A 57,671-nucleotide genomic window follows, 5' to 3' on the forward strand; every position below is an offset into this window, starting at 1 on the left:
TCGAAGCTCGCAACCGCATCGGCTGCCGTGCAGGGCGATCCGTCATGGAACTTGACGCCTTCGCGCAAGGTGAAGGTCCATTCCGTCAGATCGTCGTTGGACTCCCAGCTTGTCGCCAGATCCGGCTCGGGCTGCATGTTGACGCCGAGACGCGTCAAACCGGAATAAAGCAGTTCAACGGCGAGATATTCCGGGTTCACGCGCGTCAGAAGCGGATGAATGACGCTGATCGCCTGATCAACGGCAACGCGCAGCGTGCCGCCGGCTTCCGCCTTGGTCTGGGCGAAGGCGAATTCGGGCAAGGCCAGGCTGAGTGCGGCCACGGCGGCACTGCTTCGAAGGAAGGCACGACGGCTGATCGACATGTTGCGGCTCCTGAGGGTCAGAGATCGGGGTTGAGGTCTGGGGTGAAATCGCTGGCGAGGTAGCAAAGGATGGTGCGCGAAAGGGCTGCCAGATCCGCGCGCGTCGTATGTTCCTCGGCGCCATGCGCATTCGATGTCGGACGGATCAATCCGCCGAGAATGGCTTCCTGAACCGCGCCGGCCTGCTGCGCATAACCGGTGTCGGACGCGCTGGCTGCGGCGTATTTTGCGAACTCTTCCGGCCGGTAGCCGAACCCTTCCTGCACCGCCTTCAGCCAGCGTGGCAGATGCGGACCTTCGGGATCGGCGGTCGGAATGAGGTGGCCGATCAGGTCGAAATGGAGCGTCGCACCATGCGGGCAGGCGGCGCGGATGACATCCTCGATCTGCTTGCGCGCCGTGTCGAAATCCTCTTCCGGCGCGTAGCGGCGCGAAACCAGAAAGGTGAAGCGGTCGGGAACCTGGCCACCGCATGTGCCGCCATTGGCAACGGTGATGGCGATCTGCGCAGCCAGCGGTGGCGATCCGGGCGGCGGAGGCAGTTGCGAGACGGTCTGGCTGACGTCGGCACGCAGGTCTTGCACCGCCTGCATCATCGGCAAGGCCGCTTCGATCGCGTTGACGGCCTGCTTGGAATGATCGGCGGCGTGTGCTGCAAAACCTTCAACCGTAACCTGCAGGTTGAAAGAGCCGAAACAACCGCCCCAGATACGCGGTCCCGCCGAGCCGTTGAAGTTGAGGAGATGGCCTTTGATCAGCCCCTGTTCTGCCAGATAGCGAATGCCGGGATAAAGCCCGCCTTCTTCATCGGTGCAAAGAAGCAGCTGCGGGCGATAAGCCAAAGGAAGGCCGGCCTTCTTGGCGCAGCGCAGGGCATGAACGGCAGCGGCAACCGCGCCCTTCATGTCGGCCGCGCCGAGCCCGTAGAGAACGCCATTTTCTTCCGTCAAACGAAGCGGATCGCGCTGCCAGCCGGTCGCGGCGCAGACCGTATCGACGTGGAAGTAAAGGCTGCAAGCCGGTCGCTCATCCTGCGTTTCGGCAAGAAGGTTGATGCGTGGACCGGATGCCGGACCACGCGGCACGAACCACAGGTCTTCGGGAACGGTGACCCGTTGGGTGTCCATTGCAAGGGGAGCGAGGATCTCTTCCATCAAACCGGCAAAAGCGTCGTAGCCGTTGCCGGGAGGAAAGCGGGTGTCGGTCGCAATCATTCGCTGGAGATCGGCAACCGCCAGATCCAGCTCGGAATCGATCAACGCCGATGCGCCGGCCAAAGCCGTGTTCGTACCCATTATAGCCCCTCGTTCAGATACCCCATGTTAGCCCAGGGTTTTCATTACTATAAACTATATAGTATTGCGCCTTGCAAGCGGTTTGACGTGCATTTCGCTGGCATGACGGACCAGTGAACTTCCAGTAAGAAGGGCGCAGCATCCGCTTGGAATCGAGGAGGAGAAGATTCTAAACCGGCCCACCCCACCGCTGCCGATGTACCGTATGGTTGCGGAGCAGATCGCGTCGCGCATCGAAACCGGCGTCTGGCCAACCGGCACGGTCGTTCCCGCCGAAGTTGCTTTGGCGCAGGAGTTCCGCGTTTCGGTAGGCACGATCCGGCGCGCATTGAGCGAATTGACCGCCGGTGGTGTTCTGGTGCGCCGGCGCAAGACCGGAACCGTGGTCACGGGACGCATTCCCCACCATTCCCTCCGGTTCTTCTTCGATTACTTCCGCCTGCATGCGCGCAGCGGGAAGCTGCAGAACTCGACCTCGCAGGTGCTGAACCTGACCACGCGCCCACCCAGCCCGGATGAAGCCACGCGCCTTGCTCTGCCGGACGATGCGCCCGTGATCCACCTGCACCGTCTGCGTCTGGTTGATGAGCGCCCGGTGATGCACGAGGTGGTGATCCTTCCCGCCCACCTCGTTCCGGATTTTCCGACCGATCCGGATCTCGTGCCCCATCGTATTTACCCGATGCTTTGGGACGATTACGGGCTGAAGATCTCCGCCGTGCGCGAGCAGGTCGAGGCGGATCTCGCCACCGAAACCGACTGCCGCCTGTTGAACATGACGCAACCCGCCGCCGTCCTCATGCTGCACGAAGTCGCCTACGATCAGATGGGCCGCCCCATTCTTCTCAACAATCACCGGGCCTGCACGCGCGAAGACGTTTACATCAACGAAATCCAGTGACGGCCGCTGGAGTCAGCATCCGGCTCAAACACACATCGTTGATCCCGTGTTGAACGGAAGGGCGCCTGGAACGACCCGCCTGCGACCGCTTGCCATTGGTCATCCGCGCATCGCTCTCTACTTCTGAAGAACGCCACGGCAAATCTTCGGAGGCCTTCCTTGGAAACAACCACTCGGTCCTTGAAGGATCACGTCGCAATCGTCACCGGAGCGAGCTCGGGCATCGGGCTGGCCGTTGCCGAAGGGCTGGCGAGCGCCGGCGCCGCTTTGATCGCCAACTACCATTCCCATGGCGAAGCCGCGGACGAACTGGTGGAGCGCGTCACCAGCAAAGGCGGCCGTGCCGTCGCGGTGCAGGCCGATGTGTCGAAGGAAAGCGACGTGCTGCGCTTGTTCGATGCGGCCGTCGAGCATTTCGGCCGGGTCGACGTGCTCGTATCCAATTCCGGCATCCAGAAGGATGCCGCCGTCGCCGACATGACGCTCGACGACTGGAACGCGGTGATCGGCATCAACCTCACCGGCCAATTCCTGTGCACGCGCGAAGCCGTGCGCCGCTTTCGCGCCCAACCCAAGGATGGCCGTCCATCGCGCAGTGCCGGCGCCATCATCGCGATGAGTTCGGTGCATGAGATCATCCCCTGGGCCGGGCACATCAATTATGCCTCGGCCAAGGGTGGATTGCGTATGCTGATGCAGACGCTGGCGCAGGAAGTCGCGGCTGACGGCATTCGGGTCAACGCGATCGCGCCGGGCGCCATCCGCACCCCCATCAACAAGGCTGCCTGGGAAACAGACGAAGCGCTCACCAAGCTTCTGCGTCTGATCCCCTATGGCCGCATCGGCGAACCCGAGGATGTCGCACGCGCAGCCGTCTGGCTGGCCTCCGACGAAGCGGATTACGTCACCGGCACCACGCTGTTCGTGGATGGCGGCATGTCGCTCTACCCCGAGTTCCGTGACAATGGCTGAGCCGCGCCGCACGATCGGTGAGCACGGCATCATCGGAAACATGGAAACCGCCGCGCTCGTCGCCAATGACGGCACGATCGATTATCTGTGCTGGCCGGCGATCGACAGTCCAACCATCTTCGCCGACCTTCTCGATCGAGAAAGCGGCGGTCTGTTTTCGATCGAGCCGCATCTCGAGGATCCGAGACATCTTCAGCTCTATATCCCCGAAACCAACGTCCTGATGACGAGCTGGTCGGCAGTGGATGGCAGTGCCGAGGTCGTGGATCTGATGCCGCATCCGGACGCGAGCCCGCATGTCGGTCCCGATGCGCGCTGTTTGATCCGCCGGGTCAGGGCAAGACGGGAAACCGTCACCTTCACCGTTCGCTGCGCGCCGCGCTTCGATTACGCCCGCGAGGTCCCGAAGGTCGAGCCTGCGCAAGCCGGCGTGGTGTTTCAGGGACGCGATCTCAAGCTGAACCTCTTTTCCTCGGTGCCGCTCGTTTGTGAAGACGGCGCGGCGACGGCTGAGTTCACCTTGGCTGCCGGCGAAAGCGCCTGGTTCATCCTTGGCGCGGAAACGCTGGTCTGTCCCGACGACGAATGCATCGAAAACGAGATCGCTGCCACCACGACCGCCTGGCGCAGCTGGGTGTCGCGCTCGACCTACAAGGGCCGTTGGCGCGAACAGGTTCTGCGCTCCGCCCTTTCGCTCAAACTGCTGACCTCCGCCAAGTATGGCTCTGTCGCGGCGGCAGCCACCTTCTCCTTGCCCGAAGCCACCGGCGCCGGCCGAAACTGGGATTATCGCGCGACCTGGATTCGCGATGCCTCCTTCACCGTTTATGCCTTCATGCGGCTCGGCTTCATCGAGGAAGCCGAACACTTCCGGCATTGGGCGGCAGAGCGCGTCATGGATTCCGATGCGGAGCACCCGATCCACGTGATGTACGCGATCGATGGTTCGGAAGCGGCGGACGAGAAGGAGCTGCCCCACATGAAGGGCTATGCGGACAGCCGTCCGGTGCGGATCGGCAACGCGGCCCATGCCCAAAGCCAGCTCGACATCTTCGGCGAGCTGATGGACAGCGTGTATCTGTCGAACAAATATGGCCGCGCCATCAGCCGTGACGGGTGGAAGCATATCAGTGGCATCGTCGATTACGTCATCGAGCACTGGAACGAAGCCGATGCCGGCATCTGGGAGATGCGCAGCGAGCCGCGTCATTTCCTGCATTCGCGTCTGATGTGCTGGGTGGCGCTCGATCGTGCGATCCGGCTTGCCAACAAGCGCTCGCTGCCGGCGCCCCTGGTGGCCTGGGCCGAATGCCGCGACCAGATCTCGGCGGATATTTGGGACAACTTCCGCCATCCCGAACACGGCTATTTCGTGCAGACACGCGGCGGCACCGAACTCGATGCGGCCTTGCTGATGATGCCGCTGGTGCGCTTCGTGTCCGCAACGGATCCGGTCTGGCTGAAAACACTGGACGCGATTGCCGACCAGCTTTGCGATGACGGGCTCGTTTATCGCTATCGCAATGCCGACGGGTTGGAAGGCGGCGAGGGCGCTTTCACCACCTGTACCTTCTGGTATGCGGAATGCCTGGCCCGCGCCGGGCGGCTGGATCAGGCGCAGCTGGTTCTCGCCAAGGGCGTGGCCTATGGCAACGGGCTCGGCCTGTTTTCGGAAGAGCTCGACAAACGAGGCTTGCCGCTCGGCAACTTCCCCCAGGCGCTCACCCATCTCGCCTTCATCAGCGCCGCCTACTTCACCGACCGCCGCCTCGACCCCGGCCATCAGCCGCTCTGGCAGCCGTGATGCCGACATTGTGCAGGATGAGGTCGGCACGCTGCTCGACGTTGACTTTCGGAAGCACAGTGACCTCGTAGCCGAGCTTACTATAAGCATCGTGCAGCCGCTCGTACTCGGCCACCGCTTCCTCCAGTCCATGTTGCCGCCCATCGTCGCGGCGGTAAATGTCCGGCCACGGCGGCGTTAGGAAGACTTGGGGATGGTAGCGCGCGAAGGGCGCAAGTAGCGTGATCAAAGGCTTTCTTGTGGCATGACTTAGCGCCACCCCCGCATCCACAAGTCCACGGTCGAAGAACACCCAGCCCGCTTCGCCAGCAACGCTAGCGCGATCGCGCGCGGCAAGATCGAGCGCCCGTTCGGCAAAGGCTGCGAGGTCATTCCAGGGCAGCGCCCCGCCGTCACCAAGCAGCTCTTCCTCGACGATCCGGCGACCGGGTTCGGCTACGACCGAAAAACCCCTGCGCGCGAGTTCCTCAAGCAGGGTGGACTTGCCGCCGCCCGAGCAGCCGGACAGAACGACGTGTCGACCATGGGTCATGCTGGATCGCTTGCAGATTGTGATCGAGTAACAGTCGAAGCCATCAAGCGATCGACAGGATCTCCAGTTCGCGCGGCCCGAGCTGGACCACGTCGCCGACCGACTTGCCGATCAGGACCGCGGCCACGGGCGAGGCGTAGGAGATGGAGCCTTTTGCGGGATCGGCTTCGTCTTCGCCGACGATGTGAAAGATCTGGGTGCGGCCGTCATCGCGTTCGAAGGTGACGGTGTGGCCGAAGGCGACGACCTCTGTCGACGCACTCGCCCGCGTCAGCTGCGCCGTGCGAACGCGTTCGGCGAAGTATCGGACGTCGCGAACCGGCACGGCGGATTGCCGCCGTCGCTCGTTGATGTCCTCGAGCAGATTGGCGGCTTCGAGCGCCTGCTGGGCGCTGGCGAGCGCCGCCTGCAGCATCGCCAGCCCGTTTTCCGTCACCAGATTGGGTCGATCCGAGATCGGGCGCGGCGGCAGAACGGTCTCAGCGGCCGCTTCCGCGCTGTCTTCCTTGACAAAGGCCACGCTCACTTGATCATTCCTTACCGAACATCATCGTTTCCTGCGTGAGCCTCATAGGCGCAAAAGCCGGCAAGCGCGTGGCAACCCGTTGCGCTTGCCGGACGGGAGCCTGCCCGCCTAGGCCGCCTTCACGAACTTGTCGTTGAAGGTCTTTTCATAGGCGACATCCGCATCGGCCAGCTCGGGATCGAGGGTCTTCAGAACCTCCATCATCGACGCGTAGCCTTCCTTCGAGACGATGCCGTCGGGCGAGAACATCTCGCGCGAATTCTCGAAGGCCTGTTTGTACAGGTCGCGATTGCCGAGCAGATATTCCTCGGGAACAGTGTCGGCGACCTCGTCGGGCGTTGCCGTTTGCAGCCACTTCAACGATGCCATCATGCCGTTCACCAGACGCTGGGAGGTGACGGGGTTTTCCTCGAGGAAGGCACCGGTCGTGTAAAGCGTCGCTGCCGGGTTCGGGCCGCCGAACAGGTCGCGCGTGCCGGCTTCGGTGCGCGTGTCGAGCAGGATCTCGATGTCACCGTCATATTGCAGCTGCGCGATCACCGGATCGAGATGCGAAATCGCGTCGACCTGACCCTGCTTCATGGCCGCGACCGCACCCGCGCCGCCACCAACGCCGATCAGGGACACGTCGGATTCCTGCAAGCCGTTCTTCAGCATCGCATATTGCACCATCAGCGCCGTGGACGACCCCGGCGCAGTCACGCCGACCGTGCGGCCCTTGAGGTCGGCTATCGTCTTCACCTCGCCGGCGAGATCCTTGCGCACCGCAATCACGATGCCCGGAAAGCGTCCGAGCGAGCAGATGCCGACGACATCCTGACCCTTGTCCTGCATGCGGATCGTGTGTTCGTAGGCGCCGGTCACGACATCCACCGAACCGCCGATCAGCGCCTGCAGCGACTTCGAGCCGCCCGCGAAATCGTTGATTGAGACGTTGAGCCCCTCCTTTTCGAAGAAGCCCTTCTTTTCCGCGATCGTCAGCGGCAGGTAATAAAGCAGCGGCTTGCCGCCCACACCAAGCGTGATGTCGGTCTTTTCCGGCTTGCCGTCCTGTGAAAAGGCCGGCCAAACGCCTGCCGCCGCACCAAGCGCCAGCGCACCGCCGCCCATGAGAACTGTTCTGCGTTTCATTTCGCTTCCTCCCGTTTGATTTGTCGTTTTTACGAAGCGCGCCAGGCCAGAAGCTTGCGCTCGACCAGCGTCACCAAACCGTCCACCACCAGCACGAAGCCCATCAGAACGAACATGCCGGCAAACACGCCGACGACGTCGAACACGCCTTCGGCCTGATGGATAAGATAGCCCAGACCCGCTGCCGATCCCAGATATTCACCCACCACAGCACCCACCACGGCAAAGCCGACGGACGTGTGCAGGCTGGAAAACACCCAGGAGAGCGCCGACGGCAGATAGATGTGTCGCAGCAGCTGGCGTTCGTTCATGCCCAGCATGCGGCCATTGTTGAGCACCGGCTGGCTGACTTCCTTCACGCCCTGATACACGTTGAAGAAGACGATAAAGAACACCAGCGTCACGCCGAGCGCGACCTTCGACCAGATGCCGAGCCCGAACCACAAGGCGAAAATCGGCGCCAGAACCACGCGCGGCAGAGCGTTGGCGGCTTTCACATACGGGTCGAACACGGCGGCCACGAGCGGCTTGCGGGCAAACCAGAAGCCGAACACCACGCCGCCGAAGGAGCCGATCAGAAAGGCCAGTGCGGCTTCCGTCAGCGTGATGCCGAGATGATACCAGATCGAACCGCTGCTGAACCAGGTCCAGATACGCTCCGCCACCCCCAGCGGATTGGCGAAAAAGAAGGCGATCGTCTTGGGATTGCCGAACAGGGTTGTGGCGGATGCCAGATGCCACAAGGCCACGACGACGAGCGCCACGAGGATCTGCAGGAGAAGGAGCAGGCTGCGGTTCATGCTGCGGCTCCGGCCGTGTTGTCATAGGCCTTCATCACCTGATCGCGCAGCGCGTCCCAGATGTCGCGATGAAGCCGGATGAAGTCTGGATCGTGCCGGATTTCCGCGACATTGCGCGGCCGCTCCAGCGTGACGGGAAAATCGCCGATGATATGCGAGCGCGGTCCGGCCGACATGATCACGACGCGGTCCGACAACGCGATCGCTTCATCGAGATCATGCGTCACGAACATCACCGCCTTGCGGTCTTCCGACCACAGCTTCAACAGGAGATCGCCCATGATCTGGCGCGTTTGCGCATCGAGGGGGCCGAAAGGCTCATCCATCAAAAGCAAACGCGGATCGCGGATCAGAACCTGCGCGAGGCCGACACGCTTGCGCTGGCCGCCCGACAGCATCTGCGGATAACGATCGCAAAACGCGCCGAGACCGACGCGCTCTAGCCAGTGCCGCGCAGTCTTTAAGGCTTCCGTGCGCGCCGTTCCCGCGATCTCCAGCCCGATCGCGACATTGTCGATCACCGTCTTCCACGGCATCAGCGCGTCTTGCTGGAAAAGGTATCCCGCCTGCCGGTTGATCCCGCTCAAGGGCACACCGAAGATGTCGACCGTCCCGCTTGCCGGCCTCAGCAGACCGGCGGTCGCATTCAGCAGCGTGGACTTGCCGCAGCCGGTCGGGCCGACAATGGCAACGAACTCGTTTTCACCCACCGCGAGATCGGTGGGCGCAACCGCGTCGTAACGGCGCCGATCAGCCAGATCAAAGCTGATGGCGACACCGTTCAGGCGAACGGCGGCAACGTCGTTTTTTGGCATTCCTGCACTCCTCCGCAGCGCAGTATCAGGGCTTCACAAAAAAGTGCAAGTTCGGCTCCCTGCTGCCCACAGTTCAGTCTGGCGCAAGTGCCCGTTCAGGCACTCACGCCGCGGCGCCCACCTCATCCAGCACGTCCTTCAAGGCGGAAAGAAACAGGTCGGCGTGCTCGATTTTGAAGGAAAGCGGCGGGCGGATCTTGAGGACGTTGCCGGCCGGACCGGACGCGCTGATCAGAACGCGGCGGTCGCGCAATCCGTTGACCACCTTCAGCGCCAAAGCTCCATCCGGCTCACGCGTTTGGCGATCCGTCACGAAGTCGAGGCCGAGAAACAAGCCCGCACCGCGCACGTCGCCGATGGCCGGTATCGTTTCCTGCAAGGCGCGCATGCCGGCCAGCAGGTAATCGCCTGTTATCCGCGCATTTTCGATCAGGGCTTCCGTTTCGATCACGTCGAGCACGGCAGAAGCGGCGGCGATCGACACGTGATTGGCGCCAAACGTGTTGAAGTAGCGGATATCGGCGCCGAATGTCTGCTCGATCTCATGCTTCATCACGGCCGCCGCAATCGGCATGCCGTTGCCCATCGGCTTGCCCATGACGACGATGTCCGGCGTGATGCCATGGCGCATGAAGCCCCACATCCCCGAGCCGAGGCGGCCGAAGCCCGGCTGCACCTCGTCGGCAATGTAAAGCGCGCCCGCCTTGTGCAGGATATCGACGGTTGTCTTCAGGAAGCCGGCGGGCTCGGCAACAACGCCGTCGGTGGAAAAGATGCCGTCGGCGATGAAGGCGGCCGGCTTGATGCCGTGGCGGCGCATGAAATGAAGAGCCTCAGCGACATGCTCGGCCAGCACATCACCGGGATTGCGGCCGTCGCTGCGGTAACTGTCCGGCGCCGGCACAGTGAGAACATGCTGGCCGAGCGGCATCTTGGGACCAAGCGCCGGCGAGATCTCGGCGGCTGAAGCGGTTACGCCGTGATAGGCGTTCTCGGTGATGATGATGCCGGTGCCGCCGGTGTAGTAACGCGCAAGGCGCAGCGCCAGATCAACCGCCTCCGAACCGGTGCAGGTATACATCACCCGGTTCAGCTCAGGGGGAAAGGTCGCGAGCAGCCGCTCGGAATAATCGAGGATCTGCTCGCCGAGATAGCGCGTATGCGTGTTCAGAACCGCGGCTTGGCTGGCAATCGCCTCCACCACATGCGGATGGCAATGGCCGACGGAGGGCACATTGTTGTAGGCGTCGAGATAGGCGTTGTCGTCGGCGTCATAAAGCCAGACACCCTCGCCACGCACCACATGCACCGGCGTTTCGTAGAACAGGCGATAGGACGAGCCGAGCAAAGCCTGCCGTCGCTCGATCAGCGTGCGCTCGCGTTCCGGCAGCTCCGCCAACCGGTTGGCATCGAAGCCGTTGATCATCGCCGGCGCTGTGCGATCGGAAACCAGGCGCGTCATTGCGGCATCCCTTCGGCATGGGCTTGGTGCAAACGGGCGATAGCCTCCGGGCGCGGAACGGCATCGAGGCGAGCAAGCTGCGCCCACACATCCCCGCTGCGGATCGTCAAGCGCTCGGCCTGATCGGGAAACAGCTGCGCGCGGCTTTGCGGGATCACGAGCCGCATGACGAGCCGCATCACCACGGCCGTATGCAGAAGCGCGAGTTCCTTCTCCGACAGACGGCTCACCGCCGAATAGCCCCGCAGGAAATCGCACATGGCTTCAACGGGATCTTCGGCCACGCCGATCTGGTAGGCGGCACCCACCGCCACGTCGAACAAAACCGGCGCATGCACCATGTCGCCGAAATCGATGATGCCCGCGATCTTGTCGGGAGCGGCGGCATCAACGAGGATGTTTTCCATGTTGAAGTCGTTGTGGATGCTTTGCGCCGGCAAGTCCGCCATCACCGGCACGATATCTGCATCGAAGCGGTCGAACGCCTGTTGAAGCCGCGCCCGCTGTTCGGCATCCGGAAAGGCCGAAAGAAGCGCGCGCAGATCGGCGGCATGCGTCATGTCCCAGGTGATACGGTGCGACGCCGCCGGGTGGTGGAAGCTTTTAAGCGCTTTCTGCATGCGGCCAAGCAAAGCGCCGATGCGGCGTCGCTGCAGGGGCGAATGCGGCGCGGTGCGCTGCGCTGTTCCCGGCACGAAGCTCACCATGCGTACGCCCCGCGTGCCCCCATCATCGGCGATGATGCGCGCATCGGGGCCGCCGTCCTTCGTGCGGATGATGCGCTGTAATGGAATGCCGGGATCTTGCGCTTCCACATGCAGCAGCGCCAGGCTGTGCATGTTGGTCACTTCAGGATCTTCCGCCGGGTTGAGGATCTTCAGAAGGGTGGCCGTACCGTCGGGAAAGGTCAGCCGATAATTGCTGTCCTTTTCGCCCCACAGCCATTCGGCCGTGCCTTCCAGACCATAGATGTCGCGCGCGATCTGCTCGGCCTGATCCGCCGGCACGGCAGTGGCGCCGGTGTTCAACTCGGCGCCAAGCCCGCTCGCGCCCATTGTCATCTCTGAGCGCATCACGACCGCATTCCGTCAGGCGCGCTTTGCAGCCACCGTGTCGAGCGCGCGGCCGAGCGCGTCGAACATGTCGTCGATCTGCTCGGCGGTGATGATCAGCGGCGGGCAGAAGCACACGGCTTCCATCACCGCACGGCAGATCACGCCTTCTTCCTGCAAAGCCGCCGCCACGGCCAAAGCCGCGTCGCCCGGTTTGCCATCCGCGAAAGGCTTGATCTCGAGCGCCCCGAGCAGCCCGACGCCGCGCGAGGAATGGGCGACCGGATGCTCGGCAAGCGCCTTCAGCCGGGCGAGGAACTTTTCTTCCAGCTGCGCCGCGTTGCCGACGAGATCGCGCTCCTGGATGATCTTGAGGTTCTCCAGTCCGACTGCGGTCGCCACCGGATGACCCGAAGCGGTGTAGCCATGGCCGAACGAACCGATGCGGTCCGATTCATCGGCGATCGGCTGATAGAAATTGTCGTTCATCAGGATCGCCGACAGCGGCAGATAGGATGACGAGATCTGCTTCGACAGAACGAGGACGTCCGGCTTGATGTTGTAGGTCTCGCAGGCAAACATCTTGCCCGTCCGGCCGAAGCCGCAGATCACTTCGTCGACGACCAGCAGGATGTCGTGCTTGCGCAGGATCTCCTGCACGCCTTCCCAGTAACCGGCCGGTGGCACGAGCACGCCGCCCGCACCCATCACCGGCTCGCCCCAGAAGGCCGCGATCGTTTCGGGCCCTTCGCGCTGGATCAGCTCTTCGAGATCGCCGAGCATCCGCTTGGTGAAGTCGGCTTCGCTTTCGCCATCCTTGCCGAAATGAACATAAGACGGGCAGGACGTATGCACCATCCGGTCGAGCGGCAAATCGAAGCTCTGGTGATTGCGCGGCAGGCCGGTGATCGAACCCGCTGCGATCGTCACCCCATGATAGCCGTAGATGCGGCCGATGATCTTCTTCTTGTCCGGCTTGCCGAGCGCGTTGGAGCGATACCACACCATCTTGGCGGCAAGATCGTTGGCCTCCGAGCCCGACGAGGTGAAATGCACCTTCGACATCGGCACGGGCGCCAGCTTGATCAGCATTTCGGCCAGTTCGATCGAAGGCCCATGCGTCTTGTAGGCAAAGGTGTGGTAGTAAGGCAGCTTCTCCATCTGCGCCTTGGCGACCTCCGCCAGCCGCTTTTCGCCAAAGCCGACAGCCACAGACCACAGGCCGGCAAGACCCTCGATATAGCGCTTGCCGTTGTTGTCGGTGACATAGATGCCGTCGCCGGATTCGATCACCAACCCGCCGCTCTTTTCGTAAGTGCGCAGGTTGACGTTGGGATGCATCTGATAGGCGATGTCGCGGGCTTCGATCGAGTTCGGCGCAATGGTCATGAAAGGTGCTCCAGTGGCTGGGACGGCTTGGGTCGAGCGCGAAAGTGAAATCCTACGAAACCGCGCCGGCTTACGCAAAGGCTACGAAGGAGAAGCCGATGGTCCACGCGCTTGATCCTGAAAAGAAGAAGCGCGTGGTTGCGTTCAGCCGCCCCCGTTCAGGCGCAGGGCTGCCGCACGTCGATGGCCTTCCATGCCTTCCGTCGCACTCTGGCGAACGGCTGGGGGCGCCACAGCGGCAACGGCGCGTGCATCGAGCGTCTGATGCGTGCAGATCTTCACGTAAGACCCCACCCACAACCCGCCGGTGTAGCGGCCGGCCGCCATTGTCGGCAGCGTATGATTGGTGCCGCAGCATTTGTCGGAATAAACCACCGATGACAACGGGCCGATAAACAAGGAGCCGTAATTGCGCAGCTTCTTTGCTGTTGCCGCGGAATCTGCGGTGTGAACCTGCAGATGCTCGGCGGCGATAAAGTCGGAATATGCGATCATGGATGCTTCATCGTCGCACACGACGACCTCGCCGTAATCGCGCCAGGCAACGCCCGCGACATCGGCCGTTGACAGCGTTTGAAGCTGGCGTTCGACTTCGCGCACCGTTTCCTGTGCCAGCTTGGCATCGGTGGTGATGAGGCCGACACGGGTGTGAACGTCGTGCTCGGCCTGGGCAAGCAGATCGGTGGCGATCATCGCCGGATCGCCGGTGGCGTCGGCTACCACGAAGATTTCCGACGGGCCCGCCAGCTGGTCGATACCGACGCGGCCGAACACCTGGCGCTTGGCTTCGTTGACGAAGGCGTTGCCCGGTCCAACGATCTTGTCCACCGCCGGCACCGTTTCGGTTCCAAAGGCCAGCGCTGCAATAGCCTGCGCCCCGCCGATGCGGAAGATGCGGTCGGCGCCCGACAGATGACAGCCCGCGATCATCGCCGGATGCGCGGTCGGCGGCAAACAGGCGATCACTTCATCCACGCCCGCCACCTTGGCCGGCACGATCGTCATTACCGGTGCCGACAGGATCGGATAACGTCCGCCCGGCACATAAGCGCCGACGCGTTCGATCGGGATCACGCGATGGCCGAGATGCAGGCCGGGCAGCAGCTCGACTTCGAGCGGCAGGATCGTGGCAAGCTGCGCTTGCGCAAAGCGCCGGACATTGTCGATGGCGAATTCCGTGTCGGCGCGCGTCTGCTTGTCCAGCCCGTCCAGCGCCTGCTGCCGATCTTCGGTCGTGACTTCGAACCGATCGAGCTCGGATTTGTCGAACCGCTGCGCAAAATCGCGAACGGCAGCATTACCGCGCGTTTGAACGGCCGACAGGATGTCCTTCACCACGGTTTCGATCGCTGCCGTGTCGGCTGCAGCGTTGCGCGTGGGTTCCTTGATGTGGTGGACCTTGCCGCCGAAATCCTGTGCCATGAAGACGGTAACCCTTTTTTGCGCGATGCTTTGCGCGAACCATTCCTCACCCTGATGCGGCAAACAACGCGGTGCAGTCTTGTTGTTCAGTATTCTCACCGGTGCTAGGATCTTTAGGGTGCCGCAGTCTTCGTCTTCTGCGGCTGCAAAGGGGAGGGGCGTTCATGGCGCAGGTTGGAGCCAAGCTTCGGGAACTGCGTCGGCGCCGCGATCTCGGCGTGCGCGAACTGGCGCTGCGCTCCGGCATCTCGCATTCCGCCATTTCGCTGATCGAACGCGATCGCATGAGCCCATCCGTTGATACGCTGAGCGCGATCCTCGATGCGCTCGGCACCACGCTTCCCGGCTTCTTCTCCGATCTGCAGGCAAGTGCCCCTTACACACCGTTCTACCGCGCCGAAGAGCTGGTCGAGATCGGCAAGGCACATGCGATTTCCTATCGCATGATCGGTATCAACCATCCCAATCGCCAGCTTCTGATGCTGCATGAAACCTATGCCGTCGGCGCCGATACCGGGCAGGCCTTTTCACATGCCGCGCAGGAGGCCGGCGTTGTCACCAAGGGCGCCGTGGAACTCACGGTCGGCGAACAACAGCGCGTTCTGAAGCCCGGTGACGCCTATTACTTCGACAGCCGTCTGCCCCATCGCTTCCGCAATGTCGCGGATGAGAAAAGCGAAATCCTGAGCGCCGTCACCCCGCCGACCTACTGATCAAGCGGTCACTATTCTCACCAGCCTGGTGAAAACAGGGGTCACGTCATGCGGAAAGTGTGCTGGATTGCATGGGAGGCATCAATAAACAGGGGAACAAAACCATGATGAAGCCGTCACGTTTCTTCAAAATGTCCGCCATGCTCGCTGGCGTTCTCGCCGTTGGCATGAACGCCGCTGCGGCGCGCGATCTCACCGTCGTGTCCTGGGGCGGTAATTTCCAGGATGCACAGCGCAAGATCTTCTTCGAGCCCTTCTCCAAGATCCTGGGCAAGCCCGTTCTGGATGAAAGCTGGGATGGCGGCATCGGCGTCATCACCGCCAAGGTAAAAGCCGGCGCGCCGAACTGGGACGTCGTGCAGGTGGAATCCGAAGAGCTCGCACTGGGCTGCGCCGACGGTCTTTATGAGAAGATCGACTGGGACAAGATGGGCGGCGAAGACAAGTTCCTTCCCTCTGCCGTCAATGAATGCGGCGTCGGCCACATCGTCTGGACCACCGCCCTTTCCTATGATGCCGACAAGCTGAAGACCGCGCCGACCTCCTGGGCCGATTTCTGGGATACCGAGAAGTTCCCCGGCAAGCGCGGCTTCCGTCGTGGCCCGAAATACGCGCTCGAATTCGCCCTCATGGCCGATGGCGTGAAGGCGGAAGAAGTTTATGACGTGCTCGGCACGCCGGAAGGCGTTGATCGCGCCTTCAAGAAGCTCGACGAACTGAAGCCCAACATCGTCTGGTGGGAATCCGGCGCGCAGCCGCTGCAGCTTCTGTCATCGGGCGAAGTGGTGATGACCACCGCCTACAACGGTCGCATCTCCGGCATCAACAAGACGGAAGGCAAGAACTTCCAGGTGGTCTGGCCGGGCAGCATCTATGCCGTGGATAGCTGGGTCGTGCTGAAGGATGCCGAAAACAAGGATGCGGCGATGGACTTCATCGCCTTCACCAGCCAGCCGGAAAACCAGGTCAAACTGCCAGAATACATCGCCTATGGCCTTCCCAACAAGGAAGCCGCCGCCTCTGTGCCGGCCGAGCTGAAGAAGGATCTGCCGACCTCGCCTGAAAACCTGGAAGGCGCGATCCCGCTCGATGTCGACTTCTGGGTCGACAATGCCGAAGCGCTGACCCAGCGTTTCAACGCCTGGCTGGCTCAATAAGCAGCAGCGATCACCCTCCCGTTTGCCTGGCGCGATCCAAAACCGCGCCAGGCTCCGTCCTCTGCCTGCGGTTGCGGGCAGCGGGAGCCATTGCAGCAACAGCAAGAGCCATGACCCAGCCTTACATCCGCTTCGACAAGGTGACGAAGGCCTATGGCGACTTCATCGTTGTTGAAGACCTTTATCTCGACATCGCCAAGGGGGAGTTCGTCAGCCTTCTTGGACCGTCCGGCTCCGGCAAGACCACCATTCTGATGATGCTCGCCGGCTTCGAGCCGCCCACCCGCGGCGCGGTGATCGTCGACGAAAAGCGCATCGACCAGCTGCCGCCGCATCGCCGCAACATGGGCGTGGTGTTTCAAAGCTACGCCCTGTTTCCTCACATGACGGTCGCCGACAACGTCGCCTTCCCCTTGGAAATGCGTGGCGTGCCAAAGGCCAACCGCAAGCAGCTCGTTGATCGCGCGCTCGACATGGTTCAGCTCGGCACGATGGCGGATCGCAAGCCCTCGCAACTGTCCGGCGGTCAGCAGCAACGCGTGGCGCTCGCCCGCGCTCTGGTGTTCGAACCCGCCGTTGTGCTCATGGACGAACCGCTCGGTGCGCTCGACAAGCAGCTGCGCGAGCAGATGCAGCTCGACATCCGCGATCTCCACAAGCGGCTAGGCCTCACCATCATCTTCGTGACGCACGACCAGTCCGAAGCCCTCACGATGTCGGACCGCATTGCCGTGTTCAACAAGGGCCGCATCGAGCAGATCGGCACGCCAAACGAGATCTACGATCATCCGACCACCCGCTTCGTGGCCGACTTCATCGGCGAAACCAATCTTCTCGATGGCGCGATCGAAACATCGGACGCCAACGGGCTGATTGTGGCTCTGCCCGGCAACAAGCGCATCCGCGTGGCGGCAGGCTCGGGCGAAGCCACGGGTGCCGCGGTCACCGTTTCGCTGCGGCCCGAAAAGATCCGCTTGAACAGCGATGCCGGGTCTGAAAACAGCCTTCCCGTCACCATCCTCGACAGCGTTTATCATGGCGATCACCTGCGCATGGTGCTCGACGCGCAAGGCACGCGGCTGATCGCCAAGGCCGATCGCCGCTTCGGCGATCTTCAGCCCGGCAGCAAGGCGATCGCTTCCTTCGATGCGGCGGATTGCTGGCTGGTGCGCTCGTGAGGATCGCGGCGGGCAAGCGGCTGGCGGCCTTCTGCCTTGTTGCGCCGCTTGTGGTGTTTCTGGTGCTCTTCTTCGTTTGGCCGCTGGCCACGATGATGTCGAACGCTGTGTCCAGCCCAGGTGCCGTGCAGGCGCTTCCGCAAACGGGCGAAGTCCTGGCGGATTGGGATCGCACCTCGCCACCCACCGCCGACATGCAGGCCGCACTCGTGGAGGATCTGCGCGCCATCGAGGACGACCAGACGGTGGGCGACATCACCCGCCAGCTCAACAGCGCCAAGTCCGGCTTCCGCACCCTGATGGCCAAGACCGTGAGTGCGGTACGCGAAGACACCGGGCCGATCGATCTCGTGGCGATCGACAAGCGCTGGAGCCAGGTGCCGTTCTGGCAGGCGATCGCCGCTGCCACCGCGTCGCCTTACACCGATCGCAACCTGCTCGCCGCCGTCGATCTGGCACGCTCGCCCACCGGCGAGATCGTTTCCCTGCCGGATACCCGATCCGCCAATCTGGCGATCTTGCAACGCACCTTCGTAATTGCCGCCGGCACGACGCTCGCCTGCATGCTGATCGGCTATCCCTATGCAATGGTTGCCGCATCCTGCACCGGCTGGAAGCGTCAGGCGATGCTCGCCGCCGTGCTTCTGCCGCTTTGGACCTCGCTTCTGGTGCGCACCGCCGCCTGGTTCATTCTTTTGCAGGACAGCGGCCTCATTAACCGAATGCTTCAGGCGCTTGGCATCATCGACACGCCGCTGGCGCTTCTCTTTAACCGCACCGGCGTGATCATCGCCATGACCCACGTGCTTCTGCCCTTCATGGTGCTGCCGATCTTCAGCGTGCTGATCGCGATCCCGTCCAATCTCATGCCGGCAGCGGCCTCGCTCGGCGCCAATCCGCTCCGCGCCTTCTGGCGCGTGCTTCTGCCGCTCAGCCTGCGCGGCGTCGTGTCGGGCTCTCTGCTCGTTTTCATGACGTCGATCGGCTATTACATCACGCCCGCCTTGATTGGCGGACCGACCGACCAGATGATCAGTTCGGTAATCGCCTTCTACGCAACGGGCACGGCCAATTGGGGCATGGCGGGTGCGCTCGGCATCGTGCTGCTGGTGGCAACGATCGCGCTTTATGTCGTGTATGACCGCTTGTCGTCCTCCGAGGGGCAAAGGGCATGAGCATGCTGCGCGTTCTCAAGATCGTCTTCGCCGTGGCGGCCATGACCTTCCTCCTCGCGCCGCTCGTGGCGATCCTGCCGCTGGCCTTCACCTCCAGCGTGTTCCTGAACTATCCCGTGCCCGGCTATTCCACGCGCTGGTTCGCGGAACTCTTCACCGCCGATGTCTGGCGTCGCGCCATCATCAACAGCCTGGTAATCGGGCTCGGCGTCACGGTTCTGGCAACCGTGCTCGGCACCCTGGCAGCCGTCGGCCTGCGCGAACGCCGCCTGCCGTTTTCGGGCGTTCTGCGCACCGCCTTCCTGTTGCCGATGGTGGTGCCCGCCGTCGTCTTGGGCGTCGGCATGCAGCTTCTGTTCGTGCGGATGGGGCTCGCCAACAGCTATCTCGGCGTGATCTTTGCCCACAGCGTCATTGCCGTGCCCTTTGTGTTCGTGAACGTTTCGGCTGCCCTGCAGGGTGTCGATACCCGTGTCGAGCGCGCGGCGGCGAGCCTGGGCGCGTCGCCGATCACCACCTTTCGCCGCGTGACGCTGCCGCTGGCCACCCCCGGCATCGTCTCGGGCGCAGTGTTTGCCTTCGCGACCTCGCTGGATGAGGTGATCCTGACCTTGTTCGTGGCGGGTCCCAACCAGCGCACGCTTGCGCGGCAGATGTTCTCCACCATACGCGAAAACATCAGCCCGGCCATTGCCGCTGCGGCCTTTCTTTTCATCGTGGGCACGATCCTTGCGGCCACTATCGTGATGCTCGTGCGCTGGAAGTCGGCTCAGCGTCGTGCGGCCTGACGGATCGGCCTCCTAGGCAATTTCACGCAGATGTGTGCGCAGCCTAACCGCGGTGTCATGATGCCGTAGGGTTAGCTGGGGATGGACTACCTTGACCTCCGGCAGTTGCCGTATACTACTGGAAGTTTAGGAGCTTAAAACGGAGGCATCCTGTGAATCTAGACCTCTCGCGGCGCAGCTTTTTGAAGCTGGCCGGGGCAGGGGTTGCAGCGACGTCGGTCGGCGCGATGGGTTTTGGTGAGGCGGAAGCGGCGGAAGCCGCGCATGTCCGGCCTTTCAAGCTCGCCACAACCACCGAGACGCGCAATACTTGTCCTTACTGTTCCGTCGCCTGCGGCGTCATCTTGTATTCCAAGGGCGACCTTCGCAAGGGTGAGACGGCCGACATCGTTCATATCGAAGGCGATGCCGACCATCCGACGAATCGCGGCACGCTGTGCCCGAAGGGCGCGGCTCTCAAGGACTTCGTGAAGTCCCCGACGCGTTTGCAATATCCGATGCATCGCAAGCCCGGCTCCGACAAGTTCGAGCGCATCTCCTGGGATGAAGCGTTCGACCGGATGGCGCGGCTGATGAAGGACGATCGCGACGCGAACTTCACGGCGACCAATCAGAATGGTCTGCCCGTCAATCGCTGGTCCACGACCGGCATGCTCGCGGCATCCGCCACAACGAATGAAACGGCCTGGGCGACCTTCAAGTTCGCCAAGGGTTTGGGAATAGTCGGTTTCGATAATCAGGCACGCGTCTGACACGGCCCTACGGTGTCCAGTTTGGGCCCAACATTTGGCCGTGGCGCGATGACGAACGCCTGGACCGACATTAAGAATACCGACCTCGTCATTGTCATGGGTGGCAATGCCGCGGAAGCGCATCCGTGCGGCTTCAAATGGGTGACGGAAGCAAAGGCCCATCGTGGTGCCAAGCTGATCGTCGTCGATCCGCGCTACACGCGTACCGCTTCGGTCGCCGACTATTATGCGCCCATCCGTCAGGGAACCGACATCGCGTTCCTCAATGGCGTGATGAAATACTGCATCGAAAACAACAAGGTGCAGTGGGAGTACATGAGGGCGTTCACCAACGCCGCCTATATCGTCAAGGATGGCTTCGCTTATAAGGACGGGTTGTTCACCGGCTATGATCCCGAAAAGCGCGATTACGATCGCGACAGCTGGGATTATGTGATCGGCGAAGACGGCTTCGTCACGTCCGATCCCACGCTGCAGCACCCGCGCTGCGTGTGGAACCTGCTGAAGGAGCATCTGGCGCCCTATACGCCGGAAATGGTCGAGCGCATCTGCGGCACGCCGAAGGACAAGTTCCTGAAGGTCGCCGAGATGATCTCGGAATGCTCGACGCCGACCAAGACGATGACGTCGATGTATGCGCTCGGCTGGACGCAGCATTCCCATGGATCGCAGAACATCCGCGCCATGGCCATGCTGCAGCTCATCCTGGGCAATATCGGCGTGCGTGGTGGTGGCATGAACGCGCTTCGCGGCCATTCCAACATCCAGGGTCTGACCGATCTCGGTTTGATGTCGCACCTTCTCACCGGCTATCTCACGATGCCGTCGGAAAAGGACACCGACTTCGAGACCTATATGTCGTCGCGTCAGTTCAAGCCGTTGGTGCCGGGTCAAACCAGCTATTGGCAGAACTACCGGAAGTTCATGGTCTCCTTCCAGAAGGCCATGTGGGGCGACAAGGCGCGCGCCGATAATGACTGGGGCTTCAACTACATCTCCAAGCTCGACGTGCCGGCCTATGACGTGCTGCGCATGTTCGAACTGATGTATCAGGGCAAGGTCAACGGCTATCTTTGCCAAGGCTTCAATCCGGTTCTTGCGTTCCCTAACCGCGCCAAGATCACGGAAGGTCTGTCCAAGCTCAAGTTCCTCATCACCATGGATCCGCTCGAAACCGAGACTGCTCGGTTCTGGGAGAACCATGGCGACTTCAACGATGTGGACACCGCCTCCATCCAGACCGAAGTGTTCCAGCTGCCCACGACCTGCTTTGCGGAGGAAGAGGGCTCGCTGACCAATTCGGGCCGGTGGCTGCAGTGGCATTGGGCCGGTGGCACGCCGCCTGCCGAGGCCAAGCACGACACCTACATCATCGCGCAGATCTTCCTGCGCATGAGGGAGTTGTACAAAAAGGAAGGCGGCGCCTTCCCCGATCCCGTTCTCGACCTGTCCTGGGATTATGCCGATCCGAACGAGCCGACGCCGGAAGAACTGGCGAAGGAAATCAACGGACGTGCCTTGTCCGATGTCATGGATCCAACCGATCCGACAAAGGTGCAGGTTGCGGCCGGCAAGCAGGTGGTGAATTTCTCGCAACTGCGTGACGATGGATCGACCATGTGCGGTTGCTGGATCTATTCCGGCAACTTCAACGAGCAGGGCAACAACATGGCCCGGCGCGACAACCACGATCCGGATGACACCGGCGCCTATCTCGGCTGGACGTTTGCATGGCCGCTGAACCGCCGCACGCTCTATAACCGTGCTTCGGCCGATCTTCAGGGCAAGCCCTGGGATCCCACCCGCAAGATCATCGAGTGGGATGGCACGAAGTGGTCGGGCTATGACGTGCCGGACATTTCGCCGACGGCGAAGCCCGGCGAGGTCGGTCCGTTCATCATGAACCAGGAGGGAACGGCACGTCTGTTCACGCGTGGCATGATGCGCGACGGTCCATTCCCGGCCCATATGGAGCCCTTCGAGTCTCCGGTTGCCAACGTCTTCAATCCGAAGATGCGCGGCAACCCGGTGTCTCGCGTGTTCGAAACCGATGCCGCCCAGCTCGGCCTGTCGGACGAGTTCCCTTATGCGGGCACCTCGTATCGTTTGACCGAGCATTTCCACTACTGGACCAAGCACAACCGGGTGAACTCCGCGTTGCAGCCTGAGTTCTTCGTGGAAATCTCAGTGGAACTGGCGGAAGAAAAGGGCATCGAAAACGGCAGCTGGGTTCGCGTCTGGTCAAAGCGCGGCTCGATCAAGGCCAAGGCTGTGGTCACCAAGCGCATTCGCCCGCTGATCTGCGACGGCAAGCCCGTTCATATCGTCGGCGTTCCGCTGCATTGGGGCTTCACCGGTTCGGCGAAAAAGGGCTTCGGTCCCAACTCGCTGGCGGCCTTCGTGGGTGATGCCAACATCGACACGCCGGAATCCAAGGCCTTCCTCGTCAACATCGAGCCGTCGACGGCGCCAAAGGACAAGGAGCTGGTATCATGATGGACAGCCCCAAAACCGCCGTCAGCAATCCACCGGTTCAGCCGATGGATTCCAACCTCGGCGAGCGCGATCTCGTTCGCCGCTCGGCAACCAGTGATCTGCCGCCGCCCGAGCGGCAGCTCACTGCCGTCGCCAAGCTGATCGATGTCTCCAAATGCATCGGCTGCAAGGCGTGCCAGTCGGCCTGCGTGGAGTGGAACGACACGCATCCGGCCATCGGCGAGAATGTGGGTGTTTACACCAACCCCCATGATCTCACCGAAGACATGTTCACGCTCATGCGCTTTTCGGAGTGGATCAACCCCGAGACGGATAACCTCGAATGGCTGATCCGCAAGGATGGCTGCATGCACTGCGCCGATCCGGGCTGCCTCAAGGCCTGCCCGGCGCCGGGTGCGATCGTGCAATATTCCAACGGCATCGTGGATTTCATTCACGAGAACTGCATCGGCTGCGGTTATTGCGTGAAGGGCTGCCCCTTCAACATTCCCCGCATCTCGAAGGCCGATCACCGCGCCTATAAGTGCACCTTGTGTTCCGACCGCGTGGCGGTGGGGCAGGGCCCGGCTTGCGCCAAGGCTTGCCCGACCCAGGCCATCGTGTTCGGCACCAAGGACGACATGAAGAAGCATGCCGACGAGCGCATCGCCGACCTCAAGTCGCGCGGTTATGCCAATGCAGGTCTGTATGATCCGCCGGGCGTGGGCGGCACGCATGTGATGTATGTCCTGCATCACAACGACAAGCCGCACATCTATTCCGACCTGCCGGACGACCCGAAGATCTCGGGCGTGGTTCAGGCCTGGAAGGGCGCGACCAAATATGTCGGTCTCGCCACGATGGGCGTGTTGGCCGTCGGTGCGGCGCTGCATGGCGTGTTCGGCAAGCCGAACCGTGTCACGGCCGAGGATGACGAGGGTGCCGAAAAGCTCGTCACCAACAAGACCGGCACACCAGAGGAGCGTGTCTGATGCCTGACGTCGAACGCGTTCAGCCCGGAGACGACATCCACGTCGAGCGGGGCGAGATCAGCGTCAACCGCTATGGTCCCGCCGCGCGCGTCAATCACTGGATCACGGCGGCGAGCCTTATTCTGCTCGCCGTGTCCGGGCTCGCATTGTTTTATCCGTCGCTGTTCTTCCTCACCGGCCTGTTCGGTGGCGGGCAGAATACGCGCGCCCTGCATCCTTATTTCGGCGTCGTGCTGTTCATCAGCTTCTTCGTCTTCTTTCTGCAGCTTTGGCGCGCCAATCTGCCGACCCGCACGGACGTGAAGTGGGTTTCGCAGATCAACGACGTGGTGGCCGGTCGCGAAGAGAAGCTCCCGGAAGTCGGCAAATATAACGCCGGCCAGAAGTTCATCTTCTGGTCGATGGCCTTCTTCATCCTGGTGCTGATCGTCACGGGCGTGATGGTATGGCAGGCCTATTTCGCGCCTTACGTGCCGATCGAAACGCAGCGCATCGCGCTTCTGGTTCACGCAATCTCGGCGGTGTTGATCATCTGCGTCTTCATTCTCCACGTTTATGCGGCGATCTGGACGCGCGGCACGCTTCGCGCCATGACCCGCGGCACGGTCACGGGCGGATGGGCCTTCCGGCACCATCGCAAGTGGTTCAGGGAACTGGCATCGCGTCGTCGGGTTGATCCGGCAGAATAAACGACTAGCTGTGGCCGGTCGGCCCGCGAGGTAATATGTCCACGTCCCCCATTCAGCCCGATCCATCCGCGATCGGTGGCATCCCGAAGGCACCTCTGGCCTTCATGCCAAACACGGCGCGCCTCTTCAAAGAACGCGCCGTGCGCCTTGAGCGGCTCGCCGAAAACAGCCGCCTGGCACCCTATCTCACCTTCCTTGCCGGTTTGGTGCGCATCCAGAGCGACCTCGTGGATGCCCTGCCGACGGTCGATCCGATCCCAGCCGAGCAGGTCGAACGCGCCCGCGAAGCGGCCATGCCGCCGCTCGATCGCTCGGCCATCGGCCAATCCGCCGTTTTCCGCGAAACCCTGAAGCAGTTCCTCGATCGCGCCGAAGCGCTCGACAAGCCCGCTGCGGCCGCCGAAGCGCTCGCGCAGGTTCAGCTGGCCGACGAGGCCACGCTCGACTGGATGGTCGAAAACATCGCGGCCGACAATCTGCCGATCGAAGCGCTGGCGCAGCACCTTTATGTCGCCGCCGCCATCCAGATCCATGCTGCCCGTTTGGCCGGCGGCCTCGATGCAGCCAAGCTCGTACCGATCCAGGTCGGCGTGTGCCCGACCTGCGGCGGCAAGCCCGTTGCTTCCATGGTGATCGGCTTTCAGGGCGCGGAAGGCACGCGCTATGCCGGCTGTTCCTGCTGCGGCACGCTGTGGAACGAAGTCCGCGTCAAATGCCTGGCCTGCGGGTCCACCAAGGGCATCGGTTACCGCGCCGTGGAAAGCGGCACGGAAGACGCTACCGTCAAGGCTGAAGTCTGCGACACCTGCCACAGCTGGGTGAAGATCCTTTACCAGAACAAGAACCCCTCGGTCGAAATGGTCGCCGATGATGTTGCGAGCCTGGGACTGGACCTTCTGATGAAGGACACGGAATACAAGCGAGCGGGCTTCAATCCCTTCCTGATAGGATACTGAGCCCCGTGCCCGGCCCCGCCGACCTGCGCGCCCTGCCATCCGTCGACCAGCTGTTGAAGGCGCACGCCGTGCAGCCTGTGCTCGACCAGCACGGCCGCGCGATCGTCACGCAGGAACTACGCCTGGTGCTGGGTGAAATCCGCGACGCCGTGCGGGCAGGGGGGGCTCTGCCGGACACCGCCGGCATCGTCGCCTCGCTTCTCAGCCGCCTCAGCTACCAAGACCGCTCCAAACTGCGTCCGCTGTTCAATCTCACCGGCACGGTGCTGCACACCAATCTCGGCCGTGCGCTTCTCGCCGAAGAGGCGATCGCCGCAGCGGTTGATGCCATGCGCGAGGCCGCAGCACTCGAGTTTGATCTCGACACCGGCAAGCGCGGCGAACGCGACAGCCATCTGCGCGAAATTTTGTGCGAACTCACCGGCGCGGAAGACGCGACGATCGTCAACAACAACGCCGCCGCCGTTCTGATCGCCCTGAACGCGATCGGTGCCGGCCGTCAGGCGATCGTGTCGCGCGGCGAGCTGATCGAGATCGGCGGCGCGTTCCGTATGCCCGATATCATGGAGCGGGCAGGGGTCGGGCTGGTTGAAGTCGGCACCACCAACCGCACCCATGCCCGGGATTACATCAAGGCGATCACGCCCGAAACGGCGCTGATCCTCAAGGTCCACACCTCCAACTACCGCATCGAAGGCTTCACGGCGGAAGTCGCGGGCGCCGACCTCGCGGCGATCGCGAGCCAGGCCGGCGTCGTTCTCCTCAACGATCTCGGCTCCGGCACGCTCGTCGATCTCTCCCGCTATGGTCTCACCAAGGAGCCCACGGTGCGCGAAGCGGTGGCCGAAGGTGCGGACTTGGTGACCTTCTCCGGCGACAAGCTGCTCGGCGGCCCGCAAGCCGGCTTCATCGTCGGTCGCAAGGATCTCATCGCCGAGATCAACCGCAACCCGATGAAGCGCGCCCTGCGGGTCGATAAGATCCGCATCGCCGCCATGCTCGCCACCCTCAAGCTCTACCGCGATCCCGACCGCCTCGGCGCCCGCCTGCCGACGCTGCGCCTGCTGTCGCGCCCACAAGCCGATATCCGCGCCCAGGCCGAACGCCTCGCGCCTGAAATCAGCGCGCTGCTCGCGCCAAACGGCTACACGGTCGAGACGACGGCCTGTTCCAGCCAGATCGGCTCCGGCGCGCTGCCTGTCGATACGATTCCGAGCGCCGGGCTGCGTATCACGGCACCGAACGGCACGGCGCTCGAAGCGCTCGCTTCCCTGTTTCGCGCCCTGCCGCGCCCCATTCTCGGCCGCCTGCAGGATGGCGCGCTCGTTCTCGATCTGCGCTGCCTCACCGACGAAGCGGCCTTCATGCAAAGCCTCAAACAAGGCGCGACCCATGCGCCTGCTTGACCGGATCTTCGGCCGCAAGCCCGACCCCGCGCCGGTTGTCGAGATCGATCCCATGACTGAGGCCCTCGCTGCCGCCAAGGCCGGCGATTACGCGGTCGCCCTACCGATCTGGGAGCGCCTTGCTGAAGAAAACCATGCCCGCGCCCAGAACAATCTCGGTGCCTGTTATGCCGAAGGCCTTGGCGTCGCGAAGAACCGCGGCCGTGCGGGAGACTTGCTGCGCCGATCGGCCGAAGCCGGCGATCCCGTCGGCCAGCGCAACTATGCGGCCTTCCACATGCAGGGTCTCAACGGCGACGATCCCGATTATCCAGCCGCCGCCGATTACTACCGCCGCGCCGCAAACCAGGGCGATGCGCCCGCACAGGACATGCTGAGCTGGATGCTGCTCGAAGGCGAGGTTATGCCGGCCGATCCGGCTGAAGCCCGCCGCTGGGCGCATGAAGCCGCCGAAAGCGGCATCGCCTCCTCCATGACCCGCCTCGGCATGCTCTACCACAACGCGATCGGCGTTGATCGCGAGCCGCATCAGGCAGTTTACTGGTGGCGCAAGGGCGCAGCTGCAGGCGATGCCGATGCGCAGGCGATGCTGGGTGCGGCCTACCACATGGGCGCCGGCACCGAGCGCGACGGCGTCACCGCTCTCGCCTGGCTGATCCGCGCCGTCAACGGCGGCAGCACGCTGGCCAGCCCCTTCGTCGGCCCAGTGCGCGAAAGCCTGTCCGCCGAAGACATCGCCGAAGCCGAACGCCGCGCCGCCGCGCCCTTGACCGAGGCCACACCATGATCGTCGGCACCGCCGGTCATATCGATCACGGCAAGACCACGCTCGTGAAAGCCCTGACCGGCACCGACGCCGACCGCCTCAAGGAAGAAAAGCAGCGCGGCATCACCATCGATCTCGGCTTTGCCTATGCCCGTTTCGCCGATGATGCGATCACCGGCTTCATCGATGTTCCCGGCCACGAGCGCTTCATCCACACCATGCTGGCCGGCGCCGGCGGCATCGATTATGCGCTGCTCGTGGTGGCCGCAGATGACGGCATCAAGCCGCAAACGCTTGAACACCTCGCGATCCTCGATCTTCTCGGCGTATCGCGCGGTCTGGTCTGCATCACAAAGGCCGACCTCGCCGATCCCGCCCGCCTCCAGACCCTGAGCGCCGAAATCCATGCTTTGCTCGCGCCAACGAGCCTGAAGGATGTCGAGATCCTGCCGGTTTCAGCCGCAACGGGCGACGGCATCGACGCGCTGAAAACCCGCCTGGCGGACGCCGAACGCGCAACCACCGCCGCCAGCGCCGATGGCCGCTTTCGCCTCTCTGTCGACCGCAGCTTCACCCTGTCCGGCGCCGGCACCGTGGTCACCGGCACCGTTTTGTCCGGTTCGGTTGCCGTGGGTGACCGCGTCACCGTCTCGCCTTCCGGCCTGTCCGCCCGTATCCGCTCCATCCACGCCCAGAACCAGCAAACCGAGCGCGGCTTTGCCGGCCAGCGCTGCGCGCTCAATCTGGCCGGCGAAAGCATCTCCAAGGATGCGGTCGGGCGCGGCGATATGGTGCTCGATCCCGTTCTGCACGCCCCCACCACCCGCATCGACGTGGAACTGAGTGTCCTCGACAGCGAGCCGAAGCCGCTCGGCGACTGGTTCTCCGCCCGCTTTCACCATGCCAGCGCTGAAACCGGCGCGCGCATCGTGCCGCTTGAAGGTCCCGTTGCGCCCGGCAGTCGGGGCAAGGTCCAGTTGGTGCTCGATCAGCCGATCGCCGCCACCGTCGGCGATCGCTTCATCCTGCGCGATGTGTCGGCCCAGCGCACCATCGGCGGCGGCCGCCTCATCGATCTGCGCGCTCCCTTGCGCAAGCGCCGCACGCCCGAGCGCCTCGGCCTGCTTGATGCCGCAGCCCACCCCGATGCGGGGCGAGCCCTGCGTGCCATGCTCGACACCGCGCCCTTTCTGGTGGATTTGCAAGCCTTCGCCCAGGACCGCGCTTTGTCCGAAGCACAGCTGCAGGCAGCGATCCGTTTTGCCGATGCCGAGATGGTCGAAAGCCCGTCCGGCCGCCATGCCCTGTCGCGTGAGAACCGGCAGCGCTTCTCGAGCGAGGTGCACAACCTCCTCGAAACCTTCCACGCCGACAATCCCGATCTTCAGGGCATGGGCCGCGAACGCCTGCGCCTGCAGGTCACGCCACGGCTGCCGGCGCCCGCTTTCCTCACCGCCCTGCGTGCCGAACAGGCTGCCGGAACGGTGGCGCTGGAAGGCGCTTTCGCTCGACTGCCCGGCCATGAAGTTCGCTTGAACGCGCAGGAAGAAGCGCTCTACAACCAGATCCTCCCGTTCCTTCAGGGCGAAAACCGTTTCCGTCCCCTTCGCGTCCGCGACTTCGCGGAACAACTCGGCGTGGACGAGCGCGAGATCCGGCGCGTGCTTAAACTCTGCGCCCGCCTCGGCCGCCTCGACCAGATCCGCCACGACCACTTCTTTACCCGCCAGACCACCGCCGAAATGGTCGCCATCATCCGAGACGTTGCCGCCAAGACCCAGCGCGGCGAATTCACCGCCGCACTCTTCCGCGACCGCGTCAATAACGGGCGCAAGGTCGCGATCGAAATCCTGGAATTCTTCGACCGCCAAGGCGTCACCATCCGCCGAGGCGACCTGCGCCGCATCAATCCGCATCGATTGGATCTGTATGACGCCGCGTCGGAATCGACAGCCGGCGCCTTGTCTGTCAAAGACTGAACCGGACGCGACTGCCGTTGGTTACCAGAACGGGGTCGGGCGACCGATTGACGTCACGTCGCTGCCGCGAGTCCACGCCGGCCGTCCTTGAGCACTCCCAGACCGCCTCACAGCCGCCTGCCTGTATGCCGCATCCGGCGTGCGCGGCGAGCTTGGCTACCGCTTCGACATGAAGTCGGTGGCGTTCGAGCCCTTCGTGAACCTGGCGCATGTGAAAGTAGACACCGATGCCTTCACGGAAAACGGCGGCGCAGCTGCGCTGACCACCGAGGGCTTCAGCACCGATACGACCTTCACCACGGTCGGCTTACGTGCCGAAACCGATTTCGGTCTCGCGGGCTCCTTGACCAAGGCAACGGGCATGGTCGACTGGCGTCCTGCCTTCGGCGGTCGACCGATCCTGCCGCTCCCAGCCTTTTGCTCAAGCAAATGACGTAGCTCATTACACGGCAAGCTTGATGTGGCGTGCTGATGAAGACAGCAATCGTCTTGCTCCCTTAGTAGCACCAAAGAACACTGGTGCCGCACAAGTTCATGCGACATGATGGATCATGAACAAGTGCCATGATGATTGGCAACTTGGTTGCGAAGGGGGACGCGCATGAGTGTAGACGAAAAATTGAAAGTTTTGGCTGACCGGATCAAGTCACACTCAAGCGCGATGCTGACTGAGGAAGCTGTTAAAACGGCTATCGTTCTGCCGTTTCTCGCAGCCCTCGATTACGACGTCTTTAATCCAGATGAGGTCGTGCCCGAGTTCACCGCAGATGCGGTAGGCAAGAGAGGAGAGAAGGTCGACTATGCCATCAAGCTCGATGGCGAGATCCGTATTCTAATTGAGTGCAAGCCGATCACGACCAACCTGGACAAGACACACCTTGCTCAGCTCTACCGCTACTTTTCAGTGACGAACGCGAAGTTCGCTATTCTTACGAATGGGCGCACCTTTCATTTCCACACGGACTTGGTTGCGCCAAACAAACTCGATGACCCGGCCATTCCTGACCTTTGATCTTTCCGACATGCAAACACAGCTCACAAACGAGCTGAAGAAGTTCGCAAAGGCCGAGTTCAACGTCGAAGGAATACTGCAGTCGGCTCACCGACTAAAATACACGTCGGCAATCAAGAAAGAGATTGCTACGGTGATGGACAATCCGCCTGAAGATTTCGTTCGTCTTGTAACCAACGGCCTTTATCAAGGGCGCTTTACCGCTCAGGTGAAGGAGCAGTTCACGCCTATGGTGAAGGCGGCTTTCCGCGAGATCGTGAGAGAGTCTGTGCAATCCCGGCTGTCAAATGCGCTGGCTGAAACTGAGATCTCCGAGCTTCCTACAGACGGCCAGGAAGAGGAGGTTGTCACAACAGAAGAAGAGCGCGAAGGCTTCATGATCGTTCGCGCCATAGTGCGGGATATTTTGAAGCCGCAACGTGTCTTCATACGTGACCAAAAGAGCTACTGCGGCGTCTTGGTCGACAACAACAACCGAAAGCCGCTTGCAAGGCTCTGGTTCAATCGCAGTGTCAAATATCTCGGTCTCTTCGATGGCGAGAAGGAAGATAAAGTCAAGATCGACTCCCTTGATGAGATCTATGAGCATGCCGACAGGCTGCGCACGGCGGCCAAGGGTTATGCCGACGGAAAGCAGGTAGGCTCACTTTCCACGGCGCCAGCCGAGGTCGTTGGCGGCTGACCATGGACCGTCGTGCCGCCTCATTAGGCGGCGTTTGCGTCCGGTTGCGTTTGGTTAGAACGAAGGCTGCTTGATGCCGCCGACTCCGGTTCTCTTCACATCCGGCGCTCTGCCGGTACAGAAGGTTGCAGTTGCCGGAGATTTGCTATGCAAAAGCGCACCTAAGTTGACGCCACGATCCAGCGAGCGGTAAAGGCGAGGGAGTAAATGGTTCGGTAGCGAAATGGTAGAAGCAACGATCGCATGGATCTCGCTAAAACTCGCCACCGCAACCTTTACAAGACATGGAAGAGAATCGTCCCCGGTGGGGCGTCCGGACTTCAAATCCGGGTGGGGCAGCGAGGCTGTCCTGGGTGGGTTCGACTCCCATTCTCTTCCGCCACCAGCCAGATCCTTCCGCCACGGGGAAGCACGCCATGACGGATAAAGCGCTTCAAACCGATTTCGACGACTGGGTCACGGCGACCTATCGCGACACCGGCTCTTTCACGATGCTCTTCGTTCTCGTGCGGATTGGAGACAGCAGCGTCGATCTGCTGCGCTCGGCCTATCTGCATGTGATCGGCGATGAGCTGCGCTGGCCGGATATGATGAAGGTGTTCGAAGGCGCTGGCGTGCCCTGGTCCGGCGCCGTGTTCTTCCGTGCCGGACGTGAAGGCATCGTCAAGGATGACGAAGCCAAGGCGCGGCTGGGATCCTTGATCCGCAAGCTGCATGAAGACCGCTCGATCATCAGGGATGGCGAGTTCTTCAATGCCGATGGCCTCAGGCTCGCGATCGAGGAAGTCAGGCTTCACTGACCGCCTCGTTCACGCACCAACTCTGAAAATCAGCAGCCTGCAGCGGCGGGAACCGATTGGCCCTGCGCGGCCGGCGTCACCTTTTCCGGCACGCCCGCGAGGTCGATGCCGCGCGCCGTTGGCGGCTGCCAGGTCGGCGATGCGGCTGTGGCGCCCTGTGGGTTGGTGCCGATATAAGCGCCGCCCGTACCGCCACTCCAGCCGGTGGAGCCAGTGTTGCCCGGTGCCGTGCCGTCATCCGAATTGCGCTCGGGCGCGGTTGCCGGCTCCGCCTTGCCCGCGGCCTCGGTGCAGTTGGTCTTGTCGCCGGGGCGGCTGACATCGTTGGGCGTCTGAGCCCAAACCGGCGATGCGCTCAGAAGGCCGAGAGCTGCAACAGCCATCACGGAACGGCGAAGAACGGTCATATCGCGCATGAGAAACTCCTATTCGAGATCAACAACGAGGAGGCGGGTGCGCTTGTTCCCATGCCCGTTGTCGATCACGCGGAGACAGTGATCCCGGGCGAACCGGCATCGGCCTGGCCGATGATCGTGGCCAGCGGATAACCGGCCTGCCGGATCGTTTCCACCAGATCGTCCGCCTTGTCTGAAGCGCAGGCAACCAGCAATCCACCGGATGTCTGCGGGTCGGCCAAAAGCAGGCGCTGCCAGTCCGGCATGCCTTCGGGCAGGGTGATGTCGGCGCCGTAGCTGTCCCAGTTGCGATGCGAGGCGCCGGTGATGAAGCCGCCTTCCGCGAGCGATCGGGCGTGCTTCAAAAAGGGCAGGGCGTCCAGCGAAAGCGTGAGGCGCAGGTTGGATGCCTTTGCCATTTCGAGCCCGTGCCCGAGAACGCCGAAGCCGGTAACATCCGTCAGCGCATGCACGTCTGGATTGGCGGCAAGATCGGTGCCGATGCGGTTCAGAAGCGTGGTGGACGCCACCATCTCGTCATAGCAGCCGTCCGGCAGCGCGTTCTTTTTCAACGCGGAGGAATAGATGCCGATGCCGAGCCCCTTGGTCAGGATCAGCGCGTCGCCCGCTTTGGCATTGTCGTTGCGGCGCACCTGATCCGGGCGACAGATGCCGATCACGGCCAGGCCATAGATCGGCTCAACGGAATCGATCGAATGACCGCCGGCAACGGGAATGCCGGCCTCGGCACAGATCGAAGCGCCGCCTTCCAGGATCTTGCCGATCGTGGCCGGTTCAAGCTTGTTGATGGGCATGCCGACCAGCGCCAGCGCCATGATCGGCTTGCCGCCCATCGCATAGATGTCCGAAATCGCGTTGGTGGCGGCGATGCGGCCGAAATCGCGGGGATCATCGACGATCGGCATGAAGAAATCGGTGGTGGCGATCACGCAGGTGTTGTCGTCAACCTGCCAGACGGCGGCGTCATCGGCGGTTTCGTTGCCGACAAGGAGTTGTGAGAACGGTTGTGCAGCCGGTTGCGCGGCAAGGAGCTCGCGTAAAACAGCGGGCGCCAGCTTGCAGCCGCAGCCGCCGCCGTGAGCCAGATCCGTCAAGCGGGGCAAGGGACTATCCATGATGTCTCCTGGGGTCATCAAACCGGAAAGAGGGGTGTGAGACCGCTTTCCCGTCGAGGAAAATCCAGGCTTCGACATGGAGGCTGACCCACACGGGGCACATACCCCGAACATAGCATTTCGGTGGCGAGAAGAAAGGTGCCCTTGTGAAGCGGGGAAGGCGGTGCGGCTAATCTCCCGCCTTGGTGCCGCCGCCTCGGCCAAGCTCTCCAACTAACCGCCGCTTAACCACAGGGCCATCCAGCCGAACGGCGCTGCCGCCGAATTCATCCTTTGTAGTTGAAAAACCAGGCAGCGAGATATCCGGCCGATTGGGCCAGATTGACAAATGTCGAGTGATCTTCGAGAATTGTCGAGAGGTTGGCGGCACGTGTGTTGTGCTGCGGTAAGGTGCCGATATCTGCCACATAAGCAGGCACGGTTTGGGAGGCGCGTTTGAGGTCACTGCTGAAAGTTGAAGGATTGCGCAAATCCTTCGGTGGTGTTCATGCGCTGAAGAACGGCCAGTTCGACCTTGCGCCCGGCTCCGTTCATGCGCTGTGCGGCGGCAACGGCGCCGGCAAATCCACCTTCCTGTCGATCCTGATGGGCATTCACCGCCGTGACGGCGGCAAGATCTGGCGCAATGGCGAGCTGGTGGAGTTTTCCGGCCCGGCCGAAGCGCTGGCGTCGGGCATCGCCATCATCGAACAGGAACTCAGCCCCATTCCCTTTATGACGGTGGCCGAGAACATCTATCTCGGCCGTGAACCGCTGAAGCGTTTCGGCGGCATTGATTTTCGCGCCATGAATGCGGCGGCGCAGAAGCTGCTCGACGATCTCGAATTCGACATCCGCGCCGATCAGCCGATGGCGACCCTGTCGGTTGCCAAGATGCAGCTGGTGGAAATCGCCAAGGCGCTGTCGCATGACGCCGAAGTCATCTTCATGGACGAGCCCACGTCTGCGATCGGCGAGCGCGAGGCGCAGCATCTGTTTGCAGCTATCGAAACGCTGAAGGCGCAGGGGCGCGGCATTGTCTACGTGTCGCACCGCCTGTCGGAAATCTTCCAGATCGCCGACGCCTATACCGTGTTCCGCGATGGCGCTTATGTCTCAAGCGGCAACCTCGCCGATGTGGATCGCCCCGCGCTGATTTCCATGATCGTCGGCCGCGATCTCGGCGAAGAATACATCAAGACCAACGAGCCGACGGCTGAAGTCGGCCTCGAAGTGCAGCAGCTGCAAAGCCCGGCCAAGATCGAGGACATCTCGTTCCAGGTCCACAAGGGTGAGATCTTTGGCATCTACGGTTTGATGGGCTCGGGCCGCACCGAGATCTTCGACAGCCTGTTCGGCCTTGATCCCGATGCCACCGGCCGCATTCTGCTCGACGGCAAGGCCGTGGAGATCGACCAGCCGTCGGATGCGATGCAACAGGGCATCGCCTTTGTTACCGAAGACCGCAAGAAGACCGGCCTCAACCTCACCGATAGCGTGCGCGGCAATATCAGCCTCGCCAGCCTGCCCGAGATGAGCCCGACCTATGTGATGCGCGGGCGCGAGGAAGCGGCTGCGGCCAAGTCGATGATCGAGCGCTTCCACATCAAGGCTGCGCGCGACACGATGGCGGTGTCCGGCCTGTCGGGCGGCAACCAGCAGAAGGTCGTGCTCGGCAAGTGGTTCCTGCGCAATCCGCGCGTGCTTCTGCTCGATGAGCCGACGCGCGGCGTCGATGTCGGCGCAAAACGCGAAATCTACCGCATCATCTGCGATTACGCGGCGGCTGGCGGAACGGTTGTGATGATCTCGTCGGAAATCGACGAAGTGCTGGGCATGTCCGACCGCATCATGGTGATGCGCGGCGGCCGCTCGGCCGGCATCCTCGATCGCACCGAAGCCAACGCCCAGTCGCTGGTCCACCTTTCGACCTGATTGTTGCGGCCCATTGGGTCGCCAAGGGAAATAGATCTATGTCCGACACCAATGCGAATTCTTCGGGCGGCTGGCTGGGCTCCGACCGCCGCCGCCTTCTGATCCAGGAATACGGCATCTTCATCGCCTTCGTGATCCTGGTCGTGGTTCTGTCTTTCTCGAACCCGTACTTCCTGACGGCCGGCAACATTTCCAACGTCCTGCTGCAGACCTCGATCAACGGCGTGCTGGCGATCGGCATGACCTTCGTGATCCTGACGCGCGGCATCGATCTGTCGGTCGGCTCGGTGGTGGCGCTGGCAGGCATTGTCAGCGCGAGCTTTGCGACGACGTCCGCTTCGGCAGCCGTTGCCGGTGCGCCTTATCCGGTGTTCGTGCCGATCGCGGTGGGCCTGGCCGTTGGCGTGGCCTGCGGCGGCGTGGTGGGTGCGATCGTGTCGCGCTTTGCCGTACCGGCCTTCGTGGCGACGCTCGGCATGCTTTCGGCTGCCCGCGGCCTGACCCTGATCTATGGCAACGGCCGTCCTGTGCCGGCACTCGTTCCCGAGTTCCGCTGGATCGGCACGAGCAGCATCCTCGGCATTCCGCTGCCGGTGATCATCCTGGCCGTGGTATTTGCTGTCTCGTGGTGGGTGCTCACCCAGACGCGCTTTGGCCGCTACATCTATGCCGTCGGCGGCAATCCGCATGCAGCCAAGACCTCCGGCATCAACGTCACGCGCATTCGCTTCCTCGTTTACGTGATTTCCGGTGGTCTCGCCGGTCTGGCCGGCATGCTTCTGGCGGCGCGCACCGGTTCGGCGCTTCCGCAAGCCGGCATCGCCTACGAGCTTGACGCCATTGCAGCCGTGGTGATCGGCGGCACGAGCCTTGCCGGCGGCGTTGGCCGCGTCACCGGCACGTTGATCGGCGCGCTGATCATCGGCGTCATGAACAACGGCCTCGATCTCATGGGCATCCAGTCCTACTACCAGCAGATCCTCAAGGGTGCGCTGATCGTGGGCGCTGTGATGCTCGACCAGAAACGCAATCAGAACGCCTGATTGCGTGGCATAACTTGCCTCCGGCAATCGGGCCGGCGGCGACTACGACCAAGGGCCAATTCCGGCCCTTCAACTCTCCTAGGGAGGACTACCTATGAAGAAGTTTATGCTCACGCTCGCAATGGGCACGGCGCTGATGGCGTCGCCGGCTCTGGCGCAGGAAAAGCTGAAGATCGGCGCGACCGTTTACGGTCTCAATGCCGAGTTCATGCAGATCTGGACCTCCGCTCTGCAGCAGCATCCAGCCGTGAAGAACGGCGAAGTCGACATCACGATCTTCGACGGCCGTTACGACGCCCTGGTCCAGCAGGAGCAGGTCAACACGATGATCACGCAGCAGTATGACGCGATCCTGATCGTGCCGCTCGACGTCGAAGCCGCTGCCGCTCCGGTTCAGGCCGCTGTTGACGCCGGCATCCCGGTTGTGGGCTCCAACGCCCGCGTCAACTCCGAAGCGCTCACCGCCTATGTCGGTTCGAACGACGTGGAAGCCGGCGAACTGGAAGCCAAGGCCGTTCTCGATAAGATGGGCTGCAAGGGCAACGTCGTGATCCTCGAAGGTCCGATCGGCCAGTCCGGCCAGATCCAACGCCTCGAAGGCAACATGAAGGCTCTGGAAGCCTGCCCGGAGGTCAAGGTTCTCGAGCAGCAGACCGGCAACTGGTCGCGCGCTGAAGCCCAGACGCTGATGGAAAACTGGCTGACCTCGCATGCCGGCCAGATCAACGGTGTCATCGGCCAGAACGACGAAATGGCGCTCGGCGCGATCGAAGCCATCAAGTCGGCCGGCCTCAAGGTTGAAGACTTCGCGATCGCCGGCGTGGACGGCGTGACCGACGCCATCAACGCCGTGAAGGAAGGCCAGATGGCGTCCATCCTGCAGGATGCCAATGCACAGGCTCAAGGCGCGCTCGACGTCGCCATCAAGGCTGTGAAGAAGGACTACGAGCCGGAATCCGACATCTGGAAGCAGTATCCGCAGATGGAATGGAAGGACGGCACGGCCAAGGACTACCTCGTTCCTTGGACCCCGGTGACCACCGAAAACGCTGACAAGCTGCTCGAAGCCCGTTCGAAGCTCTAAGCCGAAACAAGGGAGCGGCCTTCTCCAAAGGGCCGCTCCTTCTTTCCTCGTTTCCCGCCAAGGACCTGAGTTCCATGACCGACACCGCGCCCCAGATCGACCTGAACTTTCCCTTGTCTGACCGGGTCGCATTGGTCACCGGCGCAGGCTCCGGCATTGGCGCAGCGATTGCTTCGGCACTTGCGGCCAAGGGCGCGCGCGTGGCGCTGCTCGATCTCAACGAAGGTGCCGCGCAAGCCCATGCCGACACCTTGGGCGGGGAAGCAAAGGCGTTCCGCTGCGATGTGTCCGATCCCGCTTCCGTGCAATCAGCCGTGCAAGCCGTGGTTGATGCCTTCGGGCAGATCGACATTGCCGTCAACAGCGCCGGCATCGTGGCGCTCGCGCCTGCAGAAGAGCTTTCGCTCGACGCGTGGGACAAGACCATCGCCATCAATCTGAAGGGCACGTTCCTTTTGTCCCAGGCTGTCGGGCGCGTCATGATCGCCGCCGGCACGAAGGGCCGCATCATCAATCTGGCGTCGCAGGCCGGCACCGTCGCCATCGACGAGCATGTCGCTTATTGCGCCTCCAAGTTCGGCGTCATCGGCCTGTCGAAGACGCTTGCCGCCGAATGGGGCAAGCACGGCATCACCGTGAACACGATCTCGCCCACCATCGTTTTGACCGAACTCGGCAAGCAGGCATGGGGCGGCCAGAAGGGCGAAGACGCCAAGAAGCGCATTCCCGCCGGCCGCTTCGCCTATCCGGAAGAAATCGCAGCCGCAGCCGTGTTCCTGGCGTCCGATGGCGCGCAGATGATCAACGGCGCCGATCTTCTGATCGACGGCGGCTACACCATCATCTGATCCAACCCTTTTCAGCACAGTTTATCTGCGTCGGAGTTCATCATGCAGCGTTTCATCAACAATCCGGATGATGTGGTCGACGACAGCGTCCGTGGCTTCGTCAAGGCGCACAAGGACCTCGTTCGCTTGTCGGAAAAGAACCGTCGCGTCGTTGTGTCCACCGCCGCTCCCGTGAAGGGCAAGGTCGGCGTCATCACCGGCGGCGGCTCGGGCCACGAGCCGGCTTTCGTCGGCTACACCGGCCGCAACATGCTGGACGCCGTTGCCATCGGCGAACTGTTTTCCTCGCCCACCGCAAAGAGCTTCCATGACGCGATCAAGGAAGCCGATGGCGGTGCCGGCGTCATCTGCTTGTACGGCAACTATGCCGGCGACAACATGAACGTGAAGATGGCGGTCAAGCTCGCCGCCAAGGACGGCATCGAAGTCGCCACCGTGGTCGCCAATGACGATGTCTGCTCGGCCGGTCCGGAAGAGCGCGATCGCCGTCGTGGCGTGGCCGGCGAAATCTTCATGTGGAAGATCGGCGGCGCCAAGGCCGCATCCGGTGCCAGCCTCGAGGAGGTCCGTGCCGTTTCGCAAAAGGCGATCGACAACTGCCGCTCGATCGGCGTTGGTCTCGGCCCCTGCACGCTGCCGGCCGTCGGCCATCCCAACTTCACCATCGAGCCTGGCACGATGGAAGTGGGTATCGGCCACCATGGCGAACCCGGCATCCGCGTCGAGCCGTTGAAGACGGCCGCCGAAGTCGCGCGCGACATGTGCAAGATCGTTCTGGACGACCACAACCTGGCCGAGGGCACGGAAGTCGCCGTTCTGGTTTCCGGCCTCGGCGCGACGCCGTTGAACGAACTCTACATCCTCAACGACACGATGGAAGAAGAGATCACTGCGCGCGGTCTCACCATCCATCGCACCTTTATCGGCAACTACTTCACCTCGCTTGAGATGGTGGGTGCAACCCTGACGGTTGTGGCGCTGGACGAGGAGCTGAAGAGCCTCCTCGACGCCGACGCCAGCTGCCCGGCAATGCTCTAGGATCGGACCATGAACATGCAGAGCTTCAGCAATTCCGCTTCGGGCGCGATCGTCACGCGCATGGCAGAGCGCATTGTCGAGAACCGCGCCTATCTCAGCGAGATCGACGGTAAGATCGGTGACGGCGACCACGGCGTGAACATGGCCAAGGGCTTCGGCATGGCTGCCGAGCGCCTGAAGGACGGCAATGCCGGCCTTGGCGAAGCCATGAACACGCTGGGCGATGTTCTGATGAGCGAGATCGGCGGCTCCATGGGCCCGCTCTACGGCATGATGTTCACCGAATTCTCGGAGGTCATCGAAGACAAGGAGCAGATCGATCCCGCAACCTTCTCGGCCATGTTGCACAAGGGCTTGGCTGGCATTCAGGAAGTCGGCTCGGCCAAGGTCGGCGACAAGACGCTGCTCGACACCTTCGTGCCGGCGCTGGAAGCCTTCGATGCCGCCAATGCCGACGGCAAGTCCTTTGGTGAAGCGCTCGACGCGTTTTCCGCCGCTGCCGAAAAGGGCAGGGACTCCACGATCGACATGGTGGCCAAGATCGGTCGCGCCAGCCGCTTGGGCGAACGCTCCCGCGGCGTGCTCGATGCGGGTGCCACGTCCTGCGCCATCATCCTGACCACCCTGGCCGAAGGCGCCAAGGAAAATCTGGCCGAACCGGCCTGAATGAACGGTTTTCCGATGCCGGTCCTTTCGTTTAAAGGGCCGGCATCTTACATGAGACCAACAGGGTCATCGCCCTCGTGTCGCCGTTCCGGCTGACGTGTTTGTTTCCAGATGCGAGACCGCAGCGGTCTCAACGGAGCTTCCATGACTGAAACCCGCTCTCTCGTGCTCGAACGCAAAGGCGAGCTCGCCCTGCGCGAAATCGACCTGCCGACAGAAGTCGGCGCAAACGACGTCAAGATCGCCATCCATACCGTGGGTGTCTGCGGCTCCGACGTTCATTACTACACCCACGGCAAGATCGGCCCCTTCGTCGTCAACGCGCCGATGGTGCTTGGCCATGAAGCCGCCGGCACGGTTGTGGAAGTCGGCTCGGGCGTGACCAACCTCAAGGTCGGCGACCGCGTCTGCATGGAACCCGGCATTCCCGACGCCAATTCCCGCGCATCGCGCCTCGGCATGTATAATGTCGATCCCGCCGTCGAATTCTGGGCCACCCCGCCGGTCCACGGCGTTTTGACTGCAAAGGTCGTTCACCCCGCCGCCTACACGTTCAAGCTGCCGGACAACGTGTCGTTTGCCGAAGGCGCGATGATCGAGCCTTTCGCCGTCGGACTCCAGGCCGCGCAGAAGGCCAGGATCGCACCGGGCGATGTCGGCGTCGTCGTCGGCGCCGGTCCCATCGGCATCATGATCGCGCTCGCTGCCCTCGCAGGCGGTTGCGCCACCGTGGTGATCGCCGATCTCTCTGCCGAGAAGCTCGCCATCGCTGCCCAGTATCCCGGCATCGTTCCGGTCGACATTCGCTCGCAAAACGTCAAGGAAGTCGTGGACGGCATCACCGAAGGCTGGGGCGCCGACGTGGTGTTCGAAGCCTCCGGTTCGCCGAAGGCCTGGGCCACGCTGCTCGATTATCTCCGCCCCGGCGGCTGCGTCGTCGTGGTCGGCATGCCGGTCGAACCGACCCCGGTCGACTGGTCGCTCGCTTCCACGAAGGAAGCACGTTTCGAGACCGTGTTCCGCTACGCCCACCAGTATCCCCGCGCGATCCAGATGATGGGTTCGGGCAAGGTCGACCTGAAGCCGCTGATCTCGGAAACCTATCCTTTCGAGAAGTCGATCGAAGCATTCGACCGCGCCGTTGAAGGCCGACCCACCGACGTCAAGATCCAGATCACGATGCCCTCCTGAGGGCATCGTCTCATCGACGGAGAAGAACCATGAAAATCGCAATCGCCGGTGACAGCGCCGGCGCTCCTCTCGCCAAGGCATTGGCTGAGCATCTGTCCGCCCGCTCCGACCTCGAAGTCTCGGAAGTCAGCACGCCCCCGGCCGGCTCGAGCGAATACTACGCCAACCTGTCCGAACGCGTCACCAGCGGCATCCTGGACGGCACCTATGACCGCGCCATCCTGTGCTGCGGCACCGGCATCGGCGTGTGCCTGTCCGCCAACAAGGTCCCCGGCATCCGTGCCGCCCAGACCCACGATGCTTACTCTGCGGAAAAGGCAGCGTCGTCCAACAATGCCCAGGTCATCACCATGGGTGCGCGCGTGATCGGAACCGAGCTCGCAAAGACCGTCGCGGAAGCCTATCTGGCCTCCAGCTTCGATCCGAACGGTCGCTCCGCCGACAACGTCAAGGCGATCGACGCGCTTGATGCAAAATACCACGGCAGCGCCGCTTAAAACGCTGATACTGCGCAGCCAAATGCGCAAAAGGCATGAAAGTGTTCGTGTCAAATCGCCAGATCAGCGTCTCCAAACGTGTCGGCCATTGCTCCTACGATGAGCAGGGCCGACACTGCGCCGGGATCGATATGCCCGATCGACCGCTCGCCGACCCGCGCTGCACGACCCCGGACCGCGATCATCGTGCGCGTCGATTCAGCCCCGTCGGACGCCGCCTGCCTGACGTAAGTCCATAATTCCGCAGGGTTTTCTCTGGTGGCTTGCTGCGCCGCTTCCGCTGCTGGAAGCCACACGTCCAGCATCGTCTTCTCGCCCCGGCTTCCCTTACCTCGCGCCGCAATACCGGACGCAATCCCCTCCAGCATCGCCGCTGGATCGACCGCGTCCAAACCATCCAAGTGCTTGGCAGCATTGAGAAATCCGCTCGCATAAAGCGGCCCGGTCGAAGCGCCCACCGCATCCAGAAACGCTCCCGCCGCCGTTCTGAACACGTCCGAAGGGCTCGCTTCCGCACCAAGCTTCGCCAGCGCCGATGTCACCGCCCGAAAGCCCAGCGACATCGTCATCCCATGATCCGCATCCGCAATCGCCCCGTCCAAATCCGACAAATGATCCCGCTGCGCATCGATCGCCATCGCCGCCTGGCTGAACATCCGAATGAGGCGCTTTGATCCTAGATCTTGCATGAAGTCTCTTTCGCAAGCGCAGGCATGCGCCTGTTAAGCTGTTGTTTTGGCGAGCTCTTTGACAATGGCTGCATGATCGTCATCCAACCCGGAAGAAGGGCGTGTCGCAGGGATGCGCCAGCAATTCGGCAAGTTCATCGTCGAGATGCATCACCGAAATCGACGCGCCGACCATGTCGAGCGAGGTGCAGTAATGCCCCACCCACCGCGCTTCAACGGTCAGCCCCTTGGTCTTCAAACGCTGCTCCACCCGCCGGTAAAGCACGTAAAGCTCCATCAGCGGCGTCGACCCGAAGGAATTGACCAAAACCGCCACTCGATCCCCGGATTGGCTCGGCATTTCCGTGAAGATCCGGTTCATCACCATATCCACCACGGCATCCGCCGATTGTATCGCCTCACGCGCCACACCCGGCTCGCCATGGATACCGACCCCGACTTCCATGTCCTGCGGGCCGATCGTGAAGTTGTAGCGCCGTGTCTGCGGCATGGAGCAGGGCTCGAGCGCAACGCCCATCGTATAGGTGTGCTGATTGGCTTTTCGCGCCACCCGCTCACAGGCATCGAGCAACCAGCCCTTGTCGCAGGCCGCACCTGCAACCTTGAAAATCAAGACGTTACCCGCCACACCCCGCCGCCCGTCGCGATCTTCGGCGCGTGACGAGGCGATATCATCCGTTGTCACAACCGTACGAACCGGAATGCCTTTTGCCTGAACGAGCTCGGCGGCCATCTCGAAATTCATCGTGTCGCCGGCATAGTTGCCATAGATGAACAACACGCCTTCGCCGCCCGAAACGGCCTGTGCGGCCTTGGCAATCGGATCGGGGGGAGGGGAGGAAAACACATTCCCAACCGCCACCGCATCAACCATGCCTTGCCCGACATAACCGAGGAAACAAGGCTCATGGCCCGAGCCGCCGCCCACCACCAGACCGACCTTGCCTTCATGCGGTGCTTCCAGCGCCATGAAAGCGCGCCGCGTACCGGGTACGGGCTCCAGATGGCCCGAATGAGCCCGCGAGGCGCCGTCCAGCATCTCGTCGACGATGTCGTCCGGGTTGTTCAAGAACTTCTTGACGTGCCGCCGCTGAACTTCGGCCGGTCTCCCAGGATCCGCTTGCGCCCGCTGCGTTGGGCGGTTGAGCTCCTTGGCACCATCGGCTTCCAGCAGCGCCTTTCCAGTAGCAGCATCGGTCACGAGAATATCGGCAAAACCGCCGCGCAACGTGCCGAGGATCGCCGGCACCTTGTCGATCCCGCCGGCAACGGCGATCCGCCGCTCGATCCCACGCAGATCGTCCAGCGAGATACCAAGGGTGCGATCATCCAGCGGCCCGCGCACGGCGCGCCCTTGAACGTCGATGAAACGCCCGGCAATCACCCCGACGGCATTCAGCGCCAGATAGGTTTGCAGAGGCGCATGATCGAAAAAGCCGCTGGAATGGATCGTGGAGTTGGGCCGCAACGATGATACGCCGAACAAGGCGCGGCTTGCCTGGCTGAGCGCCTCAAACTGCGACTGGATCAGCGGTTCGGCCATCAGCATGTCGCGCATGACGGACGACGATACGATGCTGGGCGCCGTGATCGGCACGCATTCGGCGTGAATGGCAGCCGCCAAACGCGCAGCGCAGATTTCCGGCGAGTCGGGCTGGCCGGTGGTGACGCTGCCCGTCGCCTGGACCACCCGAACATCCTGCAGGCCAGTCAAAGAGGTCGCCGCTGCCACCGACAGGATCGTTCGCCCCCAGCCCACCGCAATCGTATCGCCGGAGCGCACGAACTGCCGCAGCACCAGACTTCCAGCGGCACCCAGCCGGCCGATCAAGGAGGCGGCCGGTTCGGAGCTCGGCACCACAAGACAGTCATGCAGACCGAAGTGCCGCTTGAGCTCCTGCGCGATCGTCAGCGATGCCAGCCGCTGCGGGTCAAGCGTGATGTTGACGATGCCACGCTCGCGCGCATCGGCCAGGTAGGCGTTTACCGTCGCACGCGAGATCCCCATGGCCTCAGCGATTTCGCCCTGCGTCAGCCGGTCTTCGTAATAAAGCCAGCACGCCCAGACCTGCGGATCATCGCCGAACTTCAGGGGAATTACACGAGACCCGTTGAAAGCGGCGCTCCGCTCCGCCCGGTTCTTGGCCGCTATCAAACGCTCGGTCACGCCGTCATCTCGTCAACATCCTCCAGTCAGCGCCCACCTCCGCGCCTTGGCCTTGAGGATGGTTCAGGCCGATGCTGCGTGCAACCACCGTTTTCGTGGCATTGCGTTTAAGTACGCCCTGATGCGAACTCTCCCGATGGCACCAACCAATATCTTTCGAGATTATCTATCCCGCGAATGAGCGCGCTTGGTATGTGAGGACCAGGCAGTGTCTAAGTTTCGCGGCAGCTTAAGATAGGTCGCTCAACGAATTTCTAGATCCGACGCATTTTTGCAACGTTTGGCCGTCATCATGCTGTTTTAAGCGGATACGGGTACTTGCAGGCGGTGTAGAGTGATCTTTAAACCCGTTCTGCCAGATTAGCTTTGCTGAGGCTGCGACGCGTAGAGTCAACTTTTCATAGACATTTTCTCTGTATGTGGCATATGGGCCTTGAGCGAAGAACGCTGTGGGAATGGGTGAGACGATGATGGTTCGATTGATTGTTGCTGGTGCTTTGGCCGCCGGCATGTTCTCGACGGCAACCGGTGTTGCTCAGGCTCAACCTTCCGCATGCGGCTGCGCCGTCAGCGGGGCTCAGTCTGCTGCGCTCGGCACCATTCAGTCCTCGGAAGGGCGTGTTGTCATCGTGGGTGCCAAGGGGCCTCGTCAGGCTGTTGCTGGTCAGTCCATCTCGGCTGTTGATCGCGTTGCAACAAGCGTTAAGAGCGCGGCTGTTGTGGTTGCTGGTGGCTGCCAGGTTTCGCTGACTGGCGAACAGGAGCTGCGCTTCGAGCGTCAGGGCGAAAATCTCTGCGTTGCGGTGAATGATACAGCTGCGGTGAATGTGACTGGTCAGGTTCGCAACAGTGCGAACGGCGGTGTGCCTGGTGCTGCCGGCGGTGCTGGCTTCGCTGCTTACGCTGTGCCTGCCGCGGTTGCGGTTGCCATTGGTGGTGCTGCTATCGCTACGGCGACGTCAGACTCGGATAATCGCGTCAGCCAGTAAAGTTTGGCCGGACCATTCGTGGTCCGGTCTATTGTCGCTCTGGGCTTTTGTGAGGGGTAGGCAGGGTTTGTGATAGACCTGCATTCCCATATTCTTCCCGGTTGCGATGACGGGGCTGTCGATCTTGCCGCGGCCCTCGCGATGGCCAGGGTTGCAGTATCTGATGGCACGCGTATTCTGGCGTGCACTCCGCATATTCTACCGGGTCTTTATCGCAACGATACGGTCGGGATCGAGCATCGTGTTAAGGTGCTTCGGCAAGCGCTTTCCGACGAAGCGATTGATCTTCGGCTTGTGGTCGGTGCGGATGTGCATATTGCGCCTGACCTACTTCAGAAACTCACAGATAAAGTTGTTCCAACTCTGAATGGAACACGTTACTTTCTGCTCGAGCCGCCGCACCATGTTGTGCCGCCCAATTTCAACGCTTTCGTTGAGCGTTTGATCGACGCAGGCTACATTCCGGTTGTTACGCATCCGGAGCGGTTGACTTGGGTGGCGAAGCATTACGACTTGATTGAAGCTGTAGGTCGGGCTGGAGCCCTGATGCAGATTACCGCGGGTTCATTGACCGGGCAGTTCGGCACTCAAGCAAAAGCTTTGGCTGACCGCATGCTTGAAGAAGGACGCATCGATCTGATTGCAAGTGACGCGCACAACGTTTCAGGCCGGTCTCCGGTTCTTTCAGCAGCTTATTCGATTGTCGAAGAAAAGGTTGGTGCTGAGACCGCTCGCAACCTCTTCGTGGAAACGCCAGCGCGCATCCTGCGCAATGCTGACATCAGAGCGGTAGGCATGGACGTAGCGCAAAGCGTCAAAAGAGAAGCAGAAACGAAGAGCCGGACAAGCAGGTTCTGGCGAATGTTGCAGGGTCGTTGATCATGTCGGTTTGTAAGGCTTTGCGCATCGCTGTTGTGTTCGCTGTGTCGGGCTTCATCGCGGCGTGCAACACATCGTCCCCGTCTGATATCGGTATGTCACAAGGTGCTTCCGGAACGGCAAGCTATGCATCGGCGACGCTGCCGGGCGATGCAGATCTGCGACAGGTCGCAGAATTGCCCGCGCCTCCCGATACGGCTGGCGGAACGGAAGTCCCGATTGCGCCCTCGGACACGCTCGACGTGTTCGTGTTTCAGGTCTCCGACCTGTCGCGAACCGTGCAGGTCGATCCAAGCGGCAACATCAACTTGCCGTTGATCGGCAACGTTCAGGCTGCGGGCAAGCCGGTGCGTGTGCTGGAACAGGAAATCACGCGTGCTTATGCACGAAACTATCTGCAGAACCCTCAGGTTAGCGTGACAGTGAAGGAATCATCCGCGCGACGGGTCACGATCGACGGCGAGGTCAACAAGGCCGGCGTGTATCAGCTGCCGCCCACTGCATCTTTGATCGATGCGATTGCGCTCGGCGGTGGTTTCAGCCGAATTGCTGATACGGGCAAGGTTTATGTTTTCCGTCAGGTAGGCAACCAGAAACTGGTTGCGCTTTACGACGTCTCGCAGATCCGGTCGGGTAAGCGAGCTAACCCACGCATCTACGGCGGCGATGTCGTCGTTGTTTTCTCGTCATCCAGCAAGATTGCCTTCCAGAACCTTAAAGAAGCGCTCGGTCTTGCAAGTTCCGCCAGCCGTATCGGTGTAGGCTTGTAAGTCGGAGAGTAGTTAGACAATTATGCTTGACCGGCCTCTACCTCACTCGCCACGTGCACTCCAGGCGGCTCCGGGCGGAGCTATGCGCCAGGACCTCTCTCCTTACGAATACGGCTATGGTCGATATCAAGAGGTCGACGAGCGTGACGCGTTCAACCCCTTGCATATCTTTTTCTATGTGCTGCAATATCGCTGGCTTATTGCAAGTCTCTTAGCGATTGGTCTCGTGCTCGGCTTCGCAATCACTATGATGCAGACACCGAAATACGAGGCGTTGGCCCGACTGGAGGTCATGACGCCTTCTGCGCGTGTTTTCCAAGAAATGGAGATGGTGGCGGAAGCATCGGATGTACGTGCATTTCTTACCGCACGTGAACGCCTGAAAAGCCGAGCTATTGCGCAACGCGTTGTGCTTGGCCTCGGGCTTTCCGAACAGGCCGCTTTCCTGTTCCCGTCTCCAGACTTCGCGCCGGCTAATATCGTTCGCCGTGCTTTCGGCATGCGTTTTTCAGAGGACATGTCAGACTATAGTCCGGAACAGCGTGAAGAGATCGCAATTCGGCGGGTCATGAACAATCTCTCAGTTGATCTGCTCGCCAACACAAGCCTTCTGACAATCTCTTTCCGTGATCAAAGTCCGGTTACTGCTCAAGAAGTCGCTAATCGCGTTGCGCAGAGCTATATTGACTCACGAGTCGATCAGACTGGCGAAACGTCTGAGCTTGCTAGGCAGTTCATTCAGGATCAGGTGCTGCAGGTAAAAGAAAGGTTGCAGAAGTCTGAAGAAGCCTTGGTTGCTTATGCCAAGGAAGCCGGAATCACGATGACTGGCACAGACATATCGTTGATCGATACAAGCATTCAGGCCATCAATGCTGCACAGTCTAAGGCCGTCGAAGAGCGGTTGAACTATCAGCGGTTAGTACAACAAATTGACCAAGGACGGGGCGGCAGCCTCGAACAGGTGCTATCCAGCGAAGGCTTGCAGAAGCTTCGCTCCGAAATCGCCGGACTGTCCGCTGAGTATCAGCAGAAGCTAGGTACATTCAAACCGGGTTTTCCGGAAATGCAGCAGCTTCAGGCTCAGATCAGTGAGCTACGTAAGCAGTATGAGAATGGCGTCGCAGTTGTCACAGATGGCGTTCGATTAAAGCTTCAAGAGGCGCAGTCCCGGGAGGCTGATCTCGCTCAGAAGCTTACTGAACTTCAGGCTGAACAGGTTGCATACCAAGACAAGAATATTCAGTACACGATCCTCAAGCGCGAGGTGGATTCCAACCGCAGCCAGTACGAGAGCTTGATCGGCAAACTGAACGATGTCGGTGTGGCAACTGAGTTGCGCCAACAGAATGCCTCCATCGTTGATTTGGCGCCATTGCCGCAATCGCCGGTCTGGCCTCGGCTGCCAATCAACCTCGCGCTTGCCTTGGCTTTGTCGGCTGCCTTGGCCGCCGCTGTGATCTACGTTTTGGAAATGCTGAACAACACCTTCGTCAATCCTGAGCAACTGGAGAAGGAGCTTGGGCTGCCGGTGATGGGTATCCTGCCGCAGGTCAAGCCCGCAGAACTGGCGGCCAGTGCCACGGACCCGACGTCCGGATTGTCGGAAGCCTATCGTAGCCTGCGAACCGCCATCCAGTTTGCGGGATCTGAAGGTGCTCCAAAGATTTTGATGGTGACCTCCGCCGAACCGGCGGAAGGCAAGTCGACTACGGTTTACAAGCTGGCGCGCGACTTCGGCGTTCTTGGATCGAAGGTGATCGTGGTGGATGCGGATCTACGCAAGCCGGCAGTTCACCGTCAGTTCGGCCTCGACAACACGGTTGGCCTGAGCAACGTTCTCACCAACACCGTTTCCAAGGATAAGCTTCCGCAAGTGATCCGCCGCACCAGCGCGGAGAATGTTTGGACGATTACCTCAGGTACGATCCCGCCAAATCCTGCCGATCTCCTGTCCTCACAGCGCATGGCCTTGCTTATCGGCCATCTCGCCGAACGTTTCGACTTCGTGATCATCGACTCGCCTCCGGTAATCGGCCTGTCTGACGCGCCGATCCTTGGCCGTTTGGCACGCGGCACGCTGCTGGTGGTGTCTTCCAACCAGGTCACCCGCAAGGCTGCCTCCTTGGCACTAAAGCGCCTGCGCGCATCGGGTGCTCATGTGATCGGCGCGGCTATGTCAAAGTTCAGCGTCGGAAAATACGATTACAAATATGCTTACAGCTACATGAACAACCAATACTACTCCTATGGCGGTGATGCTGCGCAATTAGAGGGACCTCATGACCAGCAGAGCGGTGCCGATGGTTCCGATGTCCACGTCTCGTCGGGCGGTGGCCTGCGTCGTCGCCTGCGCGCTGTTGCTGATCGTCTGTCAGGGCGCTCTCGGCAGACTGCTACAGGGTGAGCCGGACGCGGCTGTCGGGATTGATCCGCTAAACGTCGATGCCCGTGTGGCAGCGATTACGGCTGCTCTCAACCAGAACCCGACAGACGCTGCTGTATTAGCGGATCTTGAGACAGAAGTTCGCAATGCGATCACGCGCGACCCTGTTGATGCACGCTTGCGTGCACTGCTGGGCGAAGCGGAACTGCGTCGTGATGAGCCGGCAATGGCCGAAACGCAGTTCCTGGCCGCCCACAGTATTTCGAAGACCGAAAAGCTGGCGTTACGACGCCTGATTGCCGCGTCGCTTATCAAGGGGCAGACGGCGGAAGCGGTTCGCTATATCGATCTATTTGTGCGCCGATGGCGTGACCAATTCCAAGATGCAGCTGCAATCCTCGCACCGCTTCTGCAGGATCAGGCCGCATATGCAGAATTGTTGACGACGCTTCAGTCAAACCCGCCGTGGCGTGGTGCGCTAGTCCGATCCTTGGCCACCAGCGACGATGGACTTTCTTTGGCTAATCGGCTCGTGCTGGATCTAAGCACAAGCAATGCGCCCGCCACGCAGGTTGAACTACGAACCGTCTTGAGCGCGCTTGTGCGTGCCGGCGAATACCAGACTGCACATCGCCTCTTCCTCTTCACCTTGTCCGATGAAGACTGGAACCGGGCAGGGTTGGTGTTCAACGCTGGCTTTGCGCCGAGCACCACGTCGATACCCTTCGAGTGGGTCTACCGAAACACGGCAGCGGCCTATCTCGAAAGCTCGTCGGTAACACCGCAAGACGGAATGAACGTTCGTTTCCTCGACAAACCGGCTCGTGAGGTCGAACTGCGTCAAACGCTGGTTCTGGAACCAGGCCGCTATCGCTTGAAGGTCAATGCATCGGGCGCGCTACTCAAGGCACCGAAAGGGCTTTTCTGGAGGCTGCGGTGTTTGAAGCCGGGTAAAGAGATCACCCGCTTGGACGTGGACGAGGGCACGTATCGCAACAAGGAGACTGCGGTTGAGTTCAGCGTCGCCGACTGCCCAGCTCAAAGTCTGGAACTGCGCTCAGGCTTGACCATCGACAGCTGGCTGTATCGCTATTCTGGCCGGGTAACATTTCACAACGTTTCCATTGAGCAGCTTCCATGAGGCGTACCAGCAGAAACAACGTGCACAAATACCTCATAGGAACGGCAATGACCCTGTCCCTCCTTTTGGGGGGAGGAACGGAAGCGGGCCTTTGGTCGGATTCGGTGTTACAAATCTGCATTCTGCTCGCCGTGACGCCTGTTTTGATCGCACCGGAGGGTGCTCCGCTCGACCGTTCCGCTCTCGTGGTCGTCGGCCTCATCATGCTTGCGCCGCTTGTGCAGCTTCTTCCATTACCGGCGGGCATCGTCGAGTGGCTGCGGATAGCGCCCTTCAAACAGCCTGAAGGCTCGTCGGTAACATGGCTGACGATTACCACGGGTGTCGGCAGCACACTCCTGTCCTTCAGCTATGTGGCCGTGCTGGGGCTTCTTTTCCTCGCCATCATGCGGCTGCCTGGGGCGTTCGTGCACGCGCTTCTGCCTTTCATGCTCCTGGGCGTGGCCTGCAACGCAGCGTTCGTTTTCGTGCAATATTCGGCGTCCAGCCGGCAGGTGATCGATGGGGTTCTACCATTCTCGATTTATTCGGGACTGTTTGCGAACCGCAATCACCTAGCCTCCCTCCTTTATCTTACCCTGCCGTTCCTTGTTTATTTTGCCACCTTCAAGAATCGCGGGCTTGCAGCCGGGCTGGCGATTGTTCTGACCTTGCTGATCCTGCTGGCTGCAGGATCACGCGCCGGCGCGATCATCGGTGCTGCAGCCGTAATCTCTGCAATCGTGTTCCTCAGGGCACAATCGCGCTCGAGTGTCGCCGCTGTGCTCGGCACGTTGGTGGTTCTCGGCGTTTACGCCATGGGAACGTGGACGATTGTCGAGCAGAAAGAACTGGACGTTGTGTTCGGCCGCTGGGAGTTCCTGCGCACGACGCTTGAAGGGATCAGGCAAAATTGGCTGTTGGGCGTAGGATACGGCACTTTCCCGCGCGCCTACCAGGTCTATGAAGACGCGAGCATGATCTTTGGCAGCTTCGTGAACCACGCGCATAATGAGTACACCGAGCTTGTCTTCGAAGGCGGCATCGTGGCTGCCGTCCTGATCGTCGCCTACTGCCTGCTGCTTGTTAGGCAAGGCGCGCTGATCCGCTTCAATCAGTTCCAGAAGGCGGCTTTTCTCGGCATCGTCTTCCTGCTCATCCATTCGGCTGTAGATTACCCACTGCGAACCATGGCGCTGGCCGTGACCTTCGTCTGGCTCAACGCTGTTATTTTCCACGCGGACTTCAGGCGACCCACATCGTCAAGCGCTCGTATGATGATGGTTCGGCACAATGGACGAAAGATGAAGGTACCTACACAATCAGTCTAGTCTTCCACCAGCTGCCTTATGATGCTGATGCATCTAGGAAAATGGGTAGAAGCTGTAGGGTACCCAAGACTTAGCATTAGCTGCGAAATTGAGCCAGACGAACTGCACCGCAGCTGAGTAGACAATCACAAGTACAACCACTAAGCTCACTTTCCCACGAACGGGAAACGCTTCCGGCAATCGTGAGAACACAAAGAGCTGGATGGGTATGACGTAAAGTGCCAACCTGTCCACAGCAGTTGAAGAAGGCGAAACAAACAAGAAAACGACAAACGCTAAAGCGAGGAGGGCCATGTTAGTCCACACCCGCCTCTCTTCAGGGGAAAGCTGAAAACGGCGTCGAAAGACTAAAAAAATGCTCGCAGGAAGAGCGTTCATCGCGACGCGAATTGCGGCGCCTTGAGACTGATACTCCCTGGTTATGTAGCCATACATGAGGCGGTCAACACTATCCTCAAGGAACAGGTAGTAAAGAAGGGCTGTTGCTCCAGCAATCCAGGCAGCTGTCCACACCCGCCCGCGATCGCTCGATAAAGCAGCGAGTGGAACAAGCATTACAGCGGATTTATGGAATGTAGCCGCTAAGGCGATCCAAAAAACAAATTTGACAACCGACTTATCGCGAGTAAAAGCGCGTAGAGCGAGCATGGCCAAGCCGATGGCGACGCCTTGCCTAGTATAGCCCATGGCAACGACGATCACCAGATATGGAACAGCAACCAAGAGGGCCAGCCAAGGTCGTGGCTGCGCTCTGGCAAATGCCACCAATCCGATAGAGAATAAAGCGGCACAGGCTAGGTTCACAAACCATATGCCGACGCCCCAGTGCGCAGCCATCCAATTAAATAAAATGTAACCGGGATCGCTGCTAGAAACGGCTTCGTATAAACTATATTCTGCAGATCTATAATAATAACCTAAGTAATTAGTCCAATCCCCACCCACATTGTATCTGAGGCCGATAAAAACAGAGAGCAGAAAAACAAAAGGACCCAGTCCGGGATAATGCTGAAAACGATTCTTACCTAAGGCTGCTTCTTGAAATGCTGCCCATGCCGGTACTAGGAGAAGAAGCCAGTAAGGTAACAATCAGCACTCCAATTACACTTTACATGGTTAAGCAAAGCTAAGCACATGTATGAAGATTATCGATATAGGCGAGCGTTGGCTAATTTGAGTTGCAAAGTCGTTGGTGAAATCCCGGATATGTAGTTAAATCCTCCGGGAAGCAACTAGCTGGCGCGCAGGAATACCTGCAATCAGTAGGCCGGGGTCTTCAAAGCTTTTATTCACAACCGAATTTGCACCGATGGTACAATTCGAACCGATTGTGACTGGGCCATATATCTTGGCACCAGGGCCTATATAAACGTTGTCTCCAATGCGAGGGCAGTGATGATCAACTTCACTAGGATCAACAAACTTTCCAGAGCCCCCTATGTGCACACCCATGTGGATCCGGCAGTTTTTTCCAATGCGTGTGGCAGGATTGATGATGAGAAGGCCATGATGGATGATAGCCACACCAGGACCGAATACATTCGGGCCAAGGCTGAAGCCGAGTTTATAAGATAGGCGCCTGAACCACAATAGAAGAGGAATGTAAATGACTATCGATTTCCTCGTATTTAAGCAGTATTCCAAAAGGCGCATAACAAGTGTAAATCGTAAAACAGGATTGGTTATGCAGTTTCTTAAGCTCAGACGTTTCCCGCTGCTTTGAAAGTCAGCGGAAATATAGCTCTTTAGGTCGTAGATGTTCTTTATCATAGCAAGCCAAGGAGAAGAGTGAGATTCTGATGTTCAATAATGCTCCCTCTATGATATGCTACCTAGGATGTGCCTCGAGCGCTGGACGACGTCATCGCGATAAAACGATATGTTCCTCCATGTATCTACGGCAGACTCGCTGATAAGTCGTGCTTGATTTGGGTTGCCCAGCAGGTCACGTATAGAAGCAACGGTAGCGGCATCATCGTGAATAATGAGCGAATTGATACGATCGGTGCAATAATTTGCGATCTCTCCCACCGCTGTGACGACGGGAATGAGACCAAGTTGCATTGCCTCCACCACGGACATCGCCATGCCCTCGTGCGTACTGGTTTGAAGGTAGAAGTGAGAAGAGGCTGCAATTTGAGTGATTTCTTCGTGGTCCAGTGGACCATGCATGGTGACATGGTCTTGGAGACCGAGGGAGTTGATGCATTCCTTGATAAGCGTTCCTTCTCCGCCATCCGGCCCTATTATAGCAAAGTGGGCCTGATCATCTATCAAGCGTATCTGCTCAAAGAGCTGAATGGCTCTTCTTACATTTTTTTGAGTTCGCAGCCTTCCCCAGAAAATGAACCGCGGCTGAATGGGGGGGGCGAATTTGGGCGCTTCTTTTCTCTAATAGGAACGATATCACCCTACTCTTTGCCCGCAACTGGCCCAGACAACGTGCGGATTGTGTCGCTTTGCTGTCAGTCCAAATTTCATCAGCTAGTACCATGCCAATGTGGTTTAGCACACGATCTACCCGGTGAGCTGTGTGTGCGTTATGAAGAAAGATCACCGTTCTAAGAGATGGCTTCAACAACTTGCAAATGATCATGACGAGCACACTTCGCCAAAGCGATGCGATCAGCAGGTCAGGTTTCTCCCGTAGTACGAATCGTATCGCCGCAATGTATACGTTAGGGTATATCAACGATGCTGCGGGTCCGTAAAAATCATCAGGATTAGAGCTGCGGCGTTGGCCCGAGAACAGAAAATATTTTTGGACTAAAAGGTCACCGTGCGCACCCGACACTAACGAGTGCGCAGCGATCTCAGCCCCTCCGATATCGTCAGATGGAAGGAGATGTAGTAGTCTATTTGCCGATCTGGAGACGCTCACATTCACGTCCTTTTAGAAAAGGTCGCTGGTTGGCGTACCGAATGTCCGCGCGCCAAAGAACGCATCTGAAGCCCTTGAGATATGGCTCTCCCACCCGAAACCCTGTGCTCGCCGCATTGCGTTCTCAGACATTGCAGGAAGATCGCTCCTTTTTTGCCAGAGATCATCCAGACACGCCGTTAGAGATTGAACGTCGCGTTCCCGTGCGAACATCGCAAAACCTTCGTCGGTAACGTTGCGGTAAATCGGGTTGTCCCAGACGATCTGTGGCTTTCCCGCAGCCATCTGTTCCAGCAGGGCGTTGGAAACGCCACCACCCATAAAGTCACCGGTTCCATAGGTTAGGTTTACGCAGACATCAACGGTTTTAAGGAAGCTCGGCAAAGAAGCGTTAGGAAGTGGTGGCAGGTACTCAATTGCGCAGCTTGGTTCCAGAAAACCGAGCTGCTTTTTGACGTTTTCCGTACAGGGTCCCAAGACGGTGAAACGGAACTTCTGAGATGCCGAATCTGGGTTCTGAAGCATATTTGCGGCCGCAACAAACTCGCGTATCCCTTTTATGTCTGTAACGCGCCCTATGAACGACACGTGAAGTGGTCCGCCGCTGTAAACCTTTTTCGCTTCGCCCCAACGTCGAACATCAACAGCATTCGCGATGACAAGTACATCTTCACGGTAGTTTCGGTAGAATGCGGCAGTATCATCGCCATTCGCAATGACTATATCGAACCGCCTTACCAGATGCTTTTCGATAAAGGCTGCGGGCGCACGAAGTATGCGAGGAATGCGGTTCGCCTTCTCCCTGAGATAAACGGTTCGAACCCAGAGCACCGATCTCGACCTGCGGCGGAAAATTAGGTTAGCCAGCACTACCGGAAGAGCCTCAGAAAGGCCGCCGATCGCTACGACGACATCAAAGTCTCGGCTACGCTTAGCTCCATAGATATACCCGGCTGAGAAAAGAAAAGGCCATGGAATATAGCGAGGCCACGGCCAAACAGATTCTACAGACAGTGCTGGGCCTGTTTTCAGCACCAGATCATCTTTGAGAGGTGCAATAGAAGCGACTTCAATGGTGGCATTCTGAGAATTCAGGAAATGAGGCACGAACTGGCTTATCCAAGTCTCGCGTCCGCCACCCGACGATGAGAGAGTAGAAAGCATTACGAGTTGAACTTTCTTCACTCTAAAATCCGTGATGTAATGAGTATATCAACAGGCTATAAGCCGACAAGCCGAACAACAATCCAAAGATTGCTCTGCCAATGTTTGCGCGCAGACTTATCCCCGCGGAATATATTACGACTATCAGGTACATCGCGTAGAATAGGGTTGATCCAGCGATATACCCTGCAACGAGGTATCCATTCGACAATCGAAGTGCGACCAATAGGGGAAGCACGCGCAATAGCAGACCCGCAACGTGCAGCGCCATAGCCCAATGTTGCCGTCTGGTGACGTGCAGGGCCAGAGAGATCGGCGTCGCAAGAAACTGCAACACCATCCAAGGCACCATCCAAGAAATGATTTCACCTGATCGTTGCCATTCAGGTCCGAAGACCAAGGGAAAGACAAAGGGCGCGACAATGCCGGCGACGATCAGGGGGGCGACGCCGATCTGCGCCAGGCGGCCGAGCATGGAAAGGGTGAACTCCGCAAGCCGTCCTTCTTTCAGGGCTTCCGGCGCGCGCGAGACGTAGACTTGGGCGATCGACGATCCCAGAAGCGCCATCGGCGCCGTCATGACCTGCTGGGCCAGGAGGAGATACCCCGCTTCGTTGCCAGCCAGCCCGGCGATCATGAGGATCGGGATCTGGAGACCGGCGATGTTCGCAAGGGCCTCGGGCACGGAATAAAGGGGAAAGCGCCGGTATTTGCCGAAGACGGACAGAAGGCCCGAACGGCTCACGCCAACCAACACGGCGCGGTCGCGGCGCGATGTTTCGACCAGCAGGCGGGTGTTGCCGGCACCATTGTTGAGCATGTTGCCGAGCAGCAGCCCCAAGGGAGCAAATCCTGCCCAGCCCAGCGCCAACATCGCTCCCACGCCCGTAGCCGCCTGAGTGATGCGGGTGACGGCTATCGTGCCAAAGCGCCGCAGTCGCGTCGCCCAGAACTGAAGGGCCGAATAGCTCGCAGCAAGGAAGATCCCGACCGGAACCAGCCACAGCCAGTGCGCCAGGGCCGGTTTCGACAGAGCCTGCGCTGCGAGGTCCGGAATGGTCACGGCGACGATCATCAGCACCGCAGCAATCGTTGCGGCAATCGTGAGCGCAAGCACCAGGAGATGGGCGGCATCCGCTTCGTTTTCGGCGACTGGAATGGCAACGTCAAAGCGCAGACAAGCGATCACTCCGCCCATGCTGACGAGGCTGAGATAAACGGCCAAAAGCGCGAAATCATCCGGGGAATAAAGCCGGGTGACAATCGGCATGGCTAAAAGGGCGATCAGTCGGCCGCCTGCGGTTCCCGACACAAGGCGCAGGACATCACCGAGGATGCCGTTGCCGTTCAGCGCGGCCAGGCGCGTCCTGACTGTCATCCAACCAAGCTGCCGATGACGCCGATCACGCGGCCGCTTCTTCTTGCGTGAGCTTACCGCCCTGCAAACGATAGCGATCACCCGTGTGCGGACACTGCGTTTCGGCATTGCCCTCCATC

At 60.8% G+C, this 57,671-nt stretch carries 54 protein-coding genes and 1 tRNA gene (2 of these 55 only partly in view); 34 read left to right on the top strand and 21 right to left on the bottom strand.

Annotated features, from left to right (window positions below):
- Both JYU29_RS02695 and JYU29_RS02700 read right to left on the bottom strand, forming a co-directional pair.
- Positions 1-365 carry the beginning of an ABC transporter substrate-binding protein gene (locus JYU29_RS02695; RefSeq protein ID WP_213983217.1) on the bottom strand. Its footprint begins 1,195 nt before the window's first position, so the window shows 365 of its 1,560 coding nt (coding positions 1-365); it begins with the start codon at positions 363-365; its stop codon lies off the left edge, out of view.
- A gap of 17 nt (positions 366-382) precedes the next feature.
- Positions 383-1,660, bottom strand: a complete 1,278-nt coding sequence (locus tag JYU29_RS02700; protein WP_213983218.1) for a M20 family metallopeptidase — start codon at positions 1,658-1,660, stop codon at positions 383-385.
- Between the two features lie 205 nt (positions 1,661-1,865).
- Between JYU29_RS02700 and JYU29_RS02705 the strand changes: the two genes are divergently transcribed.
- The 3 genes from JYU29_RS02705 (at position 1,866) to JYU29_RS02715 (ending at position 5,337) form a co-directional block, all read left to right on the top strand.
- Positions 1,866-2,561 (top strand): GntR family transcriptional regulator, encoded by a 696-nt coding sequence (locus tag JYU29_RS02705; RefSeq protein ID WP_250157156.1) that lies wholly within the window; start codon positions 1,866-1,868, stop codon positions 2,559-2,561.
- A gap of 159 nt (positions 2,562-2,720) precedes the next feature.
- Entirely contained in the window at positions 2,721-3,533 is an 813-nt protein-coding gene (locus JYU29_RS02710; protein WP_213983220.1) for an SDR family oxidoreductase, read from the top strand.
- Positions 3,526-5,337 carry a glycoside hydrolase family 15 protein gene (locus JYU29_RS02715; protein WP_213983221.1) on the top strand — a complete coding sequence of 604 codons (1,812 nt, stop codon included), beginning with the start codon at positions 3,526-3,528 and terminating at the stop codon, positions 5,335-5,337. The genes JYU29_RS02710 and JYU29_RS02715 overlap by 8 nt, the downstream gene beginning before the upstream one ends.
- Here JYU29_RS02715 and JYU29_RS02720 read toward each other — a convergent pair.
- The 9 genes from JYU29_RS02720 to hisD all read right to left on the bottom strand — a co-directional run bounded on the left by JYU29_RS02720 (position 5,288) and on the right by hisD (position 14,466).
- A complete protein-coding gene (locus JYU29_RS02720) occupies positions 5,288-5,869 on the bottom strand; it encodes an AAA family ATPase (protein ID WP_213983222.1) in 582 nt (193 codons plus the stop codon). The two genes, JYU29_RS02715 and JYU29_RS02720, sit on opposite strands and share 50 nt — an antisense overlap.
- A gap of 43 nt (positions 5,870-5,912) precedes the next feature.
- Positions 5,913-6,395, bottom strand: coding sequence for a transcription elongation factor GreA (gene greA / locus JYU29_RS02725; protein ID WP_213983223.1), 483 nt, complete (start codon positions 6,393-6,395; stop codon positions 5,913-5,915).
- A 108-nt stretch (positions 6,396-6,503) separates the two neighbouring features.
- Positions 6,504-7,526 carry an ABC transporter substrate-binding protein gene (locus JYU29_RS02730; RefSeq protein WP_213983224.1) on the bottom strand — a complete coding sequence of 341 codons (1,023 nt, stop codon included), beginning with the start codon at positions 7,524-7,526 and terminating at the stop codon, positions 6,504-6,506.
- Between the two features lie 29 nt (positions 7,527-7,555).
- Entirely contained in the window at positions 7,556-8,326 is a 771-nt protein-coding gene (locus JYU29_RS02735) for an ABC transporter permease (RefSeq protein WP_213983225.1), read from the bottom strand.
- Positions 8,323-9,141 (bottom strand): ABC transporter ATP-binding protein, encoded by an 819-nt coding sequence (locus JYU29_RS02740; protein ID WP_213983226.1) that lies wholly within the window; start codon positions 9,139-9,141, stop codon positions 8,323-8,325. The genes JYU29_RS02735 and JYU29_RS02740 overlap by 4 nt, the downstream gene beginning before the upstream one ends.
- A gap of 103 nt (positions 9,142-9,244) precedes the next feature.
- On the bottom strand, positions 9,245-10,567 hold the full coding sequence (locus JYU29_RS02745; RefSeq protein WP_213984226.1) for an aspartate aminotransferase family protein: 1,323 nt from the start codon (positions 10,565-10,567) through the stop codon (positions 9,245-9,247).
- A 32-nt stretch (positions 10,568-10,599) separates the two neighbouring features.
- On the bottom strand, positions 10,600-11,676 hold the full coding sequence (locus JYU29_RS02750; RefSeq protein ID WP_213984227.1) for a phosphotransferase: 1,077 nt from the start codon (positions 11,674-11,676) through the stop codon (positions 10,600-10,602).
- Positions 11,677-11,691: 15 nt separating this feature from the next.
- A complete protein-coding gene (locus JYU29_RS02755) occupies positions 11,692-13,044 on the bottom strand; it encodes an aspartate aminotransferase family protein (protein WP_213983227.1) in 1,353 nt (450 codons plus the stop codon).
- 144 nt (positions 13,045-13,188) lie between these two features.
- Positions 13,189-14,466: a histidinol dehydrogenase gene (gene hisD, locus JYU29_RS02760; RefSeq protein ID WP_213983228.1), complete on the bottom strand. Its 1,278-nt coding sequence runs from the start codon at positions 14,464-14,466 to the stop codon at positions 13,189-13,191.
- A gap of 164 nt (positions 14,467-14,630) precedes the next feature.
- On the opposite strand from hisD, the gene JYU29_RS02765 reads away from it, so the two are divergent.
- The 17 genes from JYU29_RS02765 (at position 14,631) to JYU29_RS02840 (ending at position 31,986) form a co-directional block, all read left to right on the top strand.
- Complete coding sequence (locus JYU29_RS02765) at positions 14,631-15,179, top strand: cupin domain-containing protein (protein WP_213983229.1); 549 nt, start codon at positions 14,631-14,633, stop codon at positions 15,177-15,179.
- A 107-nt stretch (positions 15,180-15,286) separates the two neighbouring features.
- Positions 15,287-16,336 (top strand): ABC transporter substrate-binding protein, encoded by a 1,050-nt coding sequence (locus JYU29_RS02770; RefSeq protein ID WP_213984228.1) that lies wholly within the window; start codon positions 15,287-15,289, stop codon positions 16,334-16,336.
- Positions 16,337-16,446: 110 nt separating this feature from the next.
- On the top strand, positions 16,447-17,514 hold the full coding sequence (locus tag JYU29_RS02775; RefSeq protein ID WP_213983230.1) for an ABC transporter ATP-binding protein: 1,068 nt from the start codon (positions 16,447-16,449) through the stop codon (positions 17,512-17,514).
- Positions 17,511-18,689, top strand: a complete 1,179-nt coding sequence (locus tag JYU29_RS02780) for an ABC transporter permease (RefSeq protein WP_347879837.1) — start codon at positions 17,511-17,513, stop codon at positions 18,687-18,689. The genes JYU29_RS02775 and JYU29_RS02780 overlap by 4 nt, the downstream gene beginning before the upstream one ends.
- Complete coding sequence (locus JYU29_RS02785; RefSeq protein WP_213983231.1) at positions 18,686-19,477, top strand: ABC transporter permease; 792 nt, start codon at positions 18,686-18,688, stop codon at positions 19,475-19,477. Before JYU29_RS02780 ends, JYU29_RS02785 begins: the two co-directional genes overlap by 4 nt.
- Positions 19,478-19,629: 152 nt before the next feature.
- Positions 19,630-22,725: a formate dehydrogenase-N subunit alpha gene (gene fdnG, locus JYU29_RS02790; protein ID WP_213983232.1), complete on the top strand. Its 3,096-nt coding sequence runs from the start codon at positions 19,630-19,632 to the stop codon at positions 22,723-22,725.
- Entirely contained in the window at positions 22,722-23,696 is a 975-nt protein-coding gene (gene fdxH / locus JYU29_RS02795; protein WP_213983233.1) for a formate dehydrogenase subunit beta, read from the top strand. The genes fdnG and fdxH overlap by 4 nt, the downstream gene beginning before the upstream one ends.
- Positions 23,696-24,385: a formate dehydrogenase subunit gamma gene (locus JYU29_RS02800; protein WP_213983234.1), complete on the top strand. Its 690-nt coding sequence runs from the start codon at positions 23,696-23,698 to the stop codon at positions 24,383-24,385. Before fdxH ends, JYU29_RS02800 begins: the two co-directional genes overlap by 1 nt.
- Before the next feature lie 35 nt (positions 24,386-24,420).
- Complete coding sequence (fdhE, locus tag JYU29_RS02805) at positions 24,421-25,341, top strand: formate dehydrogenase accessory protein FdhE (RefSeq protein WP_213983235.1); 921 nt, start codon at positions 24,421-24,423, stop codon at positions 25,339-25,341.
- 5 nt (positions 25,342-25,346) lie between these two features.
- Positions 25,347-26,747, top strand: coding sequence for an L-seryl-tRNA(Sec) selenium transferase (gene selA, locus JYU29_RS02810; RefSeq protein ID WP_213983236.1), 1,401 nt, complete (start codon positions 25,347-25,349; stop codon positions 26,745-26,747).
- Positions 26,734-27,534, top strand: a complete 801-nt coding sequence (locus tag JYU29_RS02815) for a tetratricopeptide repeat protein (protein ID WP_213983237.1) — start codon at positions 26,734-26,736, stop codon at positions 27,532-27,534. Before selA ends, JYU29_RS02815 begins: the two co-directional genes overlap by 14 nt.
- A complete protein-coding gene (selB, locus tag JYU29_RS02820) occupies positions 27,531-29,492 on the top strand; it encodes a selenocysteine-specific translation elongation factor (RefSeq protein ID WP_213983238.1) in 1,962 nt (653 codons plus the stop codon). The genes JYU29_RS02815 and selB overlap by 4 nt, the downstream gene beginning before the upstream one ends.
- A 139-nt stretch (positions 29,493-29,631) precedes the next feature.
- Positions 29,632-29,925, top strand: coding sequence for an autotransporter outer membrane beta-barrel domain-containing protein (locus tag JYU29_RS02825; protein ID WP_347879838.1), 294 nt, complete (start codon positions 29,632-29,634; stop codon positions 29,923-29,925).
- Positions 29,926-30,093: 168 nt separating this feature from the next.
- On the top strand, positions 30,094-30,504 hold the full coding sequence (locus tag JYU29_RS18260; RefSeq protein ID WP_250157157.1) for a type I restriction endonuclease: 411 nt from the start codon (positions 30,094-30,096) through the stop codon (positions 30,502-30,504).
- Positions 30,479-31,186, top strand: a complete 708-nt coding sequence (locus tag JYU29_RS02830; RefSeq protein WP_250157158.1) for a hypothetical protein — start codon at positions 30,479-30,481, stop codon at positions 31,184-31,186. Before JYU29_RS18260 ends, JYU29_RS02830 begins: the two co-directional genes overlap by 26 nt.
- A gap of 286 nt (positions 31,187-31,472) precedes the next feature.
- Positions 31,473-31,568 (top strand) — tRNA-Sec (locus JYU29_RS02835).
- A 34-nt stretch (positions 31,569-31,602) separates the two neighbouring features.
- Entirely contained in the window at positions 31,603-31,986 is a 384-nt protein-coding gene (locus tag JYU29_RS02840; protein ID WP_213983239.1) for a hypothetical protein, read from the top strand.
- A 29-nt stretch (positions 31,987-32,015) separates the two neighbouring features.
- Here JYU29_RS02840 and JYU29_RS18265 read toward each other — a convergent pair whose 3' ends face one another.
- Together JYU29_RS18265 and selD are read right to left on the bottom strand one after the other, a co-directional pair.
- Positions 32,016-32,402, bottom strand: a complete 387-nt coding sequence (locus JYU29_RS18265; RefSeq protein WP_250157159.1) for a hypothetical protein — start codon at positions 32,400-32,402, stop codon at positions 32,016-32,018.
- Between the two features lie 65 nt (positions 32,403-32,467).
- Positions 32,468-33,517 carry a selenide, water dikinase SelD gene (gene selD / locus JYU29_RS02850; RefSeq protein WP_213983240.1) on the bottom strand — a complete coding sequence of 350 codons (1,050 nt, stop codon included), beginning with the start codon at positions 33,515-33,517 and terminating at the stop codon, positions 32,468-32,470.
- Between the two features lie 435 nt (positions 33,518-33,952).
- On the opposite strand from selD, the gene JYU29_RS02855 reads away from it, so the two are divergent.
- From JYU29_RS02855 to derI, 8 genes are all read left to right on the top strand, one after another.
- Positions 33,953-35,431, top strand: coding sequence for a sugar ABC transporter ATP-binding protein (locus JYU29_RS02855; RefSeq protein ID WP_213983241.1), 1,479 nt, complete (start codon positions 33,953-33,955; stop codon positions 35,429-35,431).
- A 38-nt stretch (positions 35,432-35,469) separates the two neighbouring features.
- Positions 35,470-36,474 (top strand): ABC transporter permease, encoded by a 1,005-nt coding sequence (locus JYU29_RS02860; RefSeq protein WP_213983242.1) that lies wholly within the window; start codon positions 35,470-35,472, stop codon positions 36,472-36,474.
- 94 nt (positions 36,475-36,568) lie between these two features.
- Entirely contained in the window at positions 36,569-37,558 is a 990-nt protein-coding gene (locus JYU29_RS02865; RefSeq protein ID WP_213983243.1) for a substrate-binding domain-containing protein, read from the top strand.
- Between the two features lie 74 nt (positions 37,559-37,632).
- Complete coding sequence (locus JYU29_RS02870) at positions 37,633-38,406, top strand: SDR family oxidoreductase (protein ID WP_213983244.1); 774 nt, start codon at positions 37,633-37,635, stop codon at positions 38,404-38,406.
- Positions 38,407-38,448: 42 nt separating this feature from the next.
- Positions 38,449-39,444, top strand: a complete 996-nt coding sequence (locus JYU29_RS02875; protein WP_213983245.1) for a dihydroxyacetone kinase subunit DhaK — start codon at positions 38,449-38,451, stop codon at positions 39,442-39,444.
- A gap of 15 nt (positions 39,445-39,459) precedes the next feature.
- Entirely contained in the window at positions 39,460-40,110 is a 651-nt protein-coding gene (dhaL, locus tag JYU29_RS02880) for a dihydroxyacetone kinase subunit DhaL (RefSeq protein WP_213984231.1), read from the top strand.
- Positions 40,111-40,254: 144 nt separating this feature from the next.
- On the top strand, positions 40,255-41,301 hold the full coding sequence (locus tag JYU29_RS02885; RefSeq protein WP_213983246.1) for an NAD(P)-dependent alcohol dehydrogenase: 1,047 nt from the start codon (positions 40,255-40,257) through the stop codon (positions 41,299-41,301).
- Between the two features lie 29 nt (positions 41,302-41,330).
- On the top strand, positions 41,331-41,798 hold the full coding sequence (gene derI / locus JYU29_RS02890; protein ID WP_213983247.1) for a D-erythrulose-4-phosphate isomerase: 468 nt from the start codon (positions 41,331-41,333) through the stop codon (positions 41,796-41,798).
- A gap of 50 nt (positions 41,799-41,848) precedes the next feature.
- Here derI and dhaL (JYU29_RS02895) read toward each other — a convergent pair whose 3' ends face one another.
- Both dhaL (JYU29_RS02895) and JYU29_RS02900 read right to left on the bottom strand, forming a co-directional pair.
- A complete protein-coding gene (dhaL, locus tag JYU29_RS02895) occupies positions 41,849-42,487 on the bottom strand; it encodes a dihydroxyacetone kinase subunit DhaL (protein WP_213983248.1) in 639 nt (212 codons plus the stop codon).
- A gap of 79 nt (positions 42,488-42,566) precedes the next feature.
- Entirely contained in the window at positions 42,567-44,654 is a 2,088-nt protein-coding gene (locus JYU29_RS02900) for a bifunctional sugar-binding transcriptional regulator/dihydroxyacetone kinase subunit DhaK (RefSeq protein WP_213983249.1), read from the bottom strand.
- A gap of 467 nt (positions 44,655-45,121) precedes the next feature.
- On the opposite strand from JYU29_RS02900, the gene JYU29_RS02905 reads away from it, so the two are divergent.
- From JYU29_RS02905 to JYU29_RS02930, 6 genes are all read left to right on the top strand, one after another.
- Positions 45,122-45,643, top strand: a complete 522-nt coding sequence (locus tag JYU29_RS02905) for a hypothetical protein (protein WP_213983250.1) — start codon at positions 45,122-45,124, stop codon at positions 45,641-45,643.
- 69 nt (positions 45,644-45,712) lie between these two features.
- Positions 45,713-46,522, top strand: a complete 810-nt coding sequence (locus tag JYU29_RS02910; protein WP_213983251.1) for a tyrosine-protein phosphatase — start codon at positions 45,713-45,715, stop codon at positions 46,520-46,522.
- 2 nt (positions 46,523-46,524) lie between these two features.
- The gene (locus JYU29_RS02915; RefSeq protein ID WP_213983252.1) at positions 46,525-47,292 is read left to right on the top strand and encodes a polysaccharide biosynthesis/export family protein; all 768 of its coding nucleotides are present in this window, start codon (positions 46,525-46,527) and stop codon (positions 47,290-47,292) included.
- Positions 47,293-47,374: 82 nt separating this feature from the next.
- Positions 47,375-49,699: a GumC family protein gene (locus tag JYU29_RS02920; protein ID WP_250157160.1), complete on the top strand. Its 2,325-nt coding sequence runs from the start codon at positions 47,375-47,377 to the stop codon at positions 49,697-49,699.
- A complete protein-coding gene (locus JYU29_RS02925; protein WP_213983254.1) occupies positions 49,596-50,819 on the top strand; it encodes a tetratricopeptide repeat protein in 1,224 nt (407 codons plus the stop codon). Before JYU29_RS02920 ends, JYU29_RS02925 begins: the two co-directional genes overlap by 104 nt.
- A 47-nt stretch (positions 50,820-50,866) precedes the next feature.
- Positions 50,867-52,129: an O-antigen ligase family protein gene (locus tag JYU29_RS02930; RefSeq protein WP_213983255.1), complete on the top strand. Its 1,263-nt coding sequence runs from the start codon at positions 50,867-50,869 to the stop codon at positions 52,127-52,129.
- A 33-nt stretch (positions 52,130-52,162) separates the two neighbouring features.
- Here JYU29_RS02930 and JYU29_RS02935 read toward each other — a convergent pair whose 3' ends face one another.
- The 6 genes from JYU29_RS02935 to JYU29_RS02960 form a co-directional block, all read right to left on the bottom strand.
- Positions 52,163-53,218: an EpsG family protein gene (locus JYU29_RS02935; RefSeq protein WP_213983256.1), complete on the bottom strand. Its 1,056-nt coding sequence runs from the start codon at positions 53,216-53,218 to the stop codon at positions 52,163-52,165.
- 123 nt (positions 53,219-53,341) lie between these two features.
- Positions 53,342-53,899 (bottom strand): serine O-acetyltransferase, encoded by a 558-nt coding sequence (locus tag JYU29_RS18490; RefSeq protein WP_213983257.1) that lies wholly within the window; start codon positions 53,897-53,899, stop codon positions 53,342-53,344.
- A gap of 48 nt (positions 53,900-53,947) precedes the next feature.
- A complete protein-coding gene (locus JYU29_RS02945) occupies positions 53,948-54,490 on the bottom strand; it encodes a glycosyltransferase (protein ID WP_213984232.1) in 543 nt (180 codons plus the stop codon).
- A gap of 532 nt (positions 54,491-55,022) precedes the next feature.
- The gene (locus tag JYU29_RS02950; RefSeq protein ID WP_213983258.1) at positions 55,023-56,195 is read right to left on the bottom strand and encodes a glycosyltransferase family 4 protein; all 1,173 of its coding nucleotides are present in this window, start codon (positions 56,193-56,195) and stop codon (positions 55,023-55,025) included.
- Position 56,196: 1 nt separating this feature from the next.
- A complete protein-coding gene (locus JYU29_RS02955) occupies positions 56,197-57,660 on the bottom strand; it encodes a lipopolysaccharide biosynthesis protein (protein ID WP_213983259.1) in 1,464 nt (487 codons plus the stop codon).
- On the bottom strand, positions 57,578-57,671 hold the final stretch of the coding sequence (locus JYU29_RS02960) for an acyltransferase (protein WP_213983260.1). It continues 494 nt past the right edge of the window; only the last 94 of its 588 coding nucleotides appear in the window; its start codon lies off the right edge, out of view — the gene reads right to left on this strand; its stop codon occupies positions 57,578-57,580. Before JYU29_RS02960 ends, JYU29_RS02955 begins: the two co-directional genes overlap by 83 nt.

Origin of the sequence: Tianweitania aestuarii, assembly GCF_018457165.1 — a bacterium.
GTDB lineage: Bacteria > Pseudomonadota > Alphaproteobacteria > Rhizobiales > Rhizobiaceae > Tianweitania > Tianweitania aestuarii.

What these genes read in the sequence shown, in the direction of transcription:
- JYU29_RS02700 (WP_213983218.1), bottom strand. Translation starts at nt 1,660, where the DNA reads ATGGGTACGAACACGGCTTTGGCCGGCGCATCGGCGTTGATCGATTCC.
- JYU29_RS02705 (WP_250157156.1), top strand. Translation starts at nt 1,866, where the DNA reads ATGGTTGCGGAGCAGATCGCGTCGCGCATCGAAACCGGCGTCTGGCCA.
- JYU29_RS02715 (WP_213983221.1), top strand. Translation starts at nt 3,526, where the DNA reads ATGGCTGAGCCGCGCCGCACGATCGGTGAGCACGGCATCATCGGAAAC.
- JYU29_RS02720 (WP_213983222.1), bottom strand. Translation starts at nt 5,869, where the DNA reads ATGACCCATGGTCGACACGTCGTTCTGTCCGGCTGCTCGGGCGGCGGC.
- JYU29_RS02730 (WP_213983224.1), bottom strand. Translation starts at nt 7,526, where the DNA reads ATGAAACGCAGAACAGTTCTCATGGGCGGCGGTGCGCTGGCGCTTGGT.
- JYU29_RS02735 (WP_213983225.1), bottom strand. Translation starts at nt 8,326, where the DNA reads ATGAACCGCAGCCTGCTCCTTCTCCTGCAGATCCTCGTGGCGCTCGTC.
- JYU29_RS02740 (WP_213983226.1), bottom strand. Translation starts at nt 9,141, where the DNA reads ATGCCAAAAAACGACGTTGCCGCCGTTCGCCTGAACGGTGTCGCCATC.
- JYU29_RS02745 (WP_213984226.1), bottom strand. Translation starts at nt 10,567, where the DNA reads ATGATCAACGGCTTCGATGCCAACCGGTTGGCGGAGCTGCCGGAACGC.
- JYU29_RS02750 (WP_213984227.1), bottom strand. Translation starts at nt 11,676, where the DNA reads ATGCGCTCAGAGATGACAATGGGCGCGAGCGGGCTTGGCGCCGAGTTG.
- JYU29_RS02755 (WP_213983227.1), bottom strand. Translation starts at nt 13,044, where the DNA reads ATGACCATTGCGCCGAACTCGATCGAAGCCCGCGACATCGCCTATCAG.
- hisD (WP_213983228.1), bottom strand. Translation starts at nt 14,466, where the DNA reads ATGGCACAGGATTTCGGCGGCAAGGTCCACCACATCAAGGAACCCACG.
- JYU29_RS02765 (WP_213983229.1), top strand. Translation starts at nt 14,631, where the DNA reads ATGGCGCAGGTTGGAGCCAAGCTTCGGGAACTGCGTCGGCGCCGCGAT.
- JYU29_RS02770 (WP_213984228.1), top strand. Translation starts at nt 15,287, where the DNA reads ATGAAGCCGTCACGTTTCTTCAAAATGTCCGCCATGCTCGCTGGCGTT.
- JYU29_RS02775 (WP_213983230.1), top strand. Translation starts at nt 16,447, where the DNA reads ATGACCCAGCCTTACATCCGCTTCGACAAGGTGACGAAGGCCTATGGC.
- JYU29_RS02785 (WP_213983231.1), top strand. Translation starts at nt 18,686, where the DNA reads ATGAGCATGCTGCGCGTTCTCAAGATCGTCTTCGCCGTGGCGGCCATG.
- fdxH (WP_213983233.1), top strand. Translation starts at nt 22,722, where the DNA reads ATGATGGACAGCCCCAAAACCGCCGTCAGCAATCCACCGGTTCAGCCG.
- JYU29_RS02800 (WP_213983234.1), top strand. Translation starts at nt 23,696, where the DNA reads ATGCCTGACGTCGAACGCGTTCAGCCCGGAGACGACATCCACGTCGAG.
- fdhE (WP_213983235.1), top strand. Translation starts at nt 24,421, where the DNA reads ATGTCCACGTCCCCCATTCAGCCCGATCCATCCGCGATCGGTGGCATC.
- JYU29_RS02815 (WP_213983237.1), top strand. Translation starts at nt 26,734, where the DNA reads ATGCGCCTGCTTGACCGGATCTTCGGCCGCAAGCCCGACCCCGCGCCG.
- selB (WP_213983238.1), top strand. Translation starts at nt 27,531, where the DNA reads ATGATCGTCGGCACCGCCGGTCATATCGATCACGGCAAGACCACGCTC.
- JYU29_RS18260 (WP_250157157.1), top strand. Translation starts at nt 30,094, where the DNA reads ATGAGTGTAGACGAAAAATTGAAAGTTTTGGCTGACCGGATCAAGTCA.
- JYU29_RS02830 (WP_250157158.1), top strand. Translation starts at nt 30,479, where the DNA reads ATGACCCGGCCATTCCTGACCTTTGATCTTTCCGACATGCAAACACAG.
- JYU29_RS02840 (WP_213983239.1), top strand. Translation starts at nt 31,603, where the DNA reads ATGACGGATAAAGCGCTTCAAACCGATTTCGACGACTGGGTCACGGCG.
- JYU29_RS18265 (WP_250157159.1), bottom strand. Translation starts at nt 32,402, where the DNA reads ATGCGCGATATGACCGTTCTTCGCCGTTCCGTGATGGCTGTTGCAGCT.
- selD (WP_213983240.1), bottom strand. Translation starts at nt 33,517, where the DNA reads ATGGATAGTCCCTTGCCCCGCTTGACGGATCTGGCTCACGGCGGCGGC.
- JYU29_RS02860 (WP_213983242.1), top strand. Translation starts at nt 35,470, where the DNA reads ATGTCCGACACCAATGCGAATTCTTCGGGCGGCTGGCTGGGCTCCGAC.
- JYU29_RS02865 (WP_213983243.1), top strand. Translation starts at nt 36,569, where the DNA reads ATGAAGAAGTTTATGCTCACGCTCGCAATGGGCACGGCGCTGATGGCG.
- JYU29_RS02870 (WP_213983244.1), top strand. Translation starts at nt 37,633, where the DNA reads ATGACCGACACCGCGCCCCAGATCGACCTGAACTTTCCCTTGTCTGAC.
- JYU29_RS02875 (WP_213983245.1), top strand. Translation starts at nt 38,449, where the DNA reads ATGCAGCGTTTCATCAACAATCCGGATGATGTGGTCGACGACAGCGTC.
- dhaL (WP_213984231.1), top strand. Translation starts at nt 39,460, where the DNA reads ATGCAGAGCTTCAGCAATTCCGCTTCGGGCGCGATCGTCACGCGCATG.
- JYU29_RS02885 (WP_213983246.1), top strand. Translation starts at nt 40,255, where the DNA reads ATGACTGAAACCCGCTCTCTCGTGCTCGAACGCAAAGGCGAGCTCGCC.
- derI (WP_213983247.1), top strand. Translation starts at nt 41,331, where the DNA reads ATGAAAATCGCAATCGCCGGTGACAGCGCCGGCGCTCCTCTCGCCAAG.
- dhaL (WP_213983248.1), bottom strand. Translation starts at nt 42,487, where the DNA reads ATGCAAGATCTAGGATCAAAGCGCCTCATTCGGATGTTCAGCCAGGCG.
- JYU29_RS02905 (WP_213983250.1), top strand. Translation starts at nt 45,122, where the DNA reads ATGATGGTTCGATTGATTGTTGCTGGTGCTTTGGCCGCCGGCATGTTC.
- JYU29_RS02915 (WP_213983252.1), top strand. Translation starts at nt 46,525, where the DNA reads ATGTCGGTTTGTAAGGCTTTGCGCATCGCTGTTGTGTTCGCTGTGTCG.
- JYU29_RS02920 (WP_250157160.1), top strand. Translation starts at nt 47,375, where the DNA reads ATGCGCCAGGACCTCTCTCCTTACGAATACGGCTATGGTCGATATCAA.
- JYU29_RS02925 (WP_213983254.1), top strand. Translation starts at nt 49,596, where the DNA reads ATGGTTCCGATGTCCACGTCTCGTCGGGCGGTGGCCTGCGTCGTCGCC.
- JYU29_RS02930 (WP_213983255.1), top strand. Translation starts at nt 50,867, where the DNA reads ATGACCCTGTCCCTCCTTTTGGGGGGAGGAACGGAAGCGGGCCTTTGG.
- JYU29_RS18490 (WP_213983257.1), bottom strand. Translation starts at nt 53,899, where the DNA reads ATGATAAAGAACATCTACGACCTAAAGAGCTATATTTCCGCTGACTTT.
- JYU29_RS02955 (WP_213983259.1), bottom strand. Translation starts at nt 57,660, where the DNA reads ATGCCGAAACGCAGTGTCCGCACACGGGTGATCGCTATCGTTTGCAGG.